This is a genomic window from Sporosarcina cascadiensis (genome assembly GCF_009650995.1).
In the GTDB taxonomy this organism is placed as follows: Bacteria; Bacillota; Bacilli; order Bacillales_A; family Planococcaceae; genus Sporosarcina; species Sporosarcina cascadiensis.
Map to the genome: position 1 here is coordinate 1 of NZ_WHVV01000008.1, position 57,671 is coordinate 57,671.

Consider the following 57,671-nt stretch of genomic DNA (forward strand, 5'->3'; position numbering starts at 1 on the left):
CAAACTGTATTTCGTTAACGTTTTGCTGTTCAGTTTTCAAGGTTCATTTGGTTTGTCCTGCAAAAGCGACTTCTCTAATCTACCATATCTTCTTTACGCTCGTCAAGCATTTTTTAAAATGTTTTTTTGAGCGTGTTGCGCGCTGTAAGTTCGTTTCCCTCAAGCGACATTCATTATATTAACATGCTCTTGTTTCTAAAGTCAACAACTTTTCTAAAAAAGTTATAGAGCGATTGACAAACCGCTCTACAATACATTTCTTCCTCTTATTGACCTGTACTGTCTATGATACAGCAACTCATTTTTTGAAGGTATACAAATAATTTCAATCAGTTGCTTATCCACCAGATACTCAATAAAAAACTCAAGGTTTGAGGAATACAGCGAAAGCTCTTGATAATCATACAGTTCCTGGATAGTCCAGGAATCTTTTTGGTCAAGTATATTCAACAGATGCTCTGAAGCTTCGTTGGTGTAGTTATGGATAAAAAATTCACTTGCCAGAAATACTAAGTCCAGCCGTTTCTCCAAATCTTCTTCGCTGCCTATCAATTCTTCATATAACTTATAAACGGAAGGATCTACTTTCTTCATTTGGGACCATGCAGTTTTCTCAGGCAGCGTATTATGCTTAATCGCAACCATTCTCGCCAGATACCGCAGACAATTCAGAGCGTTAATATAAGAATCCATGTATTGTTTTCTTTCAAAATGAATTTTCCCTTCATTATAAGCGCGAATCATTTTTGCAAGTTCCATCCCCATTTTTACGCTTCTGCCGAAAAGCGGTTCTTCAGACAGACGCTGTTTCAGACGTTCTGCATATTCATCTCTATCAAAATAAATCTTTCCTAAGATCAGCCAGTCGATGATTTTTTTATTCGTCCCTACCAGCAGCCAATGTGTTAATTGCTTCTCACTGATTGTATGCATTGCCGCTTTACGCTCTCCGTCAGTATAGTGCTTCGTTTGAATTGGCATTTCATTGTTGGAAGAGATAATGAAGAGAACCTCATCGAATGCATCTGTAATTGGATCATCCGTTCTTTGGTTTTCTATAAGAAGCACACTTAACGTATCTGTTTGACTTGCTCGCTCCTGGTATATCGGCCTTAACATTTGTTCCACATCTTCGCCTCCCAGTACTTTCTTGATCGTCTCGAATACTCTATTTCGACGATTTCACATAAAATCCTTTAATTAAAGAGAGTTTGTACTGCATTTATTTAAGAATATGATATATTAGGTGAGGATAGTGTGAGGAGGATATTTTAGATGAAACCATATAAAAATAAAATAAATCGCATCCGTTCATTTGCTTTGTCGCTCATTTTCATCGGAGTCGTCATTATGTATATCGGTATTTTCTTCCGTAAAAATGAAATTGTCATGCTGATTTTCATGTTCCTGGGTGTGCTCGCCATCATCGCAAGTACAGTTGTTTACGCTTGGATCGGAACTCTTTCCACGCGAGCCGTCAGAATTAAATGTCCGAATTGCGGTAAGCACACAAAAATGCTGGGCCGCGTGGATATGTGCGGGCATTGCCGTGAGCCGCTGACACTGGATCCAGAATTAGAAGGCAAAGAGTTTGACGTATCGTACAATAAAACAAAAATGCCTCATGATGAGTCATCAAAATAAAAAGAGTGCAGGCTCTATGAGCTGCACTCTTTTTATTTTGCTTCTGTTTGTTGGGCTGCTGCACATTCCGGACATGTACCGTAAACTTCCAAACGGTGTGAATTCACTTTAAATCCTGTTACATGTGCGGCCAGCCGTTCCACTTCCTCAAGACCCGGATGATGGAAATCAACAATTTTTCCGCAATCGTCACAAATAATATGGTAATGATCATGTGTAACAAAATCGAAGCGGCTTGAAGCATCCCCGTAGGTCAGCTCTTTTACAAGTCCGGAATTCTGAAATACACGTAAATTATTATAGACCGTTGCGACACTCATATTAGGAAAATCCGCTTCAAGTGCTTTGTAAATTTCATCTGCTGTCGGGTGAGTATGAGAAGTGATCAAATATTCAAGAATGGCATGTCTCTGCGGAGTGATTCTAACACCGCTTTCTTTCAATGTTACAAGCGCATCTTTCAAAACTATTCCCGGCATCGTAATGCACCTCACTTCATAAAGATTACTTCTTTATAATCATTATAATTAGTTTACTCAATGAAGGGTGCAAATGTCAACTTTTGTGCTGACTTTTATGAATTACATGCCATGAATACTTATCAATAGCCTTTGTCCAAATCCACCTGATTGATCAGTTTGCGATCTCCTGTCATCCATTTATCCAGATTCGTTTCCATAATATCAAGTGAACGTTTAATATACTGGCCCGATAAACTGGACATATGAGGTGACACCGTACAATTCGGAAGACTCCAGAGCGGGCTAACTTCAGGAAGCGGTTCTTCTTCGAAAACATCGAGAACAGCATGATGAATTTCATTGTTTTCTAATGCTTCCATAATAGTTTGAGTCTTCACGGCATCCCCTCTTCCGACATTCACAAAGATTGCGGATTCTTTCATCGCTTTGAAATGCTCAGGCTGATAAATCCATTTAGTTTCTTCAGTACTCGGCAAAATAGATATCACATAGTCTGCATCGGGGAGTCTGTCCAGCAGAGCCGGCATCTTAATTGTTTCATCCATAGATTCAACTTCATGACCCGAACGGTTGCAGCCGATTGTATGAACGCGGAACGCCTGCAGCAGTCTTCCAATTTCGCCGCCGATTGCGCCGGTTCCTACAATCAGTGCTGTCGAGCCATTTACTTCCCCGGGTATTTTATCGAGCTTCCACTTTTTTTCTGCCTGTCTTTCGTATATACCGGGCAGGCCTCTATCCAGTGATAAAAGATGAGCAAGCACCGATTCAGCCAGAGGAGCTTTATGGACGCCTCTTGAGTTTGTCACGATAACACCTTTTCTTTCCAACGCTTTCAGCGGCAAATCATTGACACCGACCGCTGCAACCATCACCCACTTCAGTTCCTCGGCTCTTTCGACGATCGCTTCAGTCAGGTCGCCTCCCTCTGTCGCAATCACGTCCGCATCTTCTATTGAAGCTTCTTCGATGGAAGACACATATACAAATTCTGCGTCAGGAAACCTCTGCTCGAGTTTTTCTTTAAAAGCAGATTTAATTCTGAATGTGAAAACAATCTTCATAGTCAGGCCTCCCCAATTAATTGCTGCAACGTTGCAAGCGCGTCTTCCACATGCCCCTTCACTCGAACTTTCCGCCACTCTTTTACTACTGTGCCGGTCGGATCGATCAGGAATGTTGAACGCTCAATTCCCATATATTCTTTACCGAAGTTCTTCTTCAATTTCCACACCCCGTATTGTTCAGCGACCGCATGATTTTCGTCGACAAGCAACGAAAACGGCAGACCATGTTTTTCAATGAACTTCTGGTGTGATGCTTCTTTGTCGGGACTGACGCCTAAAATCACTGCATTCAATTTTTCAAAGTCATTCATATTATCACGAAAATCACATGCCTCTGTCGTACAGCCAGGTGTTGAATCTTTCGGATAAAAATACAGCACCACATACTTTTCACCTTTAAAGCTCTCTAAAGAAACTTCTTTCCCATTTTCATTCGGCAAAGAGAATACCGGTGCATGCAATCCTTCCAATTTATCCATAGAAAATCCTCCTCAATAAGTAATGAAATGTTCATCTTCTAAACTTCTTTCACACTTATCGTAGCTGAAATACTTATACTTTTCAATTTACTGCAATAGGTTCTGAAGGTGGAGACTTAAGGGGGAATAGTGCTAAAATAGAGAGCGTATAATTGATTTGGAGGAATTCACTTATGAACCGTAAAAACTCAGAAGCAATCTACGCCGAAGCATGTGAACATATTGTCGGAGGCGTTAACAGCCCATCCCGCGGATACAAGGCGGTTGGCGGCGGAGCTCCCACTGTTATGGACCGCGCGCAAGGTGCTTATTTTTATGATGTAGACGGCAATCGATATATCGACTATTTAGGAGCGTACGGACCGATCATTACAGGACACGCACATCCTCATATTACAAAAGCAATCACAAAAGCGGCTGAAAACGGCATATTATACGGGACACCAACCCGCCACGAAGTGAAGTTTGCCAAAATGCTGAAAGACGCGATACCCGGAATGGATAAGGTTCGCTTCGTCAATTCCGGGACAGAAGCCGTCATGACGACAATTCGTGTTTCACGCGCCTTCACCGGACGTACAAAGATCATGAAATTCGCCGGCTGCTATCACGGCCACTCGGATCTCGTGCTTGTCGCTGCAGGTTCAGGACCAGCAACACTCGGTATTCCTGACTCAGCCGGGGTGCCTGCATCCATCGCCAAAGAAGTCATCACCATTCCATTTAACGATCCTGACAGTTACAGAGCCGCAATGGATCAATGGGGAGATGAGCTTGCTTGTATTCTAATTGAACCGATTGTCGGTAACTTTGGTATCGTAGAGCCGAATGAAGGTTTTCTTGAACTTGTTCATGAGTTAGCTGCCTCTAAAGGTGTGCTGACAGTCTACGATGAAGTCATAACTGCATTCCGTTTTCATTACGGCGCCGCACAAACCATGCTTGGTCTGCAGCCGGACTTGACGGCTTTCGGTAAAATCATCGGAGGCGGCCTGCCGATTGGCGCATATGGCGGCAAGAAAGAGATCATGGAACAGGTTGCCCCGCTCGGGCCTGCATATCAGGCAGGAACAATGGCTGGGAATCCAGCTTCTATTCTGTCAGGCATTGCCTGTCTCGAAGTACTGCAGGAGCCCGGTGTCTACGAAGAAATGGATCGACTCGGCGGTATCTTGGAAGAAGGAATTTTACAGCTGGCGAAGAAACACGGCATCAAAATGACGATTAACCGCTTAGGCGGCGCATTGACTCTCTTCTTCACAGATGTGACGGTTAACAACTACCAGCAGGCTGAAGATACGGACGGCGAGATGTTTGGGCGTTTCTTCAAAGAAATGCTGAAAAACGGCATCAACCTTGCCCCTTCGAAGTATGAAGCATGGTTCCTGACTACTGCGCATACAGAAGAGGATGTAAAGGAAACATTGGAAGCCGTCGACCGTTCATTTAACGCAATAGCGTAACGAATGCATTGACCGTCTTGCAGCAATATTGTAAAGTAGCAAAAAAGAGCTTTTTCAGGAAAGGAATTACCCAATGAAACTTGGTGCCCGCGTCTTCAAAACGGGTATTGCGATTGTCATCGCCTTATTTATTGCACAATTACTGGAGCTGCCAACCGCAGTATTTGCAGGAATTGCAGCGATCTTCGCAATCCAGCCATCTATTTATAGATCGTATTTAACGATAGTGGAACAATTACAGGGGAATTTGATCGGCGCAACGGTGGCCGTTCTATTTACGCTGATTTTCGGTCCTCAGTTAATGATTGTCGGTTTGGCAGCCGTCATCGTCATGATCATCATGCTGAAGCTGGGTCTCGAAAAATCGATTTCACTCGCGCTTGTCACAATGATTGCTGTCATGGAAGTAAAAGGAGATGACTTCTTAACTTTCGCTCTCCTGCGGGTCGCCACTATTTTAGTCGGTGTACTTGCGGCATTTCTAGTGAATTTAATTTTTATGCCGCCTAAATATGAAACCAAACTTTTTCAGGCGATTCACCAGGCGCAAGATGAGATTATTCGTTGGACGCGTTTAGCCGGCCGACAGGCTTCTGAGCATTCGGCCACTAAAAAATCACTTAGCAAGCTGAAAGAACGTCTGATTCAGATCGATCAGCTGTATCTGCTGTTTAAAGAAGAACGCAGTTATTTCAAGAAAACTTCCGCTGCCAAAGCAAGGCGGCTTGTCGTCTACAGGCAAATGATTGCAACGACACGGAGCAGTTATGATGTGCTGAAAAGACTGCATGAATTTGAGAATGAACTGATCAATTTGCCTGAACACTTCAGAATGATGATTCAGGAACGTCTCGAAGCATTGCTCGTCTATCATGAGCAGCTTCATTTGAAATTCGTCGGCAAGCTGAAAGCAGACCGCGATGAATCCGAACTGCATAACGAATTTATTCAGCGCCAGGAAGTAATGGAGATTTTCGCCAAAGAAATCGCTATTACGAAAGAAGATGAAGAGTTTTCTGCCTATCATTTGCTCCATATCCTTTCTTCCATATTAAATTATGAAGAGCAGCTGGAGCATTTAGATACGCTAATGTCCTCTTATCAAACTCGCTATGAAGATGAAGAAAACACATTAGAAGATGAATTTTATTGAAAAACGCCGGTATGAGAAATTTCTCATACCGGCGTTTTTTCTAATTATCCCAGCTCTTGACGATTGAACAATCCAGCGTACGTCCCGTTCTTTTCCATCAATTCCCGGTGTGTTCCCGATTCTTTTAATTCGCCGTGGTCTATCACATAAATACAGTCTGCATGTGTAATAGTCGACAGACGGTGGGCTACGATCAGCGTCGTCCGTTCGTGTGCTAAACGATCAAGAGAATCCTGAATCAGCGCCTCACTTTCGAGATCCAGCGCAGATGTCGCTTCATCCAGGATCAGCAGTGCCGGATTTTTCAAAAATACCCTTGCAATTGCAATACGCTGTTTCTGCCCGCCAGATAATTTCACACCGCGTTCACCTACTCGTGTATCATAGCCTTCCGACAGTGCCTCAATGAATTCATGCGCGTTTGCAGCTTTAGCAGCTTCAATTACTTCTTCTTCTGTCGCTTCAGGCTTGCCCATCAAAATATTACTTTTGACAGAATCACTGAATAGAATCGAATCCTGCAGTACCATCCCGATCTGATCGCGCACGGATTTTACGGTTACATCCCGGATATCTTTGCCGTCAATGCGTATGGCACCGGAAGTAACATCGTAAAAGCGCGGAATCAAACTGATGATCGTCGACTTTCCTCCCCCGCTCATCCCGACAAGGGCTGCTGTTTCTCCCGGACGGATTGTCAGGCTGATGTTTCTCAGCACTGCTTCTTCTTCATAAGCGAAAGAAACTTGATCGAACTGGATTTCTCCATCGATTGCCGGCAGCGGTTTGGCATTTGCTTTATCCACGATATCGTACTCTTCATTCATCAAATCAAGCACCCGGTCCATTGAAGCGAACGACTGTGTCAGTGAAGTGGATGCATTGACGAGTCTGCGGAGCGGAGAATAAAGTCGTTCAATGAATGCAATAAACGCAACCATAGTACCGACAGACAAAGAACCGTTGATCACTTGATAACCCGCATAGCCAATAACGAGCAGCGGTGCGACGTCTGTAATGGTATTCACCACAGCAAACGCTTTTGCATTCCATCTCGTATGGTCAATCGCGCGTTCCAGAAAGTTATTATTGACTTCGTCAAAACGTTCCTGCTCTTTATCCTCAATTGCGAAACTTTTGATGATACTCATGCCCGCCACCCGTTCATGCAGATAACTCTGCACATCAGCAAGTGCCTGCGAGCGTTTGCGTGTCAATTCACGAAGTTTCCCAAAGAAGTGCTTGACGCTGAATGCGTAAAACGGAAATGCCAGCAGTGTCACAAGTGTCAGATTCACATCCAGGGTCAGCATGATACAGATGGCAATAATAATTGTGGCCAAGTCTAGCCAGACATTCATTAAGCCAATCATGACGAAGTTCTTTGTCTGCTCTACGTCATTGATCACTCTGGAGATGACTTCACCTGCCCGGGTATTCGAATAAAAACGCAGGCCCAGTTTCTGCAGATGCCCGTACAATGACTGACGGATATCAAATAGAATTTTATTACTGACAAGCTGTGCATAGTATTGTCGGTAATATTCCACAGGCGGCCGAATTAAAAAGAATAATATCGTTGTGCCGCCCAGCCAATAAAATAAGTATTTTGTTTTATCAGGATCGGACATCGTCGGTGAACCGATAATGTCGTCAATGACGATTTTCATTAATAGCGGCAGAAATAAAGGAATTGCAAATTTTACAACCCCGATGAAAACTGTGAAAATAATCTGCCAGTTATAAGGCTTTACAAATTGAAGATAGCGTTTAATACTTTCGCCCATATTGTGCCTCCTACAAAAAAACCTGACTCGCACAAAGGCAAGCAGGTTGTTCTTTACTCTTCCTGAAGCTGTTTATAAAACTCATACCGTGAAGTCCATACGTCGATGAAATCGGGTGCAAACGGACCTTTTCTCTGCTTGATCCAGCCCAGCAATTGCGTTAAGTTTGCTTGCAGGATCTGATCGATGACTTCCGGATAATTCATTTGGCGCTTATGATCGGCATACTCATCTTCGTCCAAAATCAAATAACTCATATCCGGGAACACTTTAACGTCTAAGTCATAATCAATATATTTCAAAGACTTTTCATCAAATACAAACGGTGAGCTCATGTTGACATAATAGTAAACGCCGTCTTCCCGCAGCATGCAGATGATATTAAACCAGTTTTCCGCATGAAAATAACAAATGGAAGGCTCACGCGTCAACCAAGTCCGGCCGTCTGATTCTGTCACAAGAGTTCGTTCATTTCCGCCAATGATAATGTTGCGGGTACCTTTTAAAACGAGCGTTTCCTGCCAGACACGGTGAATCTTGCCGTTATGTTTGTAGCTGTGAATCTGAATCGTTTCTCCTTCTTTTGGGATTGCCATTTTTTCTACCACCTTTGAGCCCAATGCCGCTGCCCTTGCTATCTGTTCATTATACCAACTGCTTTCCCAAATTTAAAACGATTCAACCAACTATTTCATATTTGCTTCATTTTCAAGGGACCGGAGAACGTTTTTATGTATAAGAAAACCGGTAGAAACGGCTTATATTAGCCATTTCTACCGGTCGGCGATGTCCATACTTACTCTGAACCTTTATATTGGTTCGCACGTGCACCCGAAGCATTCTGCTTATTGGCTTCTGCTTGACGGTTCTGCTCTTTTACATGATTCACATCTGTTTCAGATGCATATTCCTCATTCATGGATGACTGCATAGAAGAGGAAGCGGACTGCATTTTACCAGCAGACTGCGCATTTTGCTGACGGACCTGGTTCACGTCCGTTTCAGAAGCAAACTCTTCATTCATTGGCTGCTGCATAGCAGACTGCGCATTCTGTTGGCGCACTTGATTCGCATCTGTTTGAGATGGATCGTTCTGAGCATTGCGTTTTGGTTGCTTAGGCATGGATTATTCACCTCCGTGCCCCTTATGATGTCCACTGCACTCTTATTTATGCACTTAAAAACATGCAGTTTTTACCAATCAAGACTTTCGATGATTTTCAGGACAGGTTTAGGCTTTGCAAGTGCTTCAATTTGTTCTCTGCTGAAAAATGTCAGCTCTTCACTGATCGGCGTTCCGGCGGTTTGTGCCCGGTATGCGTCGATCTCCCACGTAATATGCGAGAAGACATGCACAAACTCGGTCGTTTTCGTTACGTTCCTCAGTGTAATGCCTGTTTGTGTTTCAAATGCTTCTGCAGCAGCAGTGTCCTCCAAGACGATCATAGGAAATTCCCATAGACCTGCCAGTAGACCTTTTCCCGGCCTCTTTTGCATAAGCCAATTACCTTCTTCATTTTGAACAGCAAATGCGCCGAGTTTAAGATGCTTCATTTTTTGTTTTTTACTCTTAATTGGCAGTTGCTGCTGTTTACCTTCCTCAAAAGCGATGCAATAGTCGCGAACCGGGCATAGTAAACAATGGGGATTCGGTGTACAGATCGTCGCGCCCAGTTCCATCAGTGCTTGATTGAAGGAAGAAGGATCTTCTTCAGAAATCAGCTCCATTACAGCCTGCTCGAATAATTTCTTATTTCGCGGCAGCGCAATATCTTCTTCAATCAATAAAATTCGTGAGAGCACGCGCATGACATTCCCGTCCACCGCGTGTTCCGGCACACCGTATGCAATACTCAGAATTGCCCCCGCCGTATAAGGTCCGACCCCTTTTAAAGCAGATATTTCTTTGCGGTTATCGGGCACAATGCCGCCATATGTCTCGACTACTTCCCTTACGCCTGACTGTAAATTCCGTACGCGCGAATAATAGCCGAGCCCTTCCCACATTTTGAGGATCTCTTCTTCTCCCGCACCTGACAGATCTGCCATAGTAGGAAACTTTTCAATAAAACGTTCATAATAAGGTATGACTGTCTCCACACGCGTTTGCTGCAGCATGACTTCAGATACCCAGATATAATAGGGATTATTCGTTCTTCTCCAGGGAAGATCTCTTTTTTCAGCTTGATACCATGTCAGCAAAGCCTGCTGGAATGCTTTCTTTTGTTCAATAATTTGCATAGCAACCTCACTTTTCAATTCTTATGCTTTTAGTTCTGAGGGAAAAGGGTATATAATTAATAGTAACTTCAGACATTTTTCGACTCTTTCTGTAAGGAAAAGGAGTGATGACTTGGATACAGGTACACATATTGCCATGGGCGTTGCCATCAGCGGACTGGCACTTGCCGATTATACGGTTGCAAATGACCCTTCCACAATGGGTGCAGTTTTTGCCGGTATCATGGTCGGTTCGCTAATTCCTGATATCGATACTGTATTGAAACTTCGAAATAACGCGGTTTATTTGCGTAATCACCGGGGAATTACCCATTCCGTTCCGGCGGTCATGCTGTGGCCACTGCTGATATCTATTCTGCTGACATTTATTGTGCCCGGCGCCGTATTCCTGCATGTATGGGCATGGACTTTTTTAGCAGTATTCATTCATGTCTTTGTAGATATCTTTAATTCATACGGCACGCAGGCGCTTAGGCCATTTTCACAAAAATGGGTGGCGATCGGCGTCATCAACACATTTGACCCAATTATTTTTGGGCTTCATGTAATTGCGATTTTAGCTTGGATTTTAGGAACGGATCCCGTTGTGACAATGGCCACATTATATATTGTAATCTTTTTCTATTATTTACTTCGCTTCGCTCTAAAAGGAGCTGTGAAACGCGCTGTCAAAAAAACTGTGCCCGGCGCTGCAGATATTTTCATTGCACCGACTATGAACTTCTTTCAGTGGCGTATAGCCGCTACAACTGACGTTGATCACTATGTAGGACGGGCTTATGGCCGTTCCATTACCATATACGATCGTTTTAAACGTGAACCGATGCCCGTTTCAAAAGAAGTTTCGGTCGCTTTGGAAGATCCGAATATGCAGGCGTTTGTATCCTTTTCGCCACTTTACCGATGGTCGGTCACACATAAAGGGGATGTGTGTGAAGTCCGTCTGATCGATTTGCGATACCGCAGTAAAGGCTACTATCCCTTCGTCGCCGTTGCGCATGTAGACGAAAATCTCGAGGTCGTGAATTCCTATACCGGCTGGATTTTTTCAGAAGACAAACTGCGCAAAAAGCTGAACTTTGCGCCGAATAATTAGAACACGCGGCTGTCCTGAAAGTTATAATGACTTTCGGGACAGCTTTTTCTAATGCAATAACTCCCGGCTGTCCAAGCAGACGCACCAAACTGTGGCAGAAACGAACCAAAGCTTGCAGTGAGCGCGCGTTTCCGCTGTCTTGCCGCACCAATCCAATCTTTAAACGAACCAAACTGACTGTCTAGCGGACCAATCCTATTACCCACCGTTAACAGTAAAAAATAAGAACTATCCAACAAGTCAGATGAAAATGACTTTCCGGACAGCCCCGTTCTTATTTTCCGCTCTTCACATCTTTCAGCATAGCAAGCGGCAAAGCTTCGATTGCCTTCTCTCCGCCTAAGCGATATCCCCAGGCAAATAAACCCTTTAAGTAATCGACCTGGAAAAAGACTCCTTCGTCTGCTTCAATCCGGTAGATTTCTCCCGGCTTGATCGTTGCAGGATCCACAAGATAGGACTGCACCAATACCGCTTTGCGCTGATGAACCGCATATTCACTGATCATGCCCATCTGTTCAGCCTTACGCGCTTTCTCCATCAGGACCCCAATTTCACTGCGCAGTTCATTTTCATTCATTTCGCTGTAGTGTTTTTCAGTATCCATCTTCTTCATTCCTTTTCTTTTCAATAAATAAATCGATTTGCGCGAGCGGTATGCCTTTTTGATACATTGACTGCTTGACGCGCTGACGCAAGTCTGAGCCCGAATATTTACTTTGATAGCGTCTCCAGGCTTTTTCACCAAAAGTTTCCGTAATATCAGACCATTCGTCTTCATCGCGCTCAATTGTCAGATTGCTCAGCACTTCCGAAATCTGCTGATAGGAAAAACCTTTTCTTGCCAGTGTGTTCTGTATTTTTTGCTTAACCTGCGCGGGCGGCTGCTGACTGTTCGAGCGCATCGTTTTCTCAGCAAGCTTCATCGCGTTCGCCATTTGATCTTCCATAGAATACTCCTCCAATGCTTGAGCTTGCAGTTCTTTGGGTATACCTTTCTTATAAAGGGATTGCTGAATAGCTCTCGGGCCTTTCAGCGTGCTGTTTTTTTCCGTCCGGACAAGCGCTTCCGAAAATGCTTCATCATTCAAAAAGCCCAGACGTTTCAATTTAACGATTGCTTCAAGGATCACAGCTTCCCCATACTCTTTTTCGAGAAGTTTCTTTTTGACTTCCATTTCACTGCGCATGCGGAAAGATAAAAAATGCAGTGCACGGTTAAAGGCTTTTTCAATTTGATCGGCATAGACAATTTCATCTGATGCCCAGTCGTCCAATTCCATGCCCTTTGTGAGTTCAAATTTCACTAAAACAGATTCATGGACACTGAATGCATACTGCTCATCGACGAAAATATTATAACGTTCGCTATCTCGTTTTTGTTGTGATATTTTGGTAATAAGCGGCACTTCTTCATCACCTACTTTGTCTTAGTATACCGCTTCTTTAGATGATGGTCAGTAATAGTGTATCAATTTAATTTTTTATAGATTGGAGGGGAACGGTTATGAAAGTGGCAATAACAGGAGGAACTGGATTTATCGGCAGTATTTTGACTGCAAAACTTCAGCAAAAGGGACATGAAGTAATTATTTTGACACGCAAACCTTCATATGAGCAAGACGGCGTTCAATACGTCCAGTGGCTGACGGATCAAGCAGCTCCTGAGAATGAAATCAGCCATCTTGATGCGATTGTAAATTTAGCGGGTGTCTCCATCGATGAAGGTCGCTGGACATCTGAACGTAAAAAAGCGATTCATGACAGTCGTATTACAGCCACTCAAGAAGTATTAAGGATTCTGCGGATACTTCCTGAAAAGCCAAGTGTACTGGTCAATGCGAGTGCAATTGGTATTTATCCGCCTTCGCTCACTGCAGAATATACAGATTCATCCGCTGCTGTCGGCGATAACTTTCTTGCAAAAACCGTCTTTGACTGGGAAAACCTTGCTGGGCATGCCGGAGATTTAGGTGTACGCACAGTTTTCACCCGTTTCGGGATTGTCTTAGGAAAAAAAGGCGGCGCACTTCCGCTGATCAAATTGCCTTATCAATTATTTGCAGGCGGGAAAATCGGTTCTGGCAATCAGTGGTTCTCATGGGTCCATGTAGCCGACGTGGCAAACTCCATCACCTTTTCATTGGAGAACGAAACAATGGAAGGTCCGGTAAATGTTGTGGCACCGAGCCCTATGCATATGAATGCATTCGGCAAGACAATTGGGAAAGTATTAGGCAGGCCCCATTGGTTTCCAGTTCCAAGCTTCGCAATGGAGCTGGCACTGGGTGAAAAAAGCATTATTGTATTGGAAGGACAGCATGTGCTGCCTGCAAAATTGCTGAAAAACGGCTTTACCTTTCAATATCCTTCATTAGAACCTGCTTTAAAAGATTTATTATAGAACTTATTCTTTTTAGGTGATGCCGCTGCTGCTTCTCCGGTCAGTTAATCGTCCATACATATTTACCGCCGTACAGCACATGCTCTAATAAAAGGAGTTGTGATGTATGGCTAAACATATTTCCGGAATCTTATTAGGCTCCATTTTGCTGGTCGTGGGTATTCTGGTCAATCCGTACGCAGTAAAAGCAGAGGAATTTCATTGGGGATTTAAGAAAGCGACGGACGGCGTTCCTCCTTCTGCCGGATCAGAACTTGATAAACTGCTGGATGATCATGGAGCGATCTATAAGGGGCAAGGAGAAGAGAAGGTTGTCTATCTGACATTTGATAACGGCTACGAAAATGGTTATACGGAAAGCATTTTGGATACGTTGAAAAAAGAAAAAACGCCGGCTACGTTCTTCCTGACCGGCCATTATGTAAAGAGCGCCAGTGATTTAGTAAAGCGCATGGTGAAGGACGGACACGAGATCGGAAACCATTCCTATGACCATCCGAATATGGCTAATTTATCCGAACAGCAGATGAAAGAAGAATGGGAAAAGCTTGACGAAGTACTGTATTCTGTAGCCGGTGTGAGGCGCACGGTCTATGCGCGGCCGCCTGAAGGTGTATTCAATGCAAAATTGCTGCAGGCAGGAAATGACCTGGGTTACCGTCATATTTTTTGGTCGGTTGCATTCATTGACTGGCATAAAGATCAGCCAAAAGGAAAAGACCACGCCTATAATGAATTAATGAAACAGCTGCATCCCGGCGCTGTAATCCTGATGCATACCGTTTCTCCTGACAATGCACAGGCTCTGCCTGATTTTATCCGCGACGCGAAGAAACAAGGCTATAAATTTCACTCGCTCGATCAGCTGGTCAAGGAGTATGAAAGTAAAAGTTCAATGACTCAATGAGTGCACATAAAAAGAGACCTTGTCTGTATTCTTTCTCCAACAGACAAGGTCTCTAATTATTTGGCTCTTCTTCAATTTGCATGTGTATATTCGTAGTTATCCAATGACTAACCTCAATTGGACAGTTACGGATCCCCTCCTTTGTAATTACCTATCTAGGATTCGATTCGTTTCTATAACTACGACCTCCTTTTCATTTGATTATTCTGACTATACCATCTATTCAGTCATCTGTAAACCCTTTTGTTTCATTTATTTTAAAATATTTTGCTCCGTGCTTTGATGTGTATCTTCTCATCTGCCGGCAAAATTAGCTGCGCTTCCAGGCTATGAGCACGGCGGCCGGTTCAATGATCACGGCGGGGGGCGGTATGATCACGCAGCCGGGCCGAATGATCACATGGGCAGGGTGTATGAGCTGAACTGGCCGGGCTATGAGCGTTCGAGCTGTTACTATGATCATCGGCGAAGCTTCTCTGTCAGGCTAGCCGCGCCAAGAAGGCTTTCGCCCGCAAAGTCGAGCAACGGAACCTGCACAAACATGAATCTCAAGTGGAAAGATCAGATTGAAAAAGATCAGCTTTTAATATACGATATCAATGGTGGAAAGAGGTGGATGTATGGACACGTCAGAAAGTAAAGACCAAGTCGTCGAGCTGAAAAACCGTTTCAATCAATTCCTGGAAACACTGGAAGCAATCGAACCGGAAAAAACGGACCTCCAAGAAATAGACCGGCTGATTACGCTGCTGGATGAACTGGAAGAACAGATGGACAGTTATAAAAAATAACATATATATATCGGGGGATTTGAGATGTACATAGAGAAAATCGAAAAAAGTATGTATGAACTGATTTGCGAAACGTCCACGAACTTGCCTAAAGATGTTCGCCGTGCAATCTTGACGGCCAAAGAGAATGAAAATAAAGGCACAAGTTCAGCAATGAGTTTGGACACGATTGCCAAGAATATCAACATGGCGGATGATAAGCTGTCTCCTATCTGTCAGGATACAGGACTTCCGACTTTCAAAATTAAAACACCAATTGGCGTCAATCAATTAGAAATCAAAGCGGCAATCGTACGTGCAATCGAACTTGCTACGAAGGACGGGAAACTCCGTCCGAACGCAGTTGATTCATTGACCGGCGATAACAGCGGCAATAACTTGGGTACAGGCCTGCCCGTAGTGAAGTTTGAGCAATGGGAAAAAGATCATATTGAGGTTAAATTAATTCTTAAAGGCGGCGGCTGTGAAAATAAAAATATCCAGTACAGCCTGCCGACTGAATTGGAAGGTCTCGGACGCGCAGGACGCGACCTAGACGGAATCCGCAAATGTGTGCTTCACTCAGTTTATCAGGCACAAGGGCAGGGTTGTTCAGCTGGTTTCATTGGAGTCGGGATCGGCGGCGATCGTTCTTCAGGCTATGATTTGGCAAAAGATCAGCTGTTCCGGGATGTGACAGATAGTAATCCAAATCCTGAACTTGCGAAGCTGGAAGATTATATTCTTGAAAAAGCAAATACACTTGGGATTGGGACAATGGGCTTTGGCGGCGAAGCAACACTGCTTGGATGTAAAGTCGGCGTTATGCACCGCATCCCTGCAAGCTTTTATGTTTCCGTGGCGTATAACTGCTGGGCTTATCGTCGTATGGCAGTGGATATTAATGCAGAATCCGGCGAAATTACAGACTGGCATTATAATGAAGGCGAGAAAATTGCATTCGAGCAACCGGAAGAAGAAGCAAAATCAACTGCACGCGTAGTGAAACTGCAAGCACCTATTTCTGAAGAAGAAATCCGTGGTCTGCGCGTCGGTGACGTAGTGAAAATCTCGGGACGCATGTATACAGGACGCGACGCAATTCATAAGCACCTTTCAGAACATGACGCGCCGGTTGATTTGGACGGTCAAGTTATTTATCACTGCGGTCCGGTGGTTCTGAAAAATGAAGAAGGTAAATATGAAATTAAAGCAGCTGGTCCTACTACTTCGATTCGTGAAGAACCGTATCAAGGCGATATCATGAAAAAATTCGGTATCCGTGCTGTTGTTGGAAAAGGCGGTATGGGTCCCAAAACTTTGGCGGCGCTCCAGGAACACGGCGGCGTATATTTAAATGCAATCGGAGGCGCTGCCCAGTATTACGCAGACTGCATTAAAGAAGTTGAAGGTGTCGACTTGCTGGAGTTCGGTATTCCCGAAGCTTTATGGCATTTGCGTGTGGAAGATTTCACCGCAGTTGTCACAATGGATTCTCACGGCAACAGTCTTCATGCTGATATCGATAAATCTTCCTTGGAAAAACTGTCTCAATACAAAGAGAAAGTCTTCAATTGACCCGCGGGCAGCGAATGAAATTTCATTCGCTGCTTTTTTATGTTTTATGGGTCTTCACCAAAACATGTGCTTGACAGTTTAATTGATGAGCAGTTTGAGATTTTTCGTGATTGCGCAGTATAGGATGGTAAGTGGGAAGACACCGTTTCCCTGCGTTCCAGGCGGACGCGTTCCGGAGGGCCCTCGGTGAGCCAACTGGTCGCTTCGCTCCCTTTAGTTGTCTCATCCTATCGGGCTGATCCTCCCGGAGTCGCCGCCTTCCACTCCGGTACACTAGGCTGGTTTTTCAGGACTTTTTATGTGAGTAGGTAGTAGTATGAGCATACTATTTGAGACTATAACGATAGTACCGATGTTTCATGCACTACTTATCATTCTGCAAATACCTAAATTCCTGTGGTCAATGCGTTTACAAAGTCGAGAAAAGAAACTACACCAACTAAACTCGCCCTCTGCAAAAAAGCAACATGACATACTTTCCGCAACACCAGCGTAGGCGCAACTGCGGGGTCGGCCGTTGCGATGAGACTGGTGGCATGTTCTTCGCCAGTAGGCTTATCGCGTTAGGCAATCCCCCAGCGCTGAAGAGGTGTCAAACTGCAAACTCACACTTTATTCAAAATTCCTACAAAGTCGAGCAACGAAACCCGCACAAATCCACCCCCTGCCAAACTGCAGCAGGATTTTCGCAATACGCACGTGACAGGGTCAAGAACAGATTTTGGCGCAGAACCTGTTTTATAAATGTTTTTTGTTCAATTCAGTAACAATCTCTTGTAAACAATGCTATACTGTAGTTAATAATAATTATAATTTCATAATCATTCTATTTTAAGTTTTAAAAGTCGATTCTACTATGTAGAATCGACTTTACTGCTTTAATTAGCCACTTGAAATTGAAATTCATTATCAATTAGGAGGAGTTCAAATGACAATATACACAAGAGAGCAGCCAGAACAGAACATTGACTGGTCTTCCCGCTTAGAATTAATTGCAGCCATCCTGTCGGGTATTTTCATCTTGACTGCATGGATTTTCAGCAAAAATGGTACAGAAACATTTTCTATTACGCTGTATATCGTTGCTTTTTTAATTGGCGGATATGCAAAAGCTAAAGAAGGAATTGAGGAAACCATAAAAAACAAAGAGCTGAATGTTGAGATGCTGATGATATTTGCGGCGATCGGTTCGGGAATTATCGGTTACTGGGCGGAAGGCGCCATACTGATCTTTATTTTCGCAATCAGCGGTGCGCTGGAAACTTACACATTGAATAAAAGCCATAAAGAAATTTCTTCATTGATGGAAATGCAGCCCGAAGAAGCATGGCTGATTAAAGAAGACGGCAGCGAGGAAAAAGTCTCAACTTCTTCATTGGCGCCTGGAGCAGTACTGCTAGTGAAGCCGGGTGAACGGATTCCTGTTGACGGCCAAGTCTTGAGCGGCATCACTTCGGTTGATATGTCGGCAATCAACGGCGAGTCGATACCTGTGACTAAGTCAGAAAACGATGAACTATTCGCAGGAACAGTGAACTTGAACGGAGCCATCCGAATGACGATGACGAAGTCGAGTTCTGAAACATTGTTCCAAAAGATTATTGCTATGGTACAGAATGCGCAAAGTGAAAAATCTCCTTCGCAGCAGTTTATCGAACGTTTTGAAGGATCCTATGTAAAGATTGTACTGACTGCCGTCTTGATCATGATGTTCCTTCCCCACTTTGTGTTTGGCTGGGATTGGACTACGACGTTCTACCGTGCAATCGTACTGTTGGTAGTTGCCTCCCCCTGCGCGCTGATGGCTGCTATTATGCCCGCTACTCTTGCAGCTGTTTCCAACGGGGCAAGACGCGGCGTTCTATTTAAAGGCGGTGTGCATTTGGAACATTTGAGTTCACTGAACGCATTTGCTTTTGATAAAACAGGCACATTAACGACAGGCAAACCAATTGTGATGGATTTCATTGTCAGAGAAGGAACGGATCCAAATAAAGCACTTGCTTTATTCGCAGGTATTGAGTCTATGTCAAATCACCCGCTGGCAAAAGCAATTATCCTGTATGCTGATCAGCAGCAAATCACGCCAGAGCGGAATCTTCACATTGAAGATGTCCCTGGTTACGGAATCAAAGCTGAAACAGATCACGGACTTATTCATATCGGGAATCCCAAATTTGTCGGTACTGACCTGGCGGAGAAATTTCAGGACGGCATTGCTGCGTCCCTGGCCAATGAAGGCAAAACAGTCATTTTCATGAAAGATAAAAATGGCATCGCCGCACTGGCCGCATTGAAAGATACACTGCGGAAAGAAGCCGTCTCTTCTATAAAAGCGTTACAGGCTCTTGGCATACGCACTGTGATGCTGACAGGAGATAATGAAAAAACGGCCCTTGCGATTGCAGATGAAGTCGGTGTGGACTCTTATGTGGCGGAATGCCTGCCACAAGAGAAGGTTATGCATCTTAAAAAATTATTGAACGAGTATAAAACAGTCGGCATGGTCGGCGACGGCATCAATGATGCACCGGCTCTTGCTACCGCCACTTCAGGCATTGCGATGGGCGAGGGAACAGATGTCGCATTGGAAACTGCAGATGTGGTACTGATGCAGAACGACCTGAACCGCCTGTCATATGCCATCAAGGTTTCCAGAAAAATGCAGCGCATCGTTAAACAGAATGTTTTCTTCTCGATTGCAGTCATAGCGATACTCATCATTTCGAACTTCATGCAGGCGGTGGATTTACCGCTCGGTGTCATCGGTCACGAAGGCAGTACGATTCTCGTGATACTTAACGGGCTGAGAATGCTGAATAAAATCGAATAGAAAAAAGGCAAGGGCAGAATGATTCTGCTCTTGCCTTTTTTCAAATTACAGTCTGCTGTTTCTTTTTATAACGTTCCTGCATGACTGAATTGATGATTCCGCCAATCAGCAGGATGATGGCCGACAGATAAAGCCACATTATTAATACAATGATCCCCGCGATGCTGCCGTACGTATTCGTATAGCTTCCAAAGTTACTAATATAGAAAGAGAAAGCCAGCGACGTAAGTATCCATCCAATCGTCGCGAAAATGGAACCCGGGATAATACTTTTATAACGCAGCTTAATATCCGGGACGAGCCAGTACAGCAATGAAAATACAGCAAATATCATTACTGGCGGTATGATAAAACGGATATAAGTCCACACCGTCAAAAATGACTCTTCCAGTCCTAGGAACGAGAAGAAAAACTTACCGATCGGCTGGCCGAAAATCGGCAGAACCAACGCCACTATTACGGTAGCAATCAGCATAATCGTGAATCCGATTGACAGCCCCTTTGAAACAAAGAAGTTTCGGTCATCTTCTACTTCGTATGCATGATTTAAGCCTTTCGTGACAGCGCTCATCCCTTTAGATGCGGACCAGATCGTCGCAAGGATACCGACCGACAGCAAGCCGCCGCTGCGATTATCCAGCACTTCGGAAAGTGTTCCTTCGATCAGCGCAGCTGTGCTCTCCGGTGCGTACTCACGGATGAACAGGAATATCTGGCTTTGATCCAGATTCAAATAAGGTAAAAGTGTGAAAAGAAAGATTAATAGAGGGAATAACGACAATAGGAAAAAGAACGCCAACTGCGAGCCTGTGGCTGATACATCCAATTCTTTTAAACGGATGATCAATTGTTTGATGAAGCCGCTCGTCGTTGCGGGATTAAAATCTTCTTCGTTTCCATCTTTGACATCTTTGATGAAATCCTTTACCTTTTCGGTTTTAGAAACTTCCTCAGAATCAGAAGAAGGGGCAGCTTTGTGATGATCCACTTCATGCGTCCCCCTTTCGTTTATCGACTCAATATTTATTATCTTTCCAGCGGTATTACGTTTTTTTTTTGAACCATCGGCGGCAATGAACCGTCCTCCTGGTCAGTATCGGCAGAAGGTTGATTTGAATCCTCATCAATAATCTGCTGATATTCTGTCTTCGCTTCACTGAATGCGTCTTTTGTATCGGTAAACATTTCTTTCACCTGCGGAGTCAGAGTTTTGATTTCATCCACTTGTGACTTAATATAACCGACATCCCCCTTCACTTGCTCAACGAGAGTTTGAACTTTGTCTTTCTTTTCTTGAAGTTGATTTTTCACCAGATCAGGATTTTCTTTGTAATACATCAGTTTTTCATAAGAAACTCTTGCTGAAGTAGCGGTGGATTGTCTTGTTGCACGATCCAGCATACTGACAGCCGCGCCAAGTACCGCGCCTCCTAAAATAAATCTTCCTAACTTGCTAGAACCCATGAATTTCGCCTCCTTATCGCGTTTCCATCACTCTCATTATACCCACACTGCAAGTTGCCAAACAATGAAAGTGACACTTTTTCGAAAAAAAGCTTGACGCAGAGTTGTATTTTTCGGATTATTAAGACTAACAGGAGAAGATTAGAATTCTCTCGAAGGAGCTGACCAGTGATAGTTGAGGAATAGATATAATTATGTATTGGAGGGGAAAAGATGGAGAGATTAGAGAAATTTTTAACTGCTGCATCAGATTTAATCTGGGGCCCCCCGCTGCTGATCTTATTAATCGGTACCGGAATATTTCTTACCATACGTTTAACAGTTATTCAATTGCGCTTATTACCTTACTCATTAAAGCAAGTATTCACAAGAAAACATGATAAAAAAGCAGATGGAGATATTTCGCAGTTCCAGGCTTTGATGACAGCAATGGCGGCTACCGTCGGTGTTGGAAATATTGTCGGGGTCGCTTCTGCCGTAGTTGCAGGCGGACCAGGCGCGATTTTCTGGATGTGGCTCGCCGGATTCTTCGGAATGGCGACTAAATACAGTGAAGCCATACTGGCGGTAAAATATCGCGTCAAGGATTCTAAAGGCTTAATGGCCGGCGGGCCGATGTATTATCTGGAACACGGTCTAAAGCAAAAATGGCTTGGTGTGCTGTTTGCCATCTTTGGTGCACTGGCTGCATTCGGGATCGGTAACGGAACACAGTCAAAAGCTGTTGCGGACGTGATGAAAAGTACTTTTGATGTTCCGCATTGGATTACAGGAGCAGTTCTGCTTGCATTCGGTGCTCTCGTCATTCTCGGCGGAATCAAATCGATCGGGCGTGTAACAGCGTTTTTCGTTCCGATTATGGCATTATTTTATTTCATTGCTGGCGCGATTGTTATGGTACTTAACATTGAACAGGTACCGGCTGCATTCGGACTGATCTTCTCTGATGCATTCACGGGCCAGGCAGTAGCAGGCGGTGCAATCGGTGCGGTAATCCGCTTCGGAGTTGCGCGCGGTCTCTTCTCCAATGAAGCCGGACTCGGTTCTGCTCCTATTGCGGCAGCAGCTGCAAAAACGGATTATCCCGGACGCCAGGCTCTCGTGTCCATGACACAGGTTCTGTTTGATACATTGATCATCTGTTCCATTACAGGCGTAACAATCGTTATGAGTAATCAGTGGCAGGACAAATCGATTGATGCAGGTGCACTGACTGCCGCGGCGTTCGGATCATTCTTAGGCGGCATCGGACCGATACTCGTCTCAATCGGACTCGTTTTCTTTGCTACATCTACAATTTTAGGTTGGAGTTATTACGGTGAGAAGTGTTTCCAATACCTTGTACCAAACCGCATTGCCGTCATTATATACCGGGTAATCTTTGTCGCCTTTATTTATGTCGGGGCAACATCTTCACTCGACTTAGTATGGCTTCTGGCAGATGTACTGAACGGTCTGATGGCGATTCCAAACTTAATCGGGCTTCTTGGTTTATCCGGAGTAGTTGTGCTGGAAACCAGACGTTTCAAGAAGAAGATTGATGAAGAGCGGGAAGAAGCTAGAAAATAACGTTCCACAGTTCAGTTGACAGCTTACTGCTTTCATGAAATGATAGATTTGATTAGCACAGAAAGGCGGTTCCGTTATGGATTTATCTACAAAATCACCTGAAAATATTGCTTACATGATTGATAAAATTAAAGATAAGCTTCGCATGGTAAACGTAGATGCGATGAAATCTGATAATTTCAGTACAGAGCAATATGAAGATTTGCACTATATGTATGAAATGGTCATGAAACGTGATAATATCACACCAAATGAAATGCAGGCAATTGCTGCTGAACTAGGTGCGATGCGCAAATAAAAAAGACTCCCTGATGGGAGTCTTTTTTTATTGAGGTTCAATACTCGTACCGTCTTCCATAACGAGCGGTTGAATAAGCACTTCAACTCTCCGGTTTTTACTGCGGTTTTCTACTGTATCGTTCGGTACAATCGGCTTAAACTCGCCATATCCTTTTGCGCTGAAAAGGTTGGGATCCACCTCATTGCTTTGAACGATGATTTCCAGGAAATTCACTGCACGCATGACACTTAGTTTCCAGTTTGAAGAGTATTCTGCATTATGAATCGGAATATCGTCCGTATGCCCGGTAATAATAACCTGGCGCGGTCTGTCCAATGTCAGCAGCTGTGATATGTCATGAGCAAGACTTTTATACTCAGGACTAATCCCCGCTTCGCCTGATTTAAACAGTACACTGTCACGGATTGTCAGCAACAGACCTTCGCTCGTAAGCTCGGTATCAAATTGATTTTCCAGCTCATTCACTGCGATATATTCTTCTAAATCGGCCTGCATTTCACCAAGTGACTGCTGATCTTCAAGATAGGAGGAGTTTTCATTCAGCTCCCCTACGGAGTCTTCAGGTACCGGGACATTTGTCGGGGCGGATTCGCTCATGATTCCGCTTCCGCTTTCGAATATCTCACTAAACACTGCCGACATCTGCTGAAATCGTCCTTCATCCACAGAACTGCTGGCGAAAAGAACGATGAACAGCGCGAGCAGCAATGTTAACAAGTCAGCATATGGCAGCAGCCAGGATTCGTTGATATGTTCAATCTCATGCTTCTTTTTCTTACGTTTCTTCGACAACCTGACCAGCCCCCTTGCCATCGCCATCAGTAGCAAGCTTCTTACGGTCTTCCACCGATAAGTAAGATGCAAGCTTCTGCTCAATTACACGCGGTGCTTCCCCTTCCAGAACAGAAAGAATTCCTTCGATGACCATTGTCTTCTGGCGTACTTCTTCTTTAGATTTACGGACCAGTTTATTGGAGAATGGGTGCCAGAGTACATACCCTGTAAAAATCCCCAATAAAGTTGCAACGAACGCGGCAGATATCGCATAGCCGAGCGCGTCGATGTTATTCATATCACTTAATGCGGCAATCAGTCCGACAACCGCCCCCAGAACTCCGAGCGTCGGCGCATATGTACCTGCCTGCGAAAAGATCAATGCTCCGACTGAATGACGTTCCTGCATCGCTTCCACTTCTTCACTCAGAACATCACGAATATAATCTGCATTTTGACCGTCAATCGCAAGACCCAGACCACTTTTTAAAAACGGGTCTTCTATTTCATCAGTTTTCGCTTCTAATGCTAATAGACCTTCACGGCGTGCTACATCTGCCCATGAAGAGAATAACCGGATTAAATCTGCATCCGAAGTCAGTTTTTGCTGTGTGAAAATAATCTTGAAAAGTTTAGGCACACGCTTCAGTTCATTCATTGGAAAGGCAATAACTACTGCCGCTACCGTACCGCCGATGATTATCAGAATAGCTGCCGGGTTTAAAAGCGCATCCGGTGTCACACCTTTAAGTGTCATCCCGACGAGAAGCGCCACTAAGCCCACTACTAACCCTACTACTGTGGATAAATCCATTATAAAAGCCTCCAAGTACTGCATTCTTCTTATTATTTCGGTCATTTGCTGTAGTTCTTTAGTAGAAATGTATGACAAAAAGTGATAATTTTATGGCGTTTTGAAAGCCTGCTGTTGCTTTATGATTGCGAAGTCCAATCCGCCCTTGATATTATTGACTTATAGAAGTGAAAAGGAGATGTCATAATGGAGCAATTTGATACACAGCTTTCCAACTACGCTGAACTGGCCGTTAAAGTAGGCGTCAACATTCAGCAGGATCAATATTTATTTATAAGTGCTTCCACTGATACAACACAGCTTGTACGGTTAATCGTCAAAGAAGCTTACGAAGCAGGTGCACGTCAAGTGTTTGTCGACTGGGCTGATGATGTCGTCACGCGTCTTCGCTATGAAAAAGCTCCTGCAGATTCATTCGCGGAATTCCCTTCATGGAAGAAGATGGAACGTGAAGAGCTTGCCAAAAAAGGCGCTGCTTTTATGTCTATCGTCTCGCAGGACCCTGATTTGTTAAATGGCATTGAATCCAGCCGGATCCGTGATAATCAAAAAGCATCCAGTACAGCACTCAGTAAATTCAGACAGGCAATGCAGGCCGATAAATTCAGCTGGACAGTCATTGCCGCCGCATCACCGGCATGGGCTGCTAAAGTGTTCTCCGAAAAGCCGGCAGAAGAACAAGTTCCTGCTCTCTGGGAAGCCATCCTGCGGGCTGTAAGGGCAGATTTGCCGAACCCTGTTGATGCATGGCTGAAACATGATGAAAACCTTCATAAAAAGGTAGATTATTTGAATGGTAAACATTATCACAAACTCCATTATACAGCTCCAGGTACAGATTTAACAATAGAATTACCGGAAAAGCATCTATGGTGCGGAGCTGGCAGCATCAATCAGGCGGGGCATGAATTTATGGCAAATATGCCGACAGAAGAAGTGTTTACAGCTCCATTGAAAAATGGTGTGAACGGGTATGTTTCAAGTACAAAGCCGCTGAGCTATGCAGGCACAATCATCGATAAATTTACTATCACTTTTAAAGACGGCGCGATAACAGATATTTCTGCTGAACATGGCGAGGAAATGCTGAAGCAGTTGATTGATACAGATGAAGGCGCTAAGTTTTTAGGTGAAGTGGCATTAGTGCCGCATGATTCTCCCATCTCAAACTCCAATATTTTATTTTATAATACGCTGTTCGATGAAAATGCTTCTAACCATTTAGCGATCGGCAGTGCATATGCCTTCAATTTGGACGGCGGAAAAGAGATGGATTCTGAGCAGCTTCAGAAAAACGGTTTGAACCAAAGTCTTACACATGTGGACTTCATGATTGGTTCAGAACACATGGATATTGATGGGATTTTGGCTGACGGCAGCATTGAACCCTTATTCCGAATGGGAAATTGGGCTTTCTAAAATCCGTCACATTTTATTCAAACTTTAGCTCAGCCTCTTAAAATCACGCCTGATTTCGTGTATAATAGGTAACAGAACATATCATAATTGAAATGAGGGACTCACAGATGGCTTTAATGTTCACTACAGTTATCGGTTACACAGTAGTACTTGGACTTGCGTCATGGTTTACCATGCATTTCTTAGCAAGTGCACTGGATTCATCTGACTCAGTAATCATTGATCCAAAACCTGAAGCAAGAAACTAATTTGCTTGATTCCGTCCCTGACGGATACAGTTTTACAGGAAAGAGTTGCCTACCTGGCGACTCTTTTCTTTTATAAATTTTTAAAATCATTGTCAGTAGACAGAACATTTCGATGCTTCTTGCTGGAATACAGGACAGTAGCGGGTGTACTATTATATAGTATAAAAAAGATGAAGCTCCGGGAGGTTATTGAAATGACATCGTTATCTGAAATTATGAATTACAATCAAGCATTCGTGGAAGAGAAGAAATACGAAGAATTCGTCACTACCAAGTTTCCAAATAAGCGGATTGTCATCCTGACTTGCATGGACACCAGACTGATTGAACTTCTTCCTAAAGCTATGAACCTGAAAAATGGCGATGCTAAAATCATTAAGAGTGCCGGCGCTATTATTACGCATCCCTTCGGCGGCCTGATGCGAAGTGTTCTTGTAGCAGTTTACGAACTGCAGGCAGATGAAGTGTATGTAGTCGGTCACCATGACTGCGGTATGAGCTCGATCGATACAGACCGTATTGTCGGCAGTATGGTCGACCGCGGCATTGACCCTGGTATGTTCAAGACACTTGAATATTCAGGCATCGATATGGAAGCGTGGCTGCATGGTTTCAGCGATGTCACAGAGAGCGTGAAGAAGAGTGTAGACGCCATCAAGAATCATCCATTGATACCAGCAGACGTCAACGTCCACGGTCTTGTCATCGATCCTGAAAATGGCAGGCTGGATGTTATTGAAAATGGTTATGAGGCAGCTGAAAGAGTATAATTGCTGTCAACGGGCTGCCCAAAAGTCAGGTGTATGACTTCTGGACAGCCCTTTTTTATTAGTAATTTACACTTCAATTGTCTTTTCAGAGTCTACATCAAAATTCGTTCTTGACAACTTGTCATGCATGTATTGCGAAGATCATGCTGCAGTTTAACTCGCTTCGGCGCTGGGGGATTGCCTTACGCTATGAGCCAGCTGGCAAAGAACATGCCAGTTGGCTCATAGCCACGGCCAACCACGCAGTTGCGCCTTCGTTGGTATGGAGAATGTATGACATATTGTATTTTTGCAGAGTAGCGTGTGAGTTGATGTGTTTTCTTTGCCCAACTTTACAAACGCATTGTTCACGAAAACTTAAGCTTTTGCAGAATGATAAGTATTGCATGAAACGCTATACCTTTCGTAATAAACTCAAATAGCATGCTCATGACTGCCATTCACGTAAAAACTCCTGAAAAATTAGCCAGTGTACCGGAGTGGAAGGCGGCGACTCCGGGAGGATCAGCCCGATAGGATGAGACAACTAAAGGGAGCGAAGCGACCAGTTGGCTCACCGAGGGCCCTCCGGAACGCGTCCGCCTGGAACGCAGGGGAACGGTCTCTTCCCCTTTACCTTATATTGCACAATCACAGTCAAATCACAAACTGCTCATGAAATAAACTGTCAAGCACATGTTTTGGTGAAGAGCCTGTTTTCATATAGTAATTCTTATTTAATCTAACATATTTTTATCTCTTATAAACTTAATCAGCAGACAGGATGTTTCACCTCTCCTAAATATGTCAAAAAACCGGCTTCTTCTTATTCGAAGAGCCGGTTTTTAATTTTTGCTGTCCATTTCCGCCACGCGGTCTTGCCCTTTCAATAATCCTCTTCCAAAATAGCGTACATATAATGATCTTCCCATACACCGTTTATAAACAACAGCTGCCTCAATAGGCCTTCCCTTTGAAAACCTGCTTTTTCCAGCACTTTTACGGAACCGCCGTTGCGGGGAGACACGTAGGCTTCTACACGGTGCAAATTGGCTTTTTCAAAAGCAAAATCATTTACCAGTCTCACCGCTTCGGTTCCGATTCCCCTGCCTGTCTGGTTTTGATCGATGGAATAGCCGACAAATCCGCTGGAAAAAGGCAGACGCTTAATACTGTACAGTGAAATCTGTCCGATAATCATGCTCGATCTAGAGTCAAAAATCCCAAAATTGTATTCTCTCCGGTCACGCATCTGATAAAGTGATTCGCGGATTTTATCTCTCTGCATGGCTACTGTGTAATACGTGTTGTCATGCCGAGGTTCAAATTCCGTCCAATAGTCTTTATTTGCAATGAGCAGCTGGGTGAACTGATAGGCATCATCTTCTGTCAGCACCCGCAGGTAGCATTGCTCCCCTTCCAGTAAAATCATATTCTCCTCATCCTTTTCGAAGCATTCTGTTCTAACCGTATATTTCATTCAGGTTATGAATGAAATGGAGAATCCATGCTGTTTACCTGAATTTGTTAGTATTCATTATAGTATTTTTTTCGTCTATAAGACAATTATATCAAAAAGAGCAAGATTACAGTCAATAGAATGTCATACTTTATTATTTGTAAAGGAAAATTCATACTTTCCTCATTTATTATCCGTTATTCTCTGTATACTGTTGTTCAGGAGGATTTTATCATGCTAAGAATACTATTTATGGTACTTTCGCTGCTCATCATGATTTGCACACATATATCTGCCAATTTGATTCCGTTGAATGGGCTGACCACTTGGGAAATCGCCAATAGAGTGCCTGTTTTATTCATGCCGGCAGAATATGTCTTTTCCATTTGGATCGTGCTTGATTTATTAATGGTGAGTTGGTTATATTTATTTATTAAAACTTCAGCTGGCCTGTCTTCATCGATTGTCAATCTGCGGTCAATCTGTTTTTGTCTCAGCTGCTTTTTAAATATCGCATGGCTGTTATTATGGCACTACGGCTTTTACTACTGGGCGATCGTCAGCGTGTTCGCTTTACTGATCTGCTTATTGGTTTTCTATTTCAGTTATCCGAAAATGGAGTACTTAAGTCGGGAGCGCTTGCCGATCTCCGCCTATATGGGCTGGATTTTCATCGCGGTCATTGCGAATACGTACTATGCTTTCAAATTCCACGATTGGACAGGATGGGGTCTTAGTGATCCGTTATGGACTGTCATCTTCTTGAGCCTGACTACGGCTATTGCTTTACACTTTATGTATCATTACCGGGATTCGATTTTCAATCTGATTATCATTTGGTCTTTCATCGGTATTGCGATAAAAAACGGTACGGATGAATTGTTCGTCTCTACGGCAGCTTTATTCCTTTCTGCTGTTATTGCTTTTATTTTAATCATGGGAAAACGCTTTTCAAAATCACAAAGCTTTTAAGAAGACTGTCTGGAGGTCAGTAAAATGACTTTTCACAGACAGTCTTTTTTTAGAATGATGATTCAAGTGATGTTTTAAGCAAATCAGGGTATAGGTTACTGTATGAACCATCATGCTATAGAGGACTGTATGGGAGGCTGCACTATGACAAATTCAAGATTACTTTCTTCTCTATGCTATTTCAGTATTTTTTTCGCACCGCTTCTTCTGCCTGCCATTATTTATTTTGTGACAGATGAGTTTGAAGTCAAACGGCACGCAAAGAAATCCATTATTTCGCATATCATCCCAATGGCACTATTAATCGCAGGATTCATTGTTATGTCATTTTCTATTTTCTCTTTTAATCCGCAAGTTGTCGCACCGACTGATGGAAACTTTATATTTTGGAGTATGACTCCCCTGATTTTCATTATTTTATACAGCCTTTTATTTCTGGTCGTGTTAATTTGGAATGTCTATCAAGGAATTAAGGTGTTGAAATAGTCACTCTTTACCAAACTGTGTGCTTGAAGGATAGTGAGGGATACCGTTTCCCTACGTTCCAGACGGACGCGTTCTGGAGGGCCCGCGGTGAGCCAACTTGGTCGCTTCGCTCCCGCAAGTTGTCTCACCTGTCGGGCTGATCCTCCCAGAGTCGCCGCCTTCCACTCCGGTACACTGGCTGGTTTTTCAAAACTTTTTATATGAATGGCATTCATGAGCATGCTATTTGAGTTTATTACGTAAGGTGTGACATTTCATGCAATACTTAGCATTCTGCAAAAGCCTAGGTTCTTATAATTAAGGGCGTTTACAAAGTCAAGCAACGAAACCATACCAACTAAATCCACACTCTGCAAAAAAGCAGCATGTCATACATTCCCCACGCCAGCGCAAGCGCAACTGCGGGGTAGGCCGTTGCAAAGCGAACAGCGAAGGGTTCGCTTTGCCGTACTTTTGCGCTCTTTGTAAAAGTTAAGGCAATGAGGCACGTTCTTTGCCAGCTGGCTCATGGCGTAAGGCAATCCCCCAGCGCTGAAGCGGATTTAAACTGCAACTCACACTTCATTCAAAATTCCTGTAAAGTTGAGCAACGAAACTTGCACATACTAAATCTACACACTGCCAAACTGCAGTAGGATTTTCTAAATACGCACGTGACAGATTGTCAAATACAGATTTGGGCGCAGACCCGAAATAGTCCCCTTTTTTCGGGCAAAACATTAAAAGTTCATAGGGAGAGTATGATATAGTATGAATTGAATAATTTGTACGGAAGAAAGGACTTGTGAATATGATTATAAAAAATGATGAGCAATTAGATGGGTTACGGAAGATCGGACGAATCGTTGCGGAAATTCGTGAAGCGTTAAGAGAAGCTGCAGCACCGGGCGTCACGACGAAAGAACTTGATGAAATTGCCGGGCGCTTATTTTCAGAAAAAGGGGCAGTTTCCGCTCCAATCGATCAATATGATTTCCCAGGCTATACATGCATCAGTGTCAATCATCAAGTTGCGCACGGCATCCCGGGCAGTTATGTCATTCAAGACGGAGACCTGGTCAATGTGGATGTATCCGGTTCTTGTGGAGGCTATTTTGCCGACACCGGTATTTCATTTGTAGTTGGCACTCCTGATGAAAATAAACAAAAGCTTTGTGATGTTGCGAAATCTTCATTGGACCGCGCGCTGGCAAAAGTAAAGGCCGGCTCCAGTCTGAATCAGATCGGTAAAGCAGTGGAACGGGAAGCGAAAGACCATGATCTTCATGTCATAAAAAACCTGACCGGCCACGGAATCGGCACGTCCCTGCACGAAGAGCCTCAACATATTCTGAACTATTATGATCCATGGGATAAAGCATTATTAAAAGAAGGAATGGTGCTTGCTGTAGAGCCGTTTATTTCACAGAAAGCGGAACAGGTTATTGAGCTGGATGACGGCTGGACGTTTGTTACGCCGGATAAATCTTTAGTCGCACAGATTGAGCATACGGTAGTCGTGACGAAGGGTGAACCAATTATCCTTACTTCTATTGACTAAAATTAATGAAGAGCGTTTGCGAATACACGCAAATGCTCTTTTTGGTTCAATAAAAAAAGAAGCGAGCACAAATCACTTGCGCTGCTCCCTATGATTATTTCTTTTTCTTTTTCGGCTTTGAAGACTTTGGAGCAGATTTACGCATATCATCAACCGTTTTTGCATTTCCTTCAATCAACTCGCCGCTGTACCATACTTTTTGTACAGTTTTAATGCCTTTTGTAACTTTGCGGTAGTCCCGCTCTTCATTATAAGACAGCAGCGTCAGTACTTCCCCGTCTGCTCCTGCACGTCCTGTGCGTCCTGAACGGTGCAGATACTGCTCCACCGTATGCGGAACATCAACATGGATTACATGAGTGAGTCCTTCAATATCCAGTCCGCGCGCTGCTAAATCCGTAGCGATGAGGACACGAATATTTCCCTTTCGGAAGTCTTCCAGCGTTTTCTGACGATCGAATTTCTTCATGTCAGAATAAAGAACTGCGACCGGCGCCTCGTTATACAGCAATTTCAGTTCTTTCATCCGCAACTGATCTACATTATTCATGAACGCCAGGGCACGTACGCCTGATAATGAAGATACCCCGCGCAGCGTATCAGTTTTCTTGCGGTCATCAACTTTAACATACGAATGGACAACATGACCGCTGTCCGGGATTTCATCCGCATTCACTTGCAAACGGATTGGCTGCTGCATCATGTTCTTGGCCACCAGTTCGATTTCCTCTGTGATGGTAGCCGACACAACCGCCAGCTGACGTTCGGGATTAGCCGCTTCAATCAAATCCTTGACCAACACTCTGTACTCGCGTGACAACAGTTGGTCGCCTTCATCGATTACAACGTATTTGACGTCATACATTTTCAGCTTTCTCTCTTTAACGAGTTCGTTCAGTCTTCCCGGCGTACCGACAACAATTGTCGGCTTTTTCTTCAACTTTTCGATCTGGCGCTGCATATTGGCGCCGCCGATCAGCTGTGTGACGGTTACAGATGTACCTTCTACCAAATCACGAATGACGTTGACGATTTGCATCGACAGCTCCTGAGAAGGTGTGATGATTAATGCCTGTGTCTTCGGTACATCTCCATTGACCATCTGAATCAACGGCAATACGTAGGCTAATGTTTTACCTGTCCCCGTTGGAGATTCTGCTACGATATCTTTGCCCGCAAGCATTTCCGGAATCATCAATGATTGGATCGGCATAGACTGTTTAAACTTCCATTTTGTGCGCAAAGATTCATTCAGCTCATCTAAAAAAGTCATTCGGTTCACTCTTTTCTTCAGTTGAGGAATTCAACCGTTTATTTTTTTTGAAATTTCTTTTTCATCTTTTGAATTTTCGGCACGACTTTCACAAACATATTATATATAAAAGGCTTGTAAACTTTATCAATCTCGCCAATAAATTCAGTTACGCCGTCTTTTTGACAAAAACTGTTTTTGAAATTATATAATCCATCTTGTTCACTGTCGAGAACGAATACACCTCCGAGGTCATACTGCTCTGCCCCGATTTCCAATCCCCACAGCATCATTTCATAATTCATTAGATAGCTTGGGTTCAGATTACGTTTTGTATTCGAGCTGCCGGCATATAAATAATAAAGCTTGCCGTTATAGTTGATTGTAATCGCACCTGCCAGATAGTCCTCTTCATGCTTCGCAATATAAATCCGCAAGTCATCGAAAGCTTCGCGCATTTTCACAAAGTAGTCGTAAGAACGAATGGCAATTTGGTTGCGTACGGACATTTCCTCATAGATTTCAAAAAATCTCTTTAAATACTCATCACTTCGAGAATAAGAAACTTCCACACCTTTACGTGCCGAACTCCTAATTTTACTTCTCGTGCGCCCGCGGAATTTCAACATTAAAGAATCAGGATCTTCGCCTGTTAATTTGACAATCATATTGTAGCGCGGCTGAATCAAGTCCTCTTTGCCGGCCCCTTCATTGCGCACTATGTAACCTGCATTACGGTAAAGTTTATCGAGTTCTTCTGTATAAAGCTGTTCAGGATCCATTTTCAAAGCAAATGCCTTGTATTTCTTCGCCAGTACGTCTGCTTCTTTCAGCAATTCTTCAATCAGCGCTTTGTCATGCAAATCACAGATAGGGCCTCTTGGCGCATACAGCAAGGAATAGCCGCCGGGCACGGATTTAATGAGCAGCGACATGGCAGCAGCAATTTCTCCGTCACGTTCTACATATACCTGTTCATTTCCCCAGTCATCTTTAACATCCGCCCAGTTGGGATCTTGTGTAATGGAACGGGTTGGTGAATTTCTCACGAATGTTTCATATCGTTTAACATCTTCTGCATTAGTTTTATCTAAAATCGGCACTTCCGGAACACTCCTTACGTTACCGCAGCTCCGTAAAATCACACTTTATATGTAACTCATTAAAGTGCTGAAAGTTACAGCCACAGCTCTATTAAGTGTAGCCTACTGCATTTTTCAAGTCAAGAAACGAAGAGCCACTCTCCCATCAGGTTCTTTTGCAGTCTCAATTACTTGACAAGTTCCATATGTAAAATGCTTGAAGCTATTCCGTTATTAATCAGAATAGCCTATACTAGAGAAAGGGATAAAGGATTCACGTCTCGTTTGTAAGAAAAGGGGGATTTACATAGTGAAAGGCTCAGTACGCAATAAATTGATAGCGCTTGCAGCTTTGGTTATTTTGATTCCATTATTGGTCGTGGGGATCGTTAACTATTTTGTTGCCAAGTCAGAATTGGAACATGTCGGGGAAATGGGTCTGCAGAACGGGACTTATGCTGTTCTGGACTTAATTGACGAATTGAATGCACAAGTAGAAGCCGGGACACTCAGTTTGCAAGAGGCACAGGACCGTGCCAAAAACAAAATAATGGGGACACGCAATGAAGACGGAACACGCTCTTTGGACAACCCCGTGAAATATGGTGAAAACTTTTATTTCTATGTGGTGGATGAAGAAGGTTTATTGCTTGTCCATCCTCAAAAAGAAGGCGAGAGCTTATATGAAACGAAAACAAAAGACGGGCGTTACTTCATTCGCGAGGTGATTTCAGAAGCGAAGAACGGAGGCGGCTATGTACAGTATGATTGGCCCCTGCCTACAAACTTAAAGGTAGAAGCCCCGAAAATCACGTACAGTCTGCAAGACCCGCATTGGGGATGGGTTATCGCTGCCGGGACGTACTTAGTGGACTTTAACGCGGGTGCCAAAAATGTTCTTTGGTATACGTTGATATCCGTTGTCATTTCAATAATTGTCGGTGTTGCGCTGTTTTCAATCTTCTCCGGCAGACTGACATCGTATATTAAGAATATCCGCCTGATTACTGCTGAGATTGCAGAAGGTAAGTTGACAGGCCCTGATATACCGATCCGTTCAAGCGACGAACTCGGCCACCTGGCTGAAAACGTCAATGAAATGAAGAATAGTCTTAATGAAATGGTAGGCCATACACGAGATTCATCTGATAGCATGCGGGCTTCCTCAGAAACTCTCAGCGCGATTACAGAAGAAGCGACTGCATCGGCTGATGAAATCCATAGCGCTATTACGGAAGTTTCAACCGGAGCTGTAACGCAGGCTGAAGAAGCAGAAGTGGCAATTACAAAGGTTGACCACCTATCCTCCTTGATATCAAATACGACAGAGCAATATGGAAATGTCGTGAACGAGATGCATAGTATCAATAATCTGCAGAGCTCCGGAATGGAGAAAGCTGAAAACCTTGAAGAGAATTCTCAAAACTTCACCGTTGTCATTCACGATCTCCAAGGGAATTTCACACAGCTGATGTCCCGCATGAATGAGATTCAAACGATTGTGCAGACGATTTCATCGATTTCTGATCAGACGAATCTGTTAGCGCTGAACGCAAGTATTGAAGCTGCACGCGCAGGAGAACACGGAAAAGGCTTTGCCGTAGTAGCCAACGAAGTGCGCCAATTATCGGAAGATACAAATGAAGCAACAACGAGAGTCCGCGATTTATTGGTTCATATTCGTAAAGATACGACAACAGCTGAGAATCAAATGAAACACACATTGGATCTGTCGAGCAATCAGGCAGGAATAATATTGGAAACGAAGAGTGCTTTCGAGCAATTATCAGGTTCCATCAACAACATTACAAGCTTGCTGCACACGATGGAAAGTGATATGAACAGCATGGACGATAATCGCCGGTCTGTTGTGCAGGCCATCAATCAAATCGCCTCTGTCGCAACCCAGTCAGCAGCAGCGACTGAAGAAGTGAATGCATCTATTGATGAACAAAAAGCTGCAATCAACACGATCATGCATGCTTCCCTTAAACTTCATACGGAAGCTGAAAAGATGCACGATCTTGTGGATCGGTTCAGTTAATGCAAAAAACACATCCCCGCTGATCTTACGCGGAGATGTGTTTTTTCAGTCTGTAGAATTCTTATACTTTTTATAGTAATTAATCTGTCTCATCAGCAAGTATAATTTGCGTTTCATATGCGGATCTTTTTTGTAAAACAGCGGATTGCCGTACTTCCCTGCTTTTAGAAGCGAACGGATCTCTTTTTCAATCGGCGGGTTGTCGACGAACTTTTTCAGAACCGCTTTCGGTACGACTGTGAATAAGAAATGATCATCAAGGTATTTCAACGGTTTCTCTTTTCCGTAAACTAAATCATCCACTAAGTACTTCGCCATATTCTCCCCGCACTGTGTGATGTAGTAGCTCGAGCGTCCCTGTCTGATGTTCACTTCAAATACTTTGAACTTGCCGTCGCGCTCATCATATTTCAAATCAAAATTACCGTAGCCGACATAGCCGACTGCTTCCAGGAACTTGGCAAGTTTCGTCATAACTTCTTCATTAAATCGTGTAATGAGCGCTGTATAGTTACCAATCGCTGTCATGGCGCGTTCTTGCAGGACGACCTGCGCAAATGTAATCAGCTGCGGCTTGCCATGCTGATCCGCGTAGTAGACTGCATCCCACATATACGTATCATCTCCCGGAATGAAATCCTGGATGATCAGATCTTCTGTATAACCGCTCGCTTTCACCATTTGAATAATGCGGTTGACTTCTTCATATGTATCCACTTTATAGATTTTCTGAAGCCCTTCGAACGGGTGGCGGTAATACTGCACTCCGTCACTCGGCTTAATGATTACAGGAAACAGTACATGTTCCGTAAATGGTTCATCCGATAAACAGGAATGAAAATAGGTAGACGGTGTATCGATCCCATGAGCTGCACACAGTTCATAGAAATTCTTTTTAATGTACACTGCGTTCATGACTTCTTCGTCAATATAATTGAACAGAAAATCTTCCTTCAACTGCTCGCGCTGTTCAATGATCAGGCGCACATATAAATCGTCCGTACCTATCAAAATCAGCTTTTGACCGTCCGTTCTGTATTTCTTTGCCACTTCACGTAAAAACTCGACAAACACTTTCGGATCATGCAGGCCGCGGTTCAATTCCTGGATATCCGTGATCGTGCTGTAGCTTGTAAAAGGCAGCGGTTCTCTACCTACAATTACGGGTTTGATCTGATATTCTTCATGAAATGATATAGCCATATTGTACGCGTTAATATTCGTTCCGACGATTATCGGAATAAAAGGATGCTTACTCATAAATTCCTCCAGCAGACGTTTTTCCATTTAAGTGTAGATGTCTCGAAATCGTAAGTCAAGAAACTGTCATCTCTCACTAGCCATAAGTTTTATAGACTACATTTTGGTCATCCCAAACCCATGGGTAAACCCGTGGCGGCTTTGATCTTCATGTAAAATATGAATATTCATTTTGCGAATTCCTCTTTCTTAATAAGTTCCAACAATGACTGACAGCCTTCCAAAACCAGATCATAGGTTTCTTGGAAATCACCTGTAAAGTATGGATCAGGCAAGTCTTTTTGGTGACTCGTCAAATCTAAAAACCGAATAATTCGCTGATGATCGGCATCTTCGAATCGTTCACGGATATTTGCGATATTCTCCGCATCCATACCGATGATATAATCAAATCCTTCCGCATCCTCCTTCGTTAATTGGCGGCCTGCCATTCCTTCAGAGGATACTTTATATTCTGTCAGTTTGGATAGAGTTCCCTGATGCGGCGGTTTGCCAACATGCCAATCACTTGTACCCGCTGAGTCCACTTCGATTTGATCGGCTAATTGTTCATCAGCCGCCATTTTTCTGAAGACCCCTTCTGCCATAGGAGACCGGCAGATGTTTCCCAGACAAACAAATAAAACTCGTATCATGTCAATCTCTCCCCGATTCATATTTTTTATGCATATTAAAGTATACATCATTCCCAATGACCATTCAGCCGGCACGCGGAAGAATGTAATGAGAATGAAATCTAATTTGTGAAACTTGCCTGCTTGCAAAGCCGTCAAATCATTAGAAGAAATTACTAGGGCTAAAATATCAGCAGTAAGGGAAAAGAAACGAATAAAGGAGGTCGGGGCTATGCAGGTTATATTTGAAAAGACATGGGAAGACACTTTGTCCGAACAGCAGAAACAAGCATTTATCCAGCAATATAGCAGGAAAGATCTAATTAATGGAGGATTTACGGCAAGCCCTATCCTTCTAAAGAAAAAGCGCAACGGCGGTCTTGTGGCGACGGTATTTTTGCAAAATAATAGTTCTGTTCCGCTTTCATTACACGCAATTACCGCCCATGTAATAAATGAACTTGGAGAGACTATGGCTCATGAACATTTCTCGCTGTCTCTTGAGATCCCCCCGTATACAGCAACTCCCTGGTCGTTTGTCTTCTCGCCGGAACATATGAAGTCAGCCGCTGAACCTGCAGATACATGGAGCGTATTAGTAAATTAATTGCAAAAGTGATGCGGTAAATACTGCAGTAAATATGAACAGTATTCTGAATCGGCTGTTATTTACAAGCGCGCGTCTGTTTGTTTTGCTACAATGAAACGAGAATACACTACCAGGGAGGTATGTAAAAATGGCAGATGATCGTTATCAGGCAGGACTGGAGAAACTGAAGGAACTTACTGCATCAAGTGATGACAACCCAACCGGCGAGATGGATATTGGTGAAGGATTTAAAGATATTGCGCCCGATCTAAGCAAGTATGTTGTTGAATTTGCCTTTGGAGAAATTTATTCACGTCCGGGATTGGACAATAAACAAAAAGTACTGACTACTATTACAGCACTTGTTGCCCAAGGCAAACCGCAGATTGAGATGCATATTAAGACAGGACTCACAGTTGGATTGAAGCCTGAAGAAATTGTTGGCTGTATCATGCACCTCATCCCTTATGTCGGATTTCCGAGCGTGCTGGGTGCGTTAACAGTAGCCAAAAAAGTATTTGCTGAACGCGGTGTAACAGTTGATACTTCTGATTTGTAAAGCACTATTACCTTATTTAGCAAAAGCAGCTGCCTGAACTTAATTGGCAGCTGCTTTAATTTTGAGACAGATTTACACCCCTATTACAAATTAAAATCTTACATTGTACGATAAATAAATGATCCATGTCAACCAAAAATTTGAGAAATTTCAGATTTTATGGTATTCTTTATACATAACAGTAATTAAGCCAGCATTCGATAAGACTGCGCACTTGTTCCAGGGGGACTAAGAGCGTTTTTTTAATTTAAGAATTTGTTTGTTTCCATTTAAGTAAACGGTTCTTTAAAGGCAGGCTGTACAGAAAGTAGTAACTGTCAAAAAAATATTTACAGGAGGAGTTCATTTAGTGAATTTAATTAATGAAGAAATTACTCATAACGTGTTTGGTGAAGGAAGTATTGTGGGTCATGAGGATTCGGTCATCACTGTGGATTTTAATAAGAATCTAAAAAAGTTTGTTTATCCTGATGCTTTCGAGAATTTCATTACGTTAAATGATCGCAGTATTGCAAAGTCGTTAGAGGAATTCTTCGTGAAAAGAAAAGCTGAAGAAAAGGTACTTGAAAAGGAACGTAAAAAAGAAAAAGAATACCAGATGCTGGAGCACCAGCGCAGAGAAAAATTAAAGAACCACAAGATTCATGAAAGCTCACAAATTGTTTTCTGGATGGACGAAGAAGAGCAATCAGATATATTTACCGACTGGCAAGTATCAACCGGCAGCATTCAAAGCGGGAAAAATAAAGGACAGCCAAACAGAGTGGCCCGCTTGAGTGCAAACAGTGCAAGCATTCTAACTGTGCGGAGTTCAGATCAATTAGAAACAGAAAGGCTGATTCACGGAATCTTCATGGTAGATGATACCTTTTCCGGCAATCTTGGTGCCGACGGAATGGTCGCTTCAGATGCGGAATTTAGAATTCGGCTTACCGATCAGGAAGCAGAGCAAATGCCGTTCTGGAATTATTACGTAAATAAGAACTATCCTGAACGCGCTTCATGGAATTCTGGTAAATTCCGTTACTTCGATAATATTTGGACTGCCCAAATTCTGCAGGACATTATTTCCATAAAAAAGGATGAAGAGCAAATCAAAGAAGCAGAGCGGTTTCTGGAACACTTCTGTAAAATGAATGCGCTTGACATAGATAATATCCCCGAAGCAGACGGGATTTTAAGATAAAGAACAAAAACAATAGATACTACTGTGTATGCAGCAGAGGATTTATTGAGAACAATTAGTGATGATAAGCATAACTTTTCTGGTCATTTGCACATTACGTTATACTGAAATTTATAGAGAAAGGAGATTGAGCAATGTTTACTACTTACGAAGAAAATGTAGCTGGTTTTGATAAAATTGATTCTGAAAAAGCACAGGAACTGGTGAAAGGTGAAGGCGAAGCAGTTATCTATATCGGCAAGTCTGTCTGCCCTTTTTGTCAAACATTTGTTGGCAAACTAAAAAAAGTTGCGGAAGAAACGGATACTCATATCTACTATGTGAATAGTGTAGAAAACTCCGATATGGAAGGTATTACAGCTTTCCGTAAAGAATACAATATTCCAACAGTGCCGGGTTTCATCTATACAAATGGTGATGCGGTAAACGTTAAATGCGATTCATCCATGTCAGAAGCAGAAATCAAAGCTTACATGAATAAATGATTCACCAACAAACATGGTATCTGTACTAAATTCTATTCTTAACAGTTTGTCATGTACGTATTTGCAGAAATCGTACTGCAGTATGACACGCTGTTTTTTTTTGCATAGCGCGGGTTTAGTTAGTATAGTTCCGTTACTCGACTTTCCAGGAGGTTTGGATTAGGTATGTGTTTGCAGTTTAAATCCGCTTCGGCGCTGGGGGATTGCCTTACGCTGTGAGCCTACTGGCGAAAAACTTGCCAGCAGTCTCCCAGCAACGGCCGACCCCGCAGTTGCGCCTTCGCTGGCGTGGAGAATGTATGTCATGCTGCTTTTTTACAGGGTGTAGCTTTAGTTGGCATGGTTTTGCTGCACGACTTTGCAACGGTCACAAGGATCTGATCCCTAGGTTAATAATAAGTATTGCATGAATTTCCATAACTCTTATACCAATCTAAGACAAAAAGTTCATACTGCCACTCACGTAAAAAGTATTAAAACACCAGCCAGTGTACCGGAGTGGAAGGCGGCGACTCTGGGAGGATCAGCCCGACAGGTGAGACGACTTGCGGGAGCTTGCGACCAAGTCGGCTCACCGCGGGCCCGCAAGACACGCGTCCGCCTGGAACGCAGGGAAACGGTCTCCTTTCACCTACCATCTCAACTCCAAAATAACAAAAAGCAGCTGCCTGATTCAACTCAGGCAAGCTGCTTTTTTATGCTAAATCAACATTATGGTGGACTTGCTGCACATCTTCCAGATCCTCAATTGCATCGATCATTTTCTCAAACTGCGCCTGTGATTCTTCATCCAATGAAATTTCATTCTGCGCAAGCATTGTCAATTCAGCGACGGTAAAGTCCGTTACCCCGGCCTGACGGAATGCTTCCTGGACTTCATGGAATTGAGACGGCTCCGCATAGACGACAACCTGTCCGTCATGTTCCTCGATATCACGGACATCTACGTCCGCTTCGAGCATCAGCTCCAACACATCGTCGGCTGACTTCCCTTCAATTCCGATGACTGCAGACGGATCGAACATATAGGCAACGGATCCGCTGACCCCCATGTTTCCTCCGTTTTTACCAAATGCCGCGCGTACTTCAGATGCAGTACGGTTCACATTGTTAGTCAGCGCATCCACGATGACCATTGCCCCGTTAACTCCGAAACCTTCATAACGAAGTTCGTCGAAGTTTTCATCGCCGCCGCCTTTCGCTTTTTCGATAGCCCGGTCAATGATGGCTTTTGGGACACTGTATGTTTTAGCACGCTCTAGTACGAACTTCAGCGCTTGATTGGATTCAGGGCTTGGATCTCCAGACTTTGCTGCCACATAGATTTCGCGGCCAAACTTCGCATAGATTCTGCTTGTATTCGCATCTTTAGACGCTTTCTTTTCTTTAATATTATTCCATTTACGGCCCATTCGGTGCACACTCTTTCCTTTAGTTAGAATGGATTGCTTCTGCCTTTTAGTATACCAATAGAGAATTGACATGAAAAGTAAAAACAATTAATAATTATTATCAGATTTTTCTTATACCCGACTATTCTAATTTGTATTGACTATTTTTAATTATCTGTTAAACTTAGGGAAATCTTATAAGCGAGTGAGGGGATATAATGGTCACGTTTGAAACGTGGGATGAAACGTCTGAGCTGCCTGTTTTCCCAAAGGATACTGAAACGAAAGGTGCTTCAGAAGTTCTGAAGTGGGCATACGATCATTACGGTGACGATCTTGTCTATGCCTGCAGCTTCGGTATTGAAGGAATCGTATTGCTGGAACTGATTTCACGTGTAAGGCCGGATGCTGACATTATTTTTCTGGACACCAACTATCATTTTAAAGAAACTTATGAAACGATTGAAAAAGTGAGAAAGCGTTATCCACTCCTTCATATTCATTTGCAGCAGCCTGATTTAACGATAGAAGAGCAGTCTAAAAGATTCGGAGCGGATCTATGGAAAACGGAGCCGAATAAATGCTGTGACCTTCGCAAGATTCAGCCTTTAGAAAAGGCGCTCTCCCCTTCTGCAGCCTGGATATCAGGATTGCGAAGAGAGCAGTCCGATACGAGAAAAGCGACGGAGTATATAAATCTAGACCGGCGTTTTAAAAAAATCAAAGTATGCCCGCTCATTCATTGGACATGGAAAGATGTCTGGCGTTTTGTCCATAAACATCAGCTCGATTATAATATCCTGCACGATCAAGGTTTTCCGAGCATAGGATGTGAGAATTGTACGAAGCCGGCTTTCACGGAGGAAGACTTGCGGTCGGGACGCTGGACAGGAAGCGGTAAAACTGAATGTGGTCTGCACACGGAATAAATTTTTTCGCTTTTAAAACCAAGTAACTTGATAAGACTAATTATATTAAAAGGATAGGTGTTATACATGACAAATATTCAAGCGCACGGCGGTACATTAGTGAATTTATTTGATCCTGCTCTTTCAATTGAAGATCTGAATAAAACGGTTTCGATAGATGCGACATCAGTAAGTGATCTGGAATTGATTGCGACCGGTGCCTACAGCCCGCTGACAGGATTTTTGACCTCAACTGACTATCAATCTGTTGTCGACAATATCAGATTAGCGGACGGAACGGTCTGGAGCCTGCCGATTACACTGCCTGTAAAAGATGCTTCTTTATTTACTCTAGGTGATACCGTGCTACTGGAATATGAAGGAGATATATACGGCACGCTGACTATAGAAGATATTTTCGAACCAGATCAACAGGCAGAAGCAGTAAAAGTATATAAAACAGCTGACCGGCAGCACCCCGGAGTCGCAAAATTACTAGAACGCGGGCACATCTATCTTGGCGGGCCAATTAAACTGATTAAAAGAATTGAACAGAAAAACTTTGCAGAATTCTATTTTGATCCAGCAGAGACCCGCGAAGCGTTTAAAGCAAACGACTGGAAGAAGGTTGTCGGTTTCCAGACACGCAACCCGGTTCACCGCGCACATGAGTATATCCAGAAAACCGCGCTGGAAATCGTGGATGCCCTGCTGCTGAATCCGCTGGTCGGCGAAACGAAGTCCGATGACATTCCCGCAGACGTGCGGATGGAAAGCTATCAAGTGCTGCTGCGGGATTATTATCCGGAAGACCGCGTGAAGCTAGCCGTCTTCCCTGCTGCTATGCGCTACGCAGGACCTCGCGAAGCTATTTTCCATGCGATAGTCCGAAAAAATTACGGCTGTACACATTTCATTGTCGGCCGTGATCATGCGGGAGTCGGCGATTATTACGGCACTTATGAAGCACAGGAAATTTTCTCGAATTTTACTGCGGAGGAAATCGGCATTACGCTACTGTTCTTCGAGCACAGTTTCTACTGTAATTCATGCGGTAATATGGCCACGCCGAAAACTTGCCCGCATTCCAGTGAACATCACGTGATTCTATCGGGGACGAAAGTACGGGAAATGCTGAAAGACGGAGTACTGCCTCCGCCTGAATTCAGCCGCAAAGAAGTAGTCGATGTACTGATTAAAGGATTAAAGAAAAAAGAACTGGTGAAGTGAGGAGAGAGAAGATGACGAAAAACATTGTCTGGCATGAACAGCTGGTTACGAAAGAAGAACAGCGCAGACGGAACCGTCACCACAGTGCAGTCCTGTATTTCACAGGGCTGTCGGGATCGGGAAAATCGACAATTGCCAATGCGGCCGCACGCAAACTGCATGATCTCGGTGCGAATACGTATGTGCTGGATGGCGATAATGTGCGTCACGGCCTGAACAGTGATCTCGGTTTTTCAGACGAGGCGCGCAAAGAAAACATCCGTCGAATCGGCGAAGTCGCCAAGCTATTCATTGACAGCGGACAGCTTGTTTTCACAGCTTTCATTTCCCCTTTTCAGGAAGACCGGGACAGTGTGCGCCGTCTCGTTGAAGCGGATGAATTCGTGGAAGTCTATATCAGCTGTCCTCTTGAAGCATGCGAGGAACGGGATCCAAAAGGGCTGTATGAAAAAGCGCGTGCCGGAGTGATTCCTGAATTTACAGGCATCTCTTCCCCCTACGAAGCTCCTGTACAACCTGAATTGGTATTGGAAACAGACCGCTATACAATTGATGAATGTGTAGAGCAGCTAATCAGCTATTTGCGTAAAAATAAATGGATTGACTGAGGAGTGAAGGAAATGGGAAAGATTTGGCTGGTCGGAGCAGGTCCAGGTGACCCTGACTTACTGACCGTAAAAGCAGTGAAGACAATTGAGCTTGCTGATGTAATTTTATACGACCGATTGATTAACCAGGATATTTTGCAGTATGCAAAACCAGATGCTGAACTGATTTTTTGCGGTAAATTGCCGAAGCACCATTTCGTTCAGCAGGATACCATCAATTTTTTATTGGTCCAGCATGCGATGCAGGGCAAACAAGTCGTCAGATTAAAAGGCGGCGACCCTTTTATTTTCGGACGCGGCGGTGAAGAAGCGGCTTTTGCCGTTAAGCACCACATTCCATTTGAAGTGGTTCCGGGGATCACTTCCGGAATTGCCGCCCCCGCCTATGCAGGAATTCCTGTGACACACCGTGATTACAGCGCCTCTTTCGCCATCGTCACAGGACACCGCAAGGAAGGTGCCGAAGAAGAAGACAAATGGGAAGCTCTTGCGAAAGGAATCGATACACTTGCCGTCTATATGGGCGTCAGCAATCTCCCCTATATTGAAGAGCAGCTGATCCGCCACGGAAAAAACCCTGATACTCCGGTCGCTTTCATTCATTGGGGCACAACGGAGACGCAGCATACAGTAACGGCCACATTGCAGACAATGACGGAAACAGCGCACAGGGAGGATGTCAGAAATCCGAGCATGATCATTATCGGTGAAGTCGTCCGTCTGCGGGATGAACTGCAGTGGTTTAAGGAATCAGCTGAAGAGCGTCGATTGCACGAGGCGATTGTATGAGAGCCATCCTATATATTTGCCATGGCAGCCGCGTGAAGTCTGGACAGCAGGCTGCTTTGGCGTTCATTGAGAAAACGATGGAAACCGGCAGTGCACCAATACAGGAAGCTTGTTTCCTGGAACTTGCGGAACCATCAATTGCGCAAGGTGTTGCAAGCTGCATCGAACGCGGAGCGACAGAGATCGTTGCAGTTCCGTTTCTGTTACTGCGGGCAGGCCATGCCAATGTCGATATTCCCGGGGAGCTGCGGCAAGTGATGGATTGTTATCCGGATGTCCCTCTCTATTATGGTGATCCGATTGGTGTGGATGAGCGAATGGTCGATGTATTGATTGAACGGCTGCATGAAACGGCAGAAGTGATTCCAGAAGAGGCGCAAGTTTTATTAATCGGACGCGGTAGCAGTGATCCTGCAACGAAGCAGGATTTCGCAGTGATCAAGCGCCAGTTTCAAGAAAAAACTGGGTTGCAGCATGTCAACGTGGGTTATTTGGCAGCATGTAGTCCGCATCTTGAAGAAGAACTGGTAAGAATATTAGAAGAGCGTCCTGCTGAACTGTACATCCTGCCGTATCTGTTATTCACCGGAATTTTATTGAAAACAATCAAACGTACACTGAAGAAACTTGAGACCGCAACTGTCATTCATCTATGCGATGAATTAGGCTATGATCCCGCCATTCGCACAATTTTAAATGAACGGGCCCATGAAGCGGCAGAAAGGAAGCGTGGACTTGATATTCCCTATCATGCTTGAAAACTTGAAAGAAACAAACGTCATAGTAGTCGGAGGAGGCCAGGTTGCTTCTCATAAAGTACGTAATTTGCAGCGGTTTGGAATCTGCCCGAATGTCATCAGTCCGACTTTCCACCCTTCCCTGCTGACGCTTGCTGAAAAAGGCACAGTGAAGCTCATTCAGAAAGAAGTTGAATGGGAGGATGTGAAAGATGCATTCCTGACTTTGCTTGTGACGGACAACGAAGAAATCAATGACCGGCTGGCACTTCAGTTGAAGGAAGCCGGAAAGTTGGTTGTTCATGCTTCCAACCCTTCATTAGGCTGCGCGCAGATCCCGGCAGTCACCAGACGCGGGAAACTTGTGATCAGCGTATCGACGAGCGGTGCCAGTCCTTCATTGGCTAAGAAAATCCGAAGCGAGATTGCTGAGCAATACGATGAACGTTATGAAGAGTATGTAGATTTTTTGGCGGATGTAAGGTGTTATATCAAAAAGCACATAATGGAGCGAACAGAACGCAGAGCGTGGCTGAAAGAAGTGATCGAACCGATTTATCTGCATGATAATGAAGAACGGCAGGCATTTTTGAATGAACTGCAGCGCGCCTTTCCTTCCGAACTGAAGCAACCTAGCCGATAAGAGCAGACAGGCTCTTATCGGTTATTTATTTGATCAAAAATGTTTGCTTGCTAATATGCTCAGAAAACCTTTTGTGAATAACTAACAAAAGAACCTTTTTCAAAAGTAGAAATTTCTACTTCTTCAAGAAGATAATTATGAAAGACCACTGAAAACTAAACTATCAAAAGTAAGGGTGTTATACTTACAATAGAGCATTACCAGTTTTTATTTCGCGTAAAGTACTTACAGTAAAATGTAAATGGAAAGGATTTTGCCAATGAATAGGATTAATCTAATTACACTAGGTGTAAAAGATATTCGAGAGTCCCTAAAGTTCTATCGTAATATTGGTTTTGAGGCATCAGTAACAGGTGAAGAGGAACAACCAACCATTGTATTTTTTAATAATGAAGGGTCGAAACTCGAGTTATTTCCGCTGGAAGAATTAGCAAAGGATATTAACAGAGAAAATCCTCCTGCACTATCAAATGACGGGTTTTCAGGTTTTACGCTTGCTTATAATGCTAAAACAGAAACAGAGGTTGATGAAATTATTCAATTGGTTAAAAAAGTGGGTGCTGAAGTTGTTAAGGAACCACAAAAACTTTCGTGGGGTGGATACGGAGGCTATTTCATCGACCCCGACGGTTATTATTGGGAAATCGCTTATGGTTCTTTTTGGGAATTCGATGATTCGAATATGTTGATTATTTAATAATGAACATTCTACAACTATCTGGCTAGTTCATGGAATAAAAGACTAAAATCCGATTCAGGGAGAATCGGGGTAGAAAGTTACGCATAAGAAACGGGGTGTTAAAATGAAGTTGTTACTTTGGATAACAGTTGGTTTTATCGCAGTAGGTTTTTTGGCCCTTAATTCAATGAAAAAAAGCATGGAGGAAAGAGTTGCTATAGCAATCCAAAACAAGGACAGCATGGAAGGTAAACAGATATCAACTAAACCCGTTGTATGGTGGATATACGGAGCCGTTCTTTGGGGAATAGTAAGCATCTTTTTAATCATATGGTCTTTTTCTATTTACACGTAAAATGGATTTTGGGAACAAAATAAAGCCTCATGCCCGTAAAACTTCGCATGAGGCTCATTCGTATTTTTTATTACACCTTATGAAAATTCGTTCCGTCTGTCGTCGCCGCAACAATTCCCGCACGTATGACAAAGTCCCCGAAATGCTCTCCCTGCTCCCTTTCCTTTGCATAACGGTTCAGGATCGGCCGTAATTCATCCAGTATTTCTTTCTCTCCGACATTCTCACGATAGATTTTGCTCAATCGTTCCCCTGCAAATCCGCCGCCTAAATACATATTGTACTTACCCGGGCCTTTGCCGATAAAGCCGATTTCCGCGAGCGCTGACCGTGCACAGCCATTCGGGCAGCCTGTCATGCGTGTAATGATTTCCTGATCACCAAGACCCGCTTCATCCAGCAGCCCTTCAAACTTCGTAATTAATGAAGGCAGATACCGCTCCGCTTCCGCCATAGCCAGACCGCATGTCGGCAATGATACACAAGCCATCGAACTTCGGCGCAGTGCAGACTGTTCTGCCGGATTCTCCAATTGATATGTTTCAATAATTGCTTCAATTTCCTTTTTATTCGCAGATGTCACATCACCAAGCACCAAGTTTTGATTGGGGCTCAGCCGGAAATCTCCTGTATGGATTTCTGCAATTTTTCGAAGCGCCGTCATCAATTTATAACTATCTGTATCTCGCACACGGCCGTTTTCAACGAAGAAGGTGTAATTCCAGCGATTATTCACCGCTTTTACCCAGCCATAGCGATCACCGTTATGATCAAAATGGTACGGCCGCACCTCTTCTAGTTCCCATCCCAACCGGCTGTGCAGTTCTCCGGTCAGCCAGTCGAGACCTCTTGAATCGATTGTATACTTGAAACGCGCATACTTCCGCACAGAACGGTTACCGTAGTCACGCTGAATCATCATCAGCTGTTTTGCGACTTCCACTGTCTGCTCGGCCGGAATATAGCCAATCAAACGGCCTAGCTGCGGATACGTCTGTTCGTCGCCGTGCGCCATTCCCATCCCGCCGCCTACCGCTACGTTGAAGCCCGCCAGCTTTCCATCTTCCACTATAGCAATCAGACCGATGTCCTGTGAGAAGACATCCACATCATTCATCGGCGGAACAGCAATACCGATTTTAAATTTACGCGGCAAATACGTCGCGCCGTAAATAGGTTCCGTTTCTTCCGTGCTGTCGACTACTTTTTCACCGTCCAGCCAGATTTCATGGTAGGCATTCGTCTGCGGCAGCAAATCTTCGCTTAACTTTTTCGACCATTCATATACTTCTGCGTGGACCGGTGATTCATTGGGGTTCGGGCTGCACATCACGTTTCGATTAACGTCGCCACAGGCCGCAATGGAATCAAGCAGTGCATCATTCATTTCCTGGATATTCTTCTTCATATTCCATTTCAGAATTCCGTGCATCTGGAATGCCTGGCGTGTAGTCAGTTTCAGCGTTCCGTTGCCGTATTTATGTGCGAGTTCGTCCATCACCAGCCACTGTTTCGGAGTTGCAAATCCGGCGGGTGTCCGCACACGGATCATAAACTGATACGCGGGTTCTAGCTTCTGTCTTTGGCGTTCGTTCCGTAAATCCCGGTCATCCTGCAGATAACTGCCGTGAAACTTCATCAGACGGTTATCGTCGTCGGGGATCCCTGCACTGAGAGAATCTTTCATCGTATTAATCAGATTCCCGCGCAGATAATCACTCTCGATTTTTATTTCTTCCACATCACTTGGCGGACCATCTTTTATATGAACTGATTTTGTTGTTGACGTCATGCCTCATTCCCCCTTCAGAAAGTTTAGTACACATCGCGCTGATAGCGTTTTTCCTGGATCAGCCGCGTTATAAATTGCTCCGCTTCTTCCGGCGACTTGCCGCCCTCTTGCTGAAGTATTTCCAGCAGCGCATGATGAACGTCTTTCGCCATATTCTGCTCGTCGCCGCAGACATAGACCGATGCGCCTTCTTCTATCCACTGGTACAATTCCTTGCTTGATTCTTTCATTCGATGCTGAACATATACTTTTTCAGCTGAATCACGGGAAAATGCCACGTCCAAGCGTGTCAGCACGCCATCTTTCACGTAATTCTGCCATTCCGTCTGATAATAAAAATCCGTTACGTAATGCTGGTCTCCGAAAAACAGCCAGGACTTCCCTTCTGCACCCGTTTCGCTTCGTTCCTCAATAAATGAACGGAAAGGGGCGATGCCTGTGCCGGGTCCAATCATTATAATCGGAGTTCGGGGATTTTCAGGCAGCCGGAAGTTATCATTTTTGTGTATATAGATGGGCAGCTTATCGCCGGGCTCTATATTTTCTGCACATTGGACCGAGCATACTCCCTGTCTGATCCGGCCATGTGCTTCATACCTTACAGTCCCAATCGTCAGATGCACTTCATCCGGATTGGCCTGAAAGCTGCTGGCAATCGAATAAAGGCGTGCAGGCAATTTCCGCAGTATGCTGACTAACTGCTGTTCGTTCGCAGATATCGGCCCGAAATCTTTGAGAGCATCCAACAGATCTCGGCCTTCCGCATAGTTGCGCAGATCCCCTGACTGATCTGCATGCAAAAGACTTTTCAGTTGTTCCGATTCAGAGTAATGCGACAATTTTTCAAGCAGCGGTTTCGTCAGCACAGTAATTTCAAAGTGATTCTGCAAGGCAACGCGAAGTGCCCGCCGTTCCCCCTGCGCATTGATTTCCACTGTTTCATCCGCGTTCCAATTTCCTGACTTAATAATCTCATCAATTAACTCGGAATTGTTTTCAGGAAAAATTCCTACACTGTCGCCCGGCTTATATTCGAGTCCCGAACCTTCCAGCGATAATTCCAAATGTCTGGTTTCTTTATTTGAACCGCGTCCGTTTAAGTTTATATTTTCAAGTACTTCCGCACGGAAAGGATTGGTCCGTGAGTATTGTGTTGAGGAAACAGTTTCAGCCGCCAGACCGGCTGCTGCAGACTGTCCCCCCGTATGAATTTGCAGAGCAACCTCGACCGCCGCCAGCCATTGTGCAGCGGGCTCATCATAATCTAAATCACAATCGACACGCGGCGCCAGCGGTTTCGCACCCAGCTCCGCCAGTTTCTGATCGAAATCCGCACCGGTCTTACAGAAAAATTCATATGAGCTGTCCCCGAGTGCCAATACGGAATACTGAAGATGATCAAGTTTCGGCGCTCTGCGGCCATGCAGAAATTCATAGAATGGCAGCGCGGTATCAGGAGGATCACCTTCGCCGTGTGTACTGACGACTAACAGCAGATGCTCAATTTTCTTTAGATTATTTGGCTTGAAGTCACTCATTGACTGGAGTGTTACTTCAAAGGACTGCTTTTTTAATGTAGACGCAGCCTGCTCCGCAATCCCCTGTCCGTTGCCTGTTTGGGAGCCAAAAAGTATGGTCACTTCTTTGACTGCAGCCGGCACTTCGATTACCGGACGTTCCAATACAGCGACCGTAGTACCGGCTGACTCTGAAACCGGATTTGATGCAGAGCTGACCGCTGTCAAATAGCCGCTCAGCCAGCTTTGCTGTGTTACTGTAATGCTCGGCAGCAGACGGTTCAGCAACTCCACCTGTTCCTCACTAAAAGGACTGTTCGTTACTTGTAACGCCACATTTATCACCCTCACTTACTAATTTAGTATTCTCTTTTGTCACCGTTTCATCGACAGCAGCCAAACTGGCTATGATGACAACTATTGTAAAAGATGATTTCATTGTATTATGATTATTCCTATTAGTCAAGTAGGTTTTAGATGTATTATGATTTTTCTGAAAAAAATATATGAGGTGTTGATAGATTAGAAGGAATGGCGCGGTGAGCAGCGGCTATGGCTCGCTTATCGGCTAGTTTGGAGCGGTACTGCGGTGTTTTCGTTCGTTGACTTTCATTTTTCGTTCGTTGCCGCCGCTTTTTCGTGCGGTCCGGTGACTTTTTGGCGCGCGGCAGCGGCAGCGTAGATAAAGTCCGATGCCGAAGATCGTGTCCCGTTACTAATTATTTAATTGTAGATTTCAGAAAAATAAGCGATACTATGGTTGTAACTTCATATGATATATTACGTCTCATGAGTAACTAATTGAGAGGAGGCAGTTGAAGTGAAGAGAAAAATCAGCAAGCCAGAGTACGCATTTCTGAAAAAAGAATTCACTTTTCTCGAGCAGCAAGGTAAGCTCGATTCAAAGAACGCACAGGACCTCCTGGCACTTTATGAACCAAAAGGTGCGGCAAATTTTGTACGCTTACTGCTTGTCTTCGGGGCTATATTAGTAGGAGCAGGAATACTGAGCTTCATCGCGGGCAATTGGAACGCTCTTACTCCATATGCTAAGTTCGGATTAATTCTCATCAGCTTTATATTGTCTTACATTGCAGGCTATAAATTAGAACAAAATTACGAAAAGACTTCCCGCAGTATGTATTACATCGGGGCAGCTATTTATGGTGCCGGGATATTTTTGATCGGTCAAAGCTTTCATTTGGACCATGCCGTCTATACAGATTTTCTCTTATGGGCAGTCGGTATCCTGCCGCTTGCGTATTATTTGAAAGACCAGCTGCTCGCCGTATTTGCCAGTGTCTTTTTAATTATTTATAGCTTTACAGCTTTTGAAACAGGCGGATTCGGTCCTTACTGGCTGCTCTTGCTGCTGCCTATACTGTTTTGGATGAACGAGAAAAGATTGGGCAGAAAAGGATCCATTTTTGTTATGTTAGTCTTGCTGACAACAGCGTTTATCGTCAATTCGCTGGAAGTTTGGCATGTTGATGAATGGATTTCCATGTTGATCATCTTTGCAGTAGGGCTGTTGCTGGCTCTCTTCCCCGTCAGGCATTATGCGGCCGAGTCATCATGGGTCGGCTCTGTCTTGTTTGGCGCAACCGGCATCATGCTGACTTTCCCGTTTTCCTGGAGAGAGCTGCCGCTTGAAAATATTGCACCTTACCTCTTCACCGCTTTATTCATTGTTCTATTAATTTATTTCCTTAGAAAAGACAGCTTGCCGGCAATTTTGATTACTTGTGCATTAATCTACCGGTATTATGCAGATATTACGTATGATTTCATGCCGAAATCCTTATTCTTCATCGTTGGCGGATTACTGCTGATCGGGTTTGGATTCTGGTTTGAAAAATCGAGACGGGAGACGGTGAAACGTTATGAAGAATAAACGAAACTTATTCCTCATCACTTTGATCATTCCCATTCTATTTTTGTTATCTATGACATGGAAACCTTTGTGGACGCTGAATGCCGGTACAACAGTCGTGCTTGAAACCATTCCGGTTGATCCGCGGGATATTCTATATGGTGATTACGTCCGTCTGCAGTTTGCTGTGGAAGAGTTTAAAGAAGACGTTATCGAACCGGCACTGCTGAAGGATTTGAAAACGCAGTCGTACGGAAAGGTTACCGTCTATGCGGTACTGCAGCAAGAAGGCGACGTATATGGATTGAAATCGGTAACTGCGGTTAAGCCGGGCGGAGGTGTGTTCTTAAAAGGACAGATGTACCGATACGGCGGCAGCATAAACGGTGCGGAAACCATCTACTACGCCGACTTCCTTCCTGACCGCTTCTACGTACCGGAAAACACAGGCGGGCAGCTCGAAGACCTGTCGCGACAAGGCAGCCTTATCGCCAAAATGAAAGTATATAATGGCTACAGCATACTCCAGGATATCCAGCCCAAATAAAACTGTTGCCCATGCGGCAGCAGTTTTTATGAATATATTCAAACTGCATACCCTCCTTTTTCCCTTACAGCAAACTAACGGTTCATTTCCAACAGATGAAATCGCTGGCTTGCTAGGTATTTTCTCACGATGTAATTAATTTGTAACTATTTTTTCAGTTTATATACTGTTCAAAACTACTATTATTCATTATACTTTGGTTATCTATTAAAAGGAGCTGGAGCCGACCTTGAAGCCTATGTCTAAATTAGCATCTAAGATACTAGTCGCTATCCTCTTTGTCACGGCAATCGCTGCAGGAGTCACATGGAACTATTTACAGGGAGCCGGAGGACAGGAAGTCTCTTTTGCGGAGATGGAAAAACTGATTGCCAGTCAATCAGGAAATGCTCTGTTGCTGAATGAATCAGCTGACGGCAAGTTGTCTGTAACGATCGACAATAAAACATATCTCACAATGGTGCGTCCACAAAGTACGTTAGTGGATGATCTTGTGCAGAAGTACAATATATCATATCAGTATGCAACTGCCGGTTCTGCAGGTGGATGGATTATCGGCGGATTGGTGCTCGCTGCCCTTCTGACATTGTTCATCTTGCATAAAAAGGGCAAGCTGAGTATCGGTGCTTCGGGCATGAAAAATCAAGCTTCAAAAACTACACCTCTGCCTGATATCACACTGGACGATATCGGGGGGCTTCCTCAGGAAATGAAGGACGAAATCCTGCAGACGCTGGAGATTTTCAAACATCCGGAAGACGCCAAGGAAATGGGTATCTCTATGCCTAAAGGAATCTTGCTGTACGGACCTCCGGGAACAGGGAAAACCTTGCTGGCTCAGGCTATGGCAAAAGAAATCGGCGCTACCTTCTATTCTTCTAGCGGTGCAGCTTTCACTGAATTATTCGTCGGTGTCGGGGCTTCCCGCGTGCGTACACTTTTTCAAAATGCCCGCAAACAGAGCCCGGCTGTTATTTTTATTGACGAAGTAGATGCTCTGGCAGGAAAACGGAAAGAACATGGCGGCGATGAAGCCGAGAAAACATTGACGGAGCTTCTCGTTCAACTAGACGGGGGCAACGACAATGACGGCGTGCTGTTCATCGCAGCTACAAATAGAAAAGACATGCTTGACGATGCGTTCTTGCGTCCCGGCCGGATTGATTTCACTTTCAACGTGCAATTGCCAGATACAAAAGGCCGCCGGGAAATCATCAATATTCATACAAAAGGCAAGACGCTGGCACCAAATGTCGCTGCTTCTTTAGACAATTTGGCAGACAGCACAACGGGTTTCTCCGGTGCGGAAATCAGCGGTTTATTTGAAACTGCGAGCCGCCGCGCAATCCGGGAAGGACGTAAATTAATTGAAAAGCACGATCTCGACTTCGCAATTGACCGGACGATTCTTGGAAATACGGCACGCACATTGAACGATGCAGAGACGAAACGCCGGGTTGCCATCCATGAATCAGGACACGCGATCATTGCGGCTTTGACCAAGCCGGGTTCTGTCAGAAAAGCAACGATTATTCCACGCGGCCAGGCACTTGGATATGTAGCACCGATTCAAAAGGAACTGCATTTATCGACGGCAAGCGAGTTGCTCGATCAGGTCAGCATGATTTTAGCCGGCGGTATCGCGGAACGCATATACTTGGGTGAGCACAGTATCGGTGTCGGCGGTGACGTCGAGCAGGCGAAAGATATTTTGAACCGCATGGTCGATACCGGACTTTTCCAAGATGGTTTCTCTCTGATCTTCAATAAAGCCGAAAAAGAAGAACGCATGCGCATGCTATTTGATCAAGCAGCTCAGAAGACTGAAGCTCTAATTACGGAAAACGCCTACCAATTTGAACTGCTTGTCAATGAACTGTACAAAGAAGAGACACTCGAAGGTGATGAAGTTCAGCGAATTGTTGAGCTGCCGACTCCAAAAGATGCATTAGTCTTTGTATAAACAGCAACAGAGGTTTATCATACAACCAGTTCAGTACACTGGCACAATACTAAAATAAGCACAAAAAGAGTCTCTATTCTCATATGGGAATAAGACTCTTTTTCTATATATTTCACCTAAGCCGGCATCTGCCTCTAAAGTTCTGACCATTTAAGATTGAATATTTTGCCTCATGCGTTTTCCCAAGTTTCACATACGAGCCGCCATAGGAAAATGAATTGGTTAACAACCCCTGCATGTTATGATAGTGAGGTAAACCAAAAATTTTCAGCGGACAGAGGGAAAACTAGTCTCGGAGCCGCAAATCAGATATATGAAAAGAGGAGGAATTATAAGTTGATTATTCATTCAATCAAAGCCTTTGCTGATAATTACATATGGTGCATTCAAGAAGGGACAGAGGCAGTTGTGGTTGATCCGGGCACAGCGAATGGTGTCCTTGATTACCTCGAAGAAAAGCAGCTTCGCTTGGCGGCCATTCTTTTAACGCATAAGCATGAAGACCATACCGGCGGAGTTGTGGAGATTATGGCGAGACATCCCGAAAGTCAGATTTATGGACCGAAAGAGACGGAGGCCTTGGCGAATCGCATTGTAAAGGAAGGGAACACTTTTAACTTGTTGGGCCAAACTATTCAAGTCTCCGAAACCGGGGGGCATACACATGGCCATATCAGTTTTTTAATGGGAAATAATCTCTTTTGCGGTGATGCCTTATTTTCAGGAGGATGCGGTCGAGTTTTTACCGGTGATTACGAAGCTCAATATGAAACCTTGCAGAAATTCAAACACTTAGATGATGATATAATCATTTATCCTGGCCACGAGTATACCGAAACTAATTTACGTTTTGCACACGATATGCAGCCGGATAATGAAAAGATTTTCAAGGTATTGGAAGAAGTCCGTGAATTGCGTGCAAAAGGAGAACCGACACTTCCGACAACGATCGGCAGGGAGAAGGAAATTAACCTCTTTCTGCAAGTGGATACATTGGATGACTTTATCGAATTGCGCAACGCCCGTGATGACTTCTAAAGGGATTGGAGTCGGAGTGAAGAAAAGGAATTCAAAACAATTACTGGGTTAATTTCCGCCTAGTAAACTCCATTTCAAATAGCGATGAACTTTAATAAATCGAATCAAATGTACTTATATAGTATCTATGATAAGATGAAATCAATAAAATTACGGAGGTTGGTAAAATGGACCAAGTGCTCGTTGAAATTTGTTTACGTGTTAGAGATATTGATGCTACTTTAGATTTTTATACTGAGCTTTTTGATTTTGAGGTAGCCAATCGCAGAGAATTCCCTGAAGATAAATTTGATTTAATCTATCTAAATTCACCAGGTTCTTCCGTACAAATAGAACTTACTTATAATTATGATGCAGATCCATATGTTATAGGAGATGGTTTCAGTCATTTAGGTATAACAGTAAATGATTTAGAAGAAATGCACAAGATTTGTAAAGCTTCTTCTTATGAAACAGGTGAATTGAGAGGACTTTCTGGTGAAACACCTTCTTACTTCTTTGTTACTGACCCTGACGGCTATAGAATCGAAGTAAAGCGTAAAAACTAAAACGTTTTAAATACAAAATTAATTGTAAAAAGACTTAACCCTCGACCCTCCAATTACAAAATGGAGAAACGAGGGTTAGGCTTTTATTTTATTGTCGTGTCATTTCTCGTTAGGCGAGTGACCGTTTCAATCCGCATCGGCCAGCCGTCTTTAATCCGCAGCGAGATCAAAGGTTCTGGAACCGGCGCATGCGGCCGAAGATTGCTGAATGTGAAATTTTTATATAGAACGGCGAGAATCAATGTTGCTTCAAGCATCTCAATCGTTGTGGTGACGGCATCTG

57 protein-coding genes (1 of these 57 running past the window's edge) are annotated in these 57,671 nt (G+C 43.8%); 34 read left to right on the forward strand and 23 right to left on the reverse strand.

Annotated features, from left to right (window positions below):
• Positions 1-246: 246 nt before the first annotated feature.
• Positions 247-1,119 (reverse strand): nucleotidyltransferase-like protein, encoded by an 873-nt coding sequence (locus tag GDZ68_RS09685; protein WP_309296360.1) that lies wholly within the window; start codon positions 1,117-1,119, stop codon positions 247-249.
• Between the two features lie 156 nt (positions 1,120-1,275).
• On the opposite strand from GDZ68_RS09685, the gene GDZ68_RS09690 reads away from it, so the two are divergent.
• A complete protein-coding gene (locus tag GDZ68_RS09690; protein ID WP_153722097.1) occupies positions 1,276-1,644 on the forward strand; it encodes a YgzB family protein in 369 nt (122 codons plus the stop codon).
• Between the two features lie 32 nt (positions 1,645-1,676).
• On the opposite strand, the gene perR is transcribed toward GDZ68_RS09690, so the two are convergent.
• The 3 genes from perR to bcp all read right to left on the reverse strand — a co-directional run bounded on the left by perR (position 1,677) and on the right by bcp (position 3,672).
• Positions 1,677-2,123, reverse strand: coding sequence for a peroxide-responsive transcriptional repressor PerR (gene perR / locus GDZ68_RS09695; protein WP_153722098.1), 447 nt, complete (start codon positions 2,121-2,123; stop codon positions 1,677-1,679).
• A gap of 122 nt (positions 2,124-2,245) precedes the next feature.
• On the reverse strand, positions 2,246-3,190 hold the full coding sequence (locus tag GDZ68_RS09700; RefSeq protein ID WP_153722099.1) for a D-2-hydroxyacid dehydrogenase: 945 nt from the start codon (positions 3,188-3,190) through the stop codon (positions 2,246-2,248).
• A gap of 2 nt (positions 3,191-3,192) precedes the next feature.
• On the reverse strand, positions 3,193-3,672 hold the full coding sequence (gene bcp, locus GDZ68_RS09705; protein ID WP_153722100.1) for a thioredoxin-dependent thiol peroxidase: 480 nt from the start codon (positions 3,670-3,672) through the stop codon (positions 3,193-3,195).
• A 173-nt stretch (positions 3,673-3,845) separates the two neighbouring features.
• Between bcp and GDZ68_RS09710 the strand changes: the two genes are divergently transcribed.
• Both GDZ68_RS09710 and GDZ68_RS09715 read left to right on the forward strand, forming a co-directional pair.
• On the forward strand, positions 3,846-5,135 hold the full coding sequence (locus tag GDZ68_RS09710; protein WP_153722101.1) for a glutamate-1-semialdehyde 2,1-aminomutase: 1,290 nt from the start codon (positions 3,846-3,848) through the stop codon (positions 5,133-5,135).
• 73 nt (positions 5,136-5,208) lie between these two features.
• Complete coding sequence (locus GDZ68_RS09715) at positions 5,209-6,288, forward strand: FUSC family protein (RefSeq protein WP_153722102.1); 1,080 nt, start codon at positions 5,209-5,211, stop codon at positions 6,286-6,288.
• Between the two features lie 44 nt (positions 6,289-6,332).
• Here the strand turns inward: GDZ68_RS09715 and GDZ68_RS09720 are convergent, their stop codons facing one another.
• The 4 genes from GDZ68_RS09720 to mutY all read right to left on the reverse strand — a co-directional run bounded on the left by GDZ68_RS09720 (position 6,333) and on the right by mutY (position 10,316).
• Entirely contained in the window at positions 6,333-8,075 is a 1,743-nt protein-coding gene (locus GDZ68_RS09720) for an ABC transporter ATP-binding protein (RefSeq protein ID WP_153722103.1), read from the reverse strand.
• 53 nt (positions 8,076-8,128) lie between these two features.
• Complete coding sequence (ntdP, locus tag GDZ68_RS09725; RefSeq protein ID WP_153722104.1) at positions 8,129-8,671, reverse strand: nucleoside tri-diphosphate phosphatase; 543 nt, start codon at positions 8,669-8,671, stop codon at positions 8,129-8,131.
• Positions 8,672-8,871: 200 nt separating this feature from the next.
• Positions 8,872-9,198 (reverse strand): gamma-type small acid-soluble spore protein, encoded by a 327-nt coding sequence (locus GDZ68_RS09730; protein ID WP_153722105.1) that lies wholly within the window; start codon positions 9,196-9,198, stop codon positions 8,872-8,874.
• A gap of 71 nt (positions 9,199-9,269) precedes the next feature.
• Positions 9,270-10,316 (reverse strand): A/G-specific adenine glycosylase, encoded by a 1,047-nt coding sequence (gene mutY / locus GDZ68_RS09735; RefSeq protein WP_153722106.1) that lies wholly within the window; start codon positions 10,314-10,316, stop codon positions 9,270-9,272.
• A gap of 112 nt (positions 10,317-10,428) precedes the next feature.
• On the opposite strand from mutY, the gene GDZ68_RS09740 reads away from it, so the two are divergent.
• Positions 10,429-11,412 carry a metal-dependent hydrolase gene (locus tag GDZ68_RS09740; protein ID WP_153722107.1) on the forward strand — a complete coding sequence of 328 codons (984 nt, stop codon included), beginning with the start codon at positions 10,429-10,431 and terminating at the stop codon, positions 11,410-11,412.
• Between the two features lie 274 nt (positions 11,413-11,686).
• Here the strand turns inward: GDZ68_RS09740 and GDZ68_RS09745 are convergent, their stop codons facing one another.
• Together GDZ68_RS09745 and recX are read right to left on the reverse strand one after the other, a co-directional pair.
• Positions 11,687-12,019 carry a YfhH family protein gene (locus GDZ68_RS09745; RefSeq protein WP_153722108.1) on the reverse strand — a complete coding sequence of 111 codons (333 nt, stop codon included), beginning with the start codon at positions 12,017-12,019 and terminating at the stop codon, positions 11,687-11,689.
• Positions 12,009-12,821: a recombination regulator RecX gene (gene recX / locus GDZ68_RS09750; RefSeq protein WP_153722109.1), complete on the reverse strand. Its 813-nt coding sequence runs from the start codon at positions 12,819-12,821 to the stop codon at positions 12,009-12,011. The genes GDZ68_RS09745 and recX overlap by 11 nt, the downstream gene beginning before the upstream one ends.
• 98 nt (positions 12,822-12,919) lie before the next feature.
• On the opposite strand from recX, the gene GDZ68_RS09755 reads away from it, so the two are divergent.
• From GDZ68_RS09755 to GDZ68_RS09770, 5 genes are all read left to right on the forward strand, one after another.
• On the forward strand, positions 12,920-13,816 hold the full coding sequence (locus GDZ68_RS09755; RefSeq protein WP_153722110.1) for a TIGR01777 family oxidoreductase: 897 nt from the start codon (positions 12,920-12,922) through the stop codon (positions 13,814-13,816).
• Between the two features lie 106 nt (positions 13,817-13,922).
• Positions 13,923-14,723, forward strand: coding sequence for a delta-lactam-biosynthetic de-N-acetylase (gene pdaA, locus GDZ68_RS09760; protein ID WP_153722111.1), 801 nt, complete (start codon positions 13,923-13,925; stop codon positions 14,721-14,723).
• Between the two features lie 620 nt (positions 14,724-15,343).
• A complete protein-coding gene (locus GDZ68_RS18080; RefSeq protein ID WP_194841118.1) occupies positions 15,344-15,514 on the forward strand; it encodes an SE1561 family protein in 171 nt (56 codons plus the stop codon).
• A 24-nt stretch (positions 15,515-15,538) separates the two neighbouring features.
• Entirely contained in the window at positions 15,539-17,071 is a 1,533-nt protein-coding gene (locus GDZ68_RS09765; RefSeq protein WP_153722112.1) for a fumarate hydratase, read from the forward strand.
• 928 nt (positions 17,072-17,999) lie between these two features.
• The gene (locus GDZ68_RS09770) at positions 18,000-19,904 is read left to right on the forward strand and encodes a heavy metal translocating P-type ATPase (protein ID WP_153722113.1); all 1,905 of its coding nucleotides are present in this window, start codon (positions 18,000-18,002) and stop codon (positions 19,902-19,904) included.
• Between the two features lie 40 nt (positions 19,905-19,944).
• On the opposite strand, the gene GDZ68_RS09775 is transcribed toward GDZ68_RS09770, so the two are convergent.
• Positions 19,945-20,892, reverse strand: a complete 948-nt coding sequence (locus GDZ68_RS09775) for a YihY/virulence factor BrkB family protein (protein WP_153722114.1) — start codon at positions 20,890-20,892, stop codon at positions 19,945-19,947.
• 38 nt (positions 20,893-20,930) lie between these two features.
• Positions 20,931-21,368: a YtxH domain-containing protein gene (locus GDZ68_RS09780; protein WP_153722115.1), complete on the reverse strand. Its 438-nt coding sequence runs from the start codon at positions 21,366-21,368 to the stop codon at positions 20,931-20,933.
• Positions 21,369-21,581: 213 nt separating this feature from the next.
• Between GDZ68_RS09780 and GDZ68_RS09785 the strand changes: the two genes are divergently transcribed.
• Positions 21,582-22,937 carry an alanine/glycine:cation symporter family protein gene (locus GDZ68_RS09785; protein WP_153722116.1) on the forward strand — a complete coding sequence of 452 codons (1,356 nt, stop codon included), beginning with the start codon at positions 21,582-21,584 and terminating at the stop codon, positions 22,935-22,937.
• Positions 22,938-23,013: 76 nt separating this feature from the next.
• Positions 23,014-23,235 carry a DUF1128 domain-containing protein gene (locus tag GDZ68_RS09790; RefSeq protein WP_153722117.1) on the forward strand — a complete coding sequence of 74 codons (222 nt, stop codon included), beginning with the start codon at positions 23,014-23,016 and terminating at the stop codon, positions 23,233-23,235.
• Positions 23,236-23,262: 27 nt separating this feature from the next.
• Here GDZ68_RS09790 and motB read toward each other — a convergent pair whose 3' ends face one another.
• Positions 23,263-24,030, reverse strand: coding sequence for a flagellar motor protein MotB (gene motB, locus GDZ68_RS09795; RefSeq protein ID WP_153722118.1), 768 nt, complete (start codon positions 24,028-24,030; stop codon positions 23,263-23,265).
• Complete coding sequence (gene motA, locus GDZ68_RS09800) at positions 24,014-24,826, reverse strand: flagellar motor stator protein MotA (RefSeq protein WP_153722119.1); 813 nt, start codon at positions 24,824-24,826, stop codon at positions 24,014-24,016. Before motA ends, motB begins: the two co-directional genes overlap by 17 nt.
• A 186-nt stretch (positions 24,827-25,012) precedes the next feature.
• On the opposite strand from motA, the gene GDZ68_RS09805 reads away from it, so the two are divergent.
• Together GDZ68_RS09805 and GDZ68_RS09810 are read left to right on the forward strand one after the other, a co-directional pair.
• Positions 25,013-26,245 carry an aminopeptidase gene (locus tag GDZ68_RS09805; protein ID WP_153722120.1) on the forward strand — a complete coding sequence of 411 codons (1,233 nt, stop codon included), beginning with the start codon at positions 25,013-25,015 and terminating at the stop codon, positions 26,243-26,245.
• A gap of 442 nt (positions 26,246-26,687) precedes the next feature.
• The gene (locus GDZ68_RS09810) at positions 26,688-27,263 is read left to right on the forward strand and encodes a beta-class carbonic anhydrase (RefSeq protein WP_153722121.1); all 576 of its coding nucleotides are present in this window, start codon (positions 26,688-26,690) and stop codon (positions 27,261-27,263) included.
• 865 nt (positions 27,264-28,128) lie between these two features.
• On the opposite strand, the gene GDZ68_RS09815 is transcribed toward GDZ68_RS09810, so the two are convergent.
• Entirely contained in the window at positions 28,129-28,674 is a 546-nt protein-coding gene (locus GDZ68_RS09815) for a GNAT family N-acetyltransferase (protein ID WP_153722122.1), read from the reverse strand.
• Between the two features lie 261 nt (positions 28,675-28,935).
• On the opposite strand from GDZ68_RS09815, the gene GDZ68_RS09820 reads away from it, so the two are divergent.
• From GDZ68_RS09820 to map, 3 genes are all read left to right on the forward strand, one after another.
• The gene (locus GDZ68_RS09820; RefSeq protein ID WP_153722123.1) at positions 28,936-29,673 is read left to right on the forward strand and encodes a tryptophan-rich sensory protein; all 738 of its coding nucleotides are present in this window, start codon (positions 28,936-28,938) and stop codon (positions 29,671-29,673) included.
• 144 nt (positions 29,674-29,817) lie between these two features.
• Complete coding sequence (locus GDZ68_RS09825) at positions 29,818-30,159, forward strand: hypothetical protein (RefSeq protein ID WP_153722124.1); 342 nt, start codon at positions 29,818-29,820, stop codon at positions 30,157-30,159.
• A gap of 790 nt (positions 30,160-30,949) precedes the next feature.
• Positions 30,950-31,699 (forward strand): type I methionyl aminopeptidase, encoded by a 750-nt coding sequence (gene map, locus GDZ68_RS09830; protein ID WP_153722125.1) that lies wholly within the window; start codon positions 30,950-30,952, stop codon positions 31,697-31,699.
• A 94-nt stretch (positions 31,700-31,793) separates the two neighbouring features.
• Here map and GDZ68_RS09835 read toward each other — a convergent pair whose 3' ends face one another.
• Together GDZ68_RS09835 and GDZ68_RS09840 are read right to left on the reverse strand one after the other, a co-directional pair.
• The gene (locus tag GDZ68_RS09835; protein WP_153722126.1) at positions 31,794-32,972 is read right to left on the reverse strand and encodes a DEAD/DEAH box helicase; all 1,179 of its coding nucleotides are present in this window, start codon (positions 32,970-32,972) and stop codon (positions 31,794-31,796) included.
• Positions 32,973-33,010: 38 nt separating this feature from the next.
• A complete protein-coding gene (locus GDZ68_RS09840; RefSeq protein WP_153722127.1) occupies positions 33,011-34,054 on the reverse strand; it encodes a lipid II:glycine glycyltransferase FemX in 1,044 nt (347 codons plus the stop codon).
• A gap of 289 nt (positions 34,055-34,343) precedes the next feature.
• Between GDZ68_RS09840 and GDZ68_RS09845 the strand changes: the two genes are divergently transcribed.
• Complete coding sequence (locus GDZ68_RS09845) at positions 34,344-36,077, forward strand: methyl-accepting chemotaxis protein (protein ID WP_228551072.1); 1,734 nt, start codon at positions 34,344-34,346, stop codon at positions 36,075-36,077.
• A 45-nt stretch (positions 36,078-36,122) separates the two neighbouring features.
• On the opposite strand, the gene GDZ68_RS09850 is transcribed toward GDZ68_RS09845, so the two are convergent.
• Together GDZ68_RS09850 and GDZ68_RS09855 are read right to left on the reverse strand one after the other, a co-directional pair.
• The gene (locus GDZ68_RS09850) at positions 36,123-37,337 is read right to left on the reverse strand and encodes a carboxylate--amine ligase (protein WP_153722129.1); all 1,215 of its coding nucleotides are present in this window, start codon (positions 37,335-37,337) and stop codon (positions 36,123-36,125) included.
• Between the two features lie 167 nt (positions 37,338-37,504).
• Positions 37,505-37,972 (reverse strand): low molecular weight protein-tyrosine-phosphatase, encoded by a 468-nt coding sequence (locus GDZ68_RS09855; RefSeq protein ID WP_153722130.1) that lies wholly within the window; start codon positions 37,970-37,972, stop codon positions 37,505-37,507.
• 211 nt (positions 37,973-38,183) lie between these two features.
• Here GDZ68_RS09855 and GDZ68_RS09860 point away from each other — a divergent pair, with 211 nt between their 5' ends.
• The 4 genes from GDZ68_RS09860 (at position 38,184) to GDZ68_RS09875 (ending at position 40,770) form a co-directional block, all read left to right on the forward strand.
• A complete protein-coding gene (locus tag GDZ68_RS09860) occupies positions 38,184-38,558 on the forward strand; it encodes an SLAP domain-containing protein (protein ID WP_153722131.1) in 375 nt (124 codons plus the stop codon).
• Positions 38,559-38,688: 130 nt separating this feature from the next.
• Positions 38,689-39,099, forward strand: a complete 411-nt coding sequence (locus GDZ68_RS09865) for a carboxymuconolactone decarboxylase family protein (RefSeq protein WP_153722132.1) — start codon at positions 38,689-38,691, stop codon at positions 39,097-39,099.
• Positions 39,100-39,448: 349 nt separating this feature from the next.
• Complete coding sequence (locus GDZ68_RS09870; protein WP_153722133.1) at positions 39,449-40,285, forward strand: malate synthase; 837 nt, start codon at positions 39,449-39,451, stop codon at positions 40,283-40,285.
• A gap of 134 nt (positions 40,286-40,419) precedes the next feature.
• Positions 40,420-40,770: a thioredoxin domain-containing protein gene (locus GDZ68_RS09875; protein WP_153722134.1), complete on the forward strand. Its 351-nt coding sequence runs from the start codon at positions 40,420-40,422 to the stop codon at positions 40,768-40,770.
• A gap of 695 nt (positions 40,771-41,465) precedes the next feature.
• On the opposite strand, the gene GDZ68_RS09880 is transcribed toward GDZ68_RS09875, so the two are convergent.
• Positions 41,466-42,182 (reverse strand): YebC/PmpR family DNA-binding transcriptional regulator, encoded by a 717-nt coding sequence (locus GDZ68_RS09880; protein WP_153722135.1) that lies wholly within the window; start codon positions 42,180-42,182, stop codon positions 41,466-41,468.
• 197 nt (positions 42,183-42,379) lie between these two features.
• On the opposite strand from GDZ68_RS09880, the gene GDZ68_RS09885 reads away from it, so the two are divergent.
• From GDZ68_RS09885 to GDZ68_RS09920, 8 genes are all read left to right on the forward strand, one after another.
• Positions 42,380-43,090, forward strand: coding sequence for a phosphoadenylyl-sulfate reductase (locus GDZ68_RS09885; RefSeq protein WP_153722136.1), 711 nt, complete (start codon positions 42,380-42,382; stop codon positions 43,088-43,090).
• Between the two features lie 66 nt (positions 43,091-43,156).
• Positions 43,157-44,299 carry a sulfate adenylyltransferase gene (gene sat, locus GDZ68_RS09890; RefSeq protein WP_153722137.1) on the forward strand — a complete coding sequence of 381 codons (1,143 nt, stop codon included), beginning with the start codon at positions 43,157-43,159 and terminating at the stop codon, positions 44,297-44,299.
• Between the two features lie 11 nt (positions 44,300-44,310).
• Positions 44,311-44,907, forward strand: coding sequence for an adenylyl-sulfate kinase (gene cysC / locus GDZ68_RS09895; RefSeq protein ID WP_153722138.1), 597 nt, complete (start codon positions 44,311-44,313; stop codon positions 44,905-44,907).
• 12 nt (positions 44,908-44,919) lie between these two features.
• The gene (gene cobA / locus GDZ68_RS09900) at positions 44,920-45,696 is read left to right on the forward strand and encodes a uroporphyrinogen-III C-methyltransferase (protein WP_153722139.1); all 777 of its coding nucleotides are present in this window, start codon (positions 44,920-44,922) and stop codon (positions 45,694-45,696) included.
• Complete coding sequence (locus tag GDZ68_RS09905) at positions 45,693-46,454, forward strand: sirohydrochlorin chelatase (RefSeq protein WP_153722140.1); 762 nt, start codon at positions 45,693-45,695, stop codon at positions 46,452-46,454. Before cobA ends, GDZ68_RS09905 begins: the two co-directional genes overlap by 4 nt.
• Positions 46,432-47,076, forward strand: a complete 645-nt coding sequence (locus GDZ68_RS09910; protein WP_228551073.1) for an NAD(P)-dependent oxidoreductase — start codon at positions 46,432-46,434, stop codon at positions 47,074-47,076. The genes GDZ68_RS09905 and GDZ68_RS09910 overlap by 23 nt, the downstream gene beginning before the upstream one ends.
• Before the next feature lie 259 nt (positions 47,077-47,335).
• A complete protein-coding gene (locus GDZ68_RS09915) occupies positions 47,336-47,773 on the forward strand; it encodes a VOC family protein (RefSeq protein ID WP_153722141.1) in 438 nt (145 codons plus the stop codon).
• A 106-nt stretch (positions 47,774-47,879) separates the two neighbouring features.
• Positions 47,880-48,110, forward strand: a complete 231-nt coding sequence (locus GDZ68_RS09920) for a hypothetical protein (protein WP_153722142.1) — start codon at positions 47,880-47,882, stop codon at positions 48,108-48,110.
• A gap of 70 nt (positions 48,111-48,180) precedes the next feature.
• Here GDZ68_RS09920 and cysI read toward each other — a convergent pair whose 3' ends face one another.
• Together cysI and GDZ68_RS09930 are read right to left on the reverse strand one after the other, a co-directional pair.
• On the reverse strand, positions 48,181-49,902 hold the full coding sequence (cysI, locus tag GDZ68_RS09925) for an assimilatory sulfite reductase (NADPH) hemoprotein subunit (protein WP_153722143.1): 1,722 nt from the start codon (positions 49,900-49,902) through the stop codon (positions 48,181-48,183).
• Positions 49,903-49,925: 23 nt separating this feature from the next.
• Entirely contained in the window at positions 49,926-51,755 is a 1,830-nt protein-coding gene (locus GDZ68_RS09930; RefSeq protein ID WP_153722144.1) for an assimilatory sulfite reductase (NADPH) flavoprotein subunit, read from the reverse strand.
• Between the two features lie 484 nt (positions 51,756-52,239).
• On the opposite strand from GDZ68_RS09930, the gene GDZ68_RS09935 reads away from it, so the two are divergent.
• The 5 genes from GDZ68_RS09935 to gloA all read left to right on the forward strand — a co-directional run bounded on the left by GDZ68_RS09935 (position 52,240) and on the right by gloA (position 57,388).
• Complete coding sequence (locus tag GDZ68_RS09935; RefSeq protein ID WP_153722145.1) at positions 52,240-53,313, forward strand: DUF2157 domain-containing protein; 1,074 nt, start codon at positions 52,240-52,242, stop codon at positions 53,311-53,313.
• Positions 53,303-53,839, forward strand: coding sequence for a GDYXXLXY domain-containing protein (locus GDZ68_RS09940; protein ID WP_153722146.1), 537 nt, complete (start codon positions 53,303-53,305; stop codon positions 53,837-53,839). The genes GDZ68_RS09935 and GDZ68_RS09940 overlap by 11 nt, the downstream gene beginning before the upstream one ends.
• Before the next feature lie 238 nt (positions 53,840-54,077).
• Positions 54,078-55,802 carry an AAA family ATPase gene (locus GDZ68_RS09945; protein ID WP_194841119.1) on the forward strand — a complete coding sequence of 575 codons (1,725 nt, stop codon included), beginning with the start codon at positions 54,078-54,080 and terminating at the stop codon, positions 55,800-55,802.
• Between the two features lie 336 nt (positions 55,803-56,138).
• Positions 56,139-56,840 (forward strand): hydroxyacylglutathione hydrolase, encoded by a 702-nt coding sequence (gene gloB / locus GDZ68_RS09950; RefSeq protein ID WP_153722148.1) that lies wholly within the window; start codon positions 56,139-56,141, stop codon positions 56,838-56,840.
• 167 nt (positions 56,841-57,007) lie between these two features.
• The gene (gloA, locus tag GDZ68_RS09955; RefSeq protein WP_153722149.1) at positions 57,008-57,388 is read left to right on the forward strand and encodes a lactoylglutathione lyase; all 381 of its coding nucleotides are present in this window, start codon (positions 57,008-57,010) and stop codon (positions 57,386-57,388) included.
• Positions 57,389-57,471: 83 nt separating this feature from the next.
• Here the strand turns inward: gloA and GDZ68_RS09960 are convergent, their stop codons facing one another.
• Positions 57,472-57,671, reverse strand: partial view of a cytochrome P450 gene (locus tag GDZ68_RS09960; protein ID WP_153722150.1) — the 3' end only. Its footprint extends 481 nt past the window's final position; only the last 200 of its 681 coding nucleotides appear in the window; its start codon lies off the right edge, out of view — the gene reads right to left on this strand; its stop codon occupies positions 57,472-57,474.

What these genes read in the sequence shown, in the direction of transcription:
- GDZ68_RS09685 (WP_309296360.1), bottom strand. Translation starts at nt 1,119, where the DNA reads ATGTTAAGGCCGATATACCAGGAGCGAGCAAGTCAAACAGATACGTTA.
- GDZ68_RS09690 (WP_153722097.1), top strand. Translation starts at nt 1,276, where the DNA reads ATGAAACCATATAAAAATAAAATAAATCGCATCCGTTCATTTGCTTTG.
- perR (WP_153722098.1), bottom strand. Translation starts at nt 2,123, where the DNA reads ATGCCGGGAATAGTTTTGAAAGATGCGCTTGTAACATTGAAAGAAAGC.
- GDZ68_RS09700 (WP_153722099.1), bottom strand. Translation starts at nt 3,190, where the DNA reads ATGAAGATTGTTTTCACATTCAGAATTAAATCTGCTTTTAAAGAAAAA.
- bcp (WP_153722100.1), bottom strand. Translation starts at nt 3,672, where the DNA reads ATGGATAAATTGGAAGGATTGCATGCACCGGTATTCTCTTTGCCGAAT.
- GDZ68_RS09710 (WP_153722101.1), top strand. Translation starts at nt 3,846, where the DNA reads ATGAACCGTAAAAACTCAGAAGCAATCTACGCCGAAGCATGTGAACAT.
- GDZ68_RS09715 (WP_153722102.1), top strand. Translation starts at nt 5,209, where the DNA reads ATGAAACTTGGTGCCCGCGTCTTCAAAACGGGTATTGCGATTGTCATC.
- GDZ68_RS09720 (WP_153722103.1), bottom strand. Translation starts at nt 8,075, where the DNA reads ATGGGCGAAAGTATTAAACGCTATCTTCAATTTGTAAAGCCTTATAAC.
- ntdP (WP_153722104.1), bottom strand. Translation starts at nt 8,671, where the DNA reads ATGGCAATCCCAAAAGAAGGAGAAACGATTCAGATTCACAGCTACAAA.
- GDZ68_RS09730 (WP_153722105.1), bottom strand. Translation starts at nt 9,198, where the DNA reads ATGCCTAAGCAACCAAAACGCAATGCTCAGAACGATCCATCTCAAACA.
- mutY (WP_153722106.1), bottom strand. Translation starts at nt 10,316, where the DNA reads ATGCAAATTATTGAACAAAAGAAAGCATTCCAGCAGGCTTTGCTGACA.
- GDZ68_RS09745 (WP_153722108.1), bottom strand. Translation starts at nt 12,019, where the DNA reads ATGGATACTGAAAAACACTACAGCGAAATGAATGAAAATGAACTGCGC.
- GDZ68_RS09755 (WP_153722110.1), top strand. Translation starts at nt 12,920, where the DNA reads ATGAAAGTGGCAATAACAGGAGGAACTGGATTTATCGGCAGTATTTTG.
- pdaA (WP_153722111.1), top strand. Translation starts at nt 13,923, where the DNA reads ATGGCTAAACATATTTCCGGAATCTTATTAGGCTCCATTTTGCTGGTC.
- GDZ68_RS18080 (WP_194841118.1), top strand. Translation starts at nt 15,344, where the DNA reads ATGGACACGTCAGAAAGTAAAGACCAAGTCGTCGAGCTGAAAAACCGT.
- GDZ68_RS09765 (WP_153722112.1), top strand. Translation starts at nt 15,539, where the DNA reads ATGTACATAGAGAAAATCGAAAAAAGTATGTATGAACTGATTTGCGAA.
- GDZ68_RS09770 (WP_153722113.1), top strand. Translation starts at nt 18,000, where the DNA reads ATGACAATATACACAAGAGAGCAGCCAGAACAGAACATTGACTGGTCT.
- GDZ68_RS09780 (WP_153722115.1), bottom strand. Translation starts at nt 21,368, where the DNA reads ATGGGTTCTAGCAAGTTAGGAAGATTTATTTTAGGAGGCGCGGTACTT.
- GDZ68_RS09785 (WP_153722116.1), top strand. Translation starts at nt 21,582, where the DNA reads ATGGAGAGATTAGAGAAATTTTTAACTGCTGCATCAGATTTAATCTGG.
- GDZ68_RS09790 (WP_153722117.1), top strand. Translation starts at nt 23,014, where the DNA reads ATGGATTTATCTACAAAATCACCTGAAAATATTGCTTACATGATTGAT.
- motA (WP_153722119.1), bottom strand. Translation starts at nt 24,826, where the DNA reads ATGGATTTATCCACAGTAGTAGGGTTAGTAGTGGGCTTAGTGGCGCTT.
- GDZ68_RS09805 (WP_153722120.1), top strand. Translation starts at nt 25,013, where the DNA reads ATGGAGCAATTTGATACACAGCTTTCCAACTACGCTGAACTGGCCGTT.
- GDZ68_RS09810 (WP_153722121.1), top strand. Translation starts at nt 26,688, where the DNA reads ATGACATCGTTATCTGAAATTATGAATTACAATCAAGCATTCGTGGAA.
- GDZ68_RS09815 (WP_153722122.1), bottom strand. Translation starts at nt 28,674, where the DNA reads ATGATTTTACTGGAAGGGGAGCAATGCTACCTGCGGGTGCTGACAGAA.
- GDZ68_RS09820 (WP_153722123.1), top strand. Translation starts at nt 28,936, where the DNA reads ATGCTAAGAATACTATTTATGGTACTTTCGCTGCTCATCATGATTTGC.
- GDZ68_RS09825 (WP_153722124.1), top strand. Translation starts at nt 29,818, where the DNA reads ATGACAAATTCAAGATTACTTTCTTCTCTATGCTATTTCAGTATTTTT.
- map (WP_153722125.1), top strand. Translation starts at nt 30,950, where the DNA reads ATGATTATAAAAAATGATGAGCAATTAGATGGGTTACGGAAGATCGGA.
- GDZ68_RS09835 (WP_153722126.1), bottom strand. Translation starts at nt 32,972, where the DNA reads ATGACTTTTTTAGATGAGCTGAATGAATCTTTGCGCACAAAATGGAAG.
- GDZ68_RS09850 (WP_153722129.1), bottom strand. Translation starts at nt 37,337, where the DNA reads ATGAGTAAGCATCCTTTTATTCCGATAATCGTCGGAACGAATATTAAC.
- GDZ68_RS09855 (WP_153722130.1), bottom strand. Translation starts at nt 37,972, where the DNA reads ATGATACGAGTTTTATTTGTTTGTCTGGGAAACATCTGCCGGTCTCCT.
- GDZ68_RS09860 (WP_153722131.1), top strand. Translation starts at nt 38,184, where the DNA reads ATGCAGGTTATATTTGAAAAGACATGGGAAGACACTTTGTCCGAACAG.
- GDZ68_RS09865 (WP_153722132.1), top strand. Translation starts at nt 38,689, where the DNA reads ATGGCAGATGATCGTTATCAGGCAGGACTGGAGAAACTGAAGGAACTT.
- GDZ68_RS09875 (WP_153722134.1), top strand. Translation starts at nt 40,420, where the DNA reads ATGTTTACTACTTACGAAGAAAATGTAGCTGGTTTTGATAAAATTGAT.
- GDZ68_RS09880 (WP_153722135.1), bottom strand. Translation starts at nt 42,182, where the DNA reads ATGGGCCGTAAATGGAATAATATTAAAGAAAAGAAAGCGTCTAAAGAT.
- GDZ68_RS09885 (WP_153722136.1), top strand. Translation starts at nt 42,380, where the DNA reads ATGGTCACGTTTGAAACGTGGGATGAAACGTCTGAGCTGCCTGTTTTC.
- sat (WP_153722137.1), top strand. Translation starts at nt 43,157, where the DNA reads ATGACAAATATTCAAGCGCACGGCGGTACATTAGTGAATTTATTTGAT.
- cysC (WP_153722138.1), top strand. Translation starts at nt 44,311, where the DNA reads ATGACGAAAAACATTGTCTGGCATGAACAGCTGGTTACGAAAGAAGAA.
- cobA (WP_153722139.1), top strand. Translation starts at nt 44,920, where the DNA reads ATGGGAAAGATTTGGCTGGTCGGAGCAGGTCCAGGTGACCCTGACTTA.
- GDZ68_RS09905 (WP_153722140.1), top strand. Translation starts at nt 45,693, where the DNA reads ATGAGAGCCATCCTATATATTTGCCATGGCAGCCGCGTGAAGTCTGGA.
- GDZ68_RS09915 (WP_153722141.1), top strand. Translation starts at nt 47,336, where the DNA reads ATGAATAGGATTAATCTAATTACACTAGGTGTAAAAGATATTCGAGAG.
- GDZ68_RS09920 (WP_153722142.1), top strand. Translation starts at nt 47,880, where the DNA reads ATGAAGTTGTTACTTTGGATAACAGTTGGTTTTATCGCAGTAGGTTTT.
- cysI (WP_153722143.1), bottom strand. Translation starts at nt 49,902, where the DNA reads ATGACGTCAACAACAAAATCAGTTCATATAAAAGATGGTCCGCCAAGT.
- GDZ68_RS09940 (WP_153722146.1), top strand. Translation starts at nt 53,303, where the DNA reads ATGAAGAATAAACGAAACTTATTCCTCATCACTTTGATCATTCCCATT.
- GDZ68_RS09945 (WP_194841119.1), top strand. Translation starts at nt 54,078, where the DNA reads ATGTCTAAATTAGCATCTAAGATACTAGTCGCTATCCTCTTTGTCACG.
- gloA (WP_153722149.1), top strand. Translation starts at nt 57,008, where the DNA reads ATGGACCAAGTGCTCGTTGAAATTTGTTTACGTGTTAGAGATATTGAT.